At 45.5% G+C, this 56,991-nt stretch carries 55 protein-coding genes; 35 read left to right on the top strand and 20 right to left on the bottom strand.

Annotation, left to right across the window (positions count from 1 at the left end):
* The first annotated feature begins 35 nt into the window (after window positions 1-35).
* The 3 genes from AAA938_RS09980 to AAA938_RS09970 all read left to right on the top strand — a co-directional run bounded on the left by AAA938_RS09980 (window position 36) and on the right by AAA938_RS09970 (window position 3,702).
* Window positions 36-629 (top strand): hypothetical protein, encoded by a 594-nt coding sequence (locus AAA938_RS09980; protein WP_338228579.1) that lies wholly within the window; start codon window positions 36-38, stop codon window positions 627-629.
* A 74-nt stretch (window positions 630-703) separates the two neighbouring features.
* Window positions 704-1,855 (top strand): N-methyl-L-tryptophan oxidase, encoded by a 1,152-nt coding sequence (solA, locus tag AAA938_RS09975; RefSeq protein ID WP_338228578.1) that lies wholly within the window; start codon window positions 704-706, stop codon window positions 1,853-1,855.
* Window positions 1,856-1,914: 59 nt separating this feature from the next.
* Window positions 1,915-3,702 carry an ABC transporter ATP-binding protein gene (locus AAA938_RS09970; RefSeq protein WP_338228576.1) on the top strand — a complete coding sequence of 596 codons (1,788 nt, stop codon included), beginning with the start codon at window positions 1,915-1,917 and terminating at the stop codon, window positions 3,700-3,702.
* Here AAA938_RS09970 and AAA938_RS09965 read toward each other — a convergent pair.
* Window positions 3,699-4,370 (bottom strand): methyltransferase domain-containing protein, encoded by a 672-nt coding sequence (locus AAA938_RS09965; protein WP_338228575.1) that lies wholly within the window; start codon window positions 4,368-4,370, stop codon window positions 3,699-3,701. The genes AAA938_RS09970 and AAA938_RS09965 overlap by 4 nt on opposite strands.
* A 149-nt stretch (window positions 4,371-4,519) precedes the next feature.
* Here AAA938_RS09965 and AAA938_RS09960 point away from each other — a divergent pair, with 149 nt between their 5' ends.
* Window positions 4,520-5,890 (top strand): exopolysaccharide biosynthesis polyprenyl glycosylphosphotransferase, encoded by a 1,371-nt coding sequence (locus AAA938_RS09960; RefSeq protein ID WP_338228574.1) that lies wholly within the window; start codon window positions 4,520-4,522, stop codon window positions 5,888-5,890.
* Window positions 5,874-6,812, top strand: a complete 939-nt coding sequence (locus AAA938_RS09955; protein WP_338228573.1) for a methyltransferase domain-containing protein — start codon at window positions 5,874-5,876, stop codon at window positions 6,810-6,812. Before AAA938_RS09960 ends, AAA938_RS09955 begins: the two co-directional genes overlap by 17 nt.
* On the opposite strand, the gene AAA938_RS09950 is transcribed toward AAA938_RS09955, so the two are convergent.
* Window positions 6,802-7,716 (bottom strand): universal stress protein, encoded by a 915-nt coding sequence (locus AAA938_RS09950; protein ID WP_338228572.1) that lies wholly within the window; start codon window positions 7,714-7,716, stop codon window positions 6,802-6,804. The genes AAA938_RS09955 and AAA938_RS09950 overlap by 11 nt on opposite strands.
* Window positions 7,717-7,827: 111 nt before the next feature.
* Here AAA938_RS09950 and thpR point away from each other — a divergent pair, with 111 nt between their 5' ends.
* The 3 genes from thpR (at window position 7,828) to crtD (ending at window position 10,362) form a co-directional block, all read left to right on the top strand.
* Window positions 7,828-8,406, top strand: coding sequence for an RNA 2',3'-cyclic phosphodiesterase (thpR, locus tag AAA938_RS09945; RefSeq protein WP_338228571.1), 579 nt, complete (start codon window positions 7,828-7,830; stop codon window positions 8,404-8,406).
* Window positions 8,407-8,434: 28 nt separating this feature from the next.
* Window positions 8,435-8,728, top strand: a complete 294-nt coding sequence (locus AAA938_RS09940) for a DUF202 domain-containing protein (RefSeq protein ID WP_338228570.1) — start codon at window positions 8,435-8,437, stop codon at window positions 8,726-8,728.
* 152 nt (window positions 8,729-8,880) lie between these two features.
* On the top strand, window positions 8,881-10,362 hold the full coding sequence (gene crtD, locus AAA938_RS09935) for a 1-hydroxycarotenoid 3,4-desaturase CrtD (RefSeq protein WP_338228569.1): 1,482 nt from the start codon (window positions 8,881-8,883) through the stop codon (window positions 10,360-10,362).
* Between the two features lie 21 nt (window positions 10,363-10,383).
* Here the strand turns inward: crtD and AAA938_RS09930 are convergent, their stop codons facing one another.
* Window positions 10,384-10,884, bottom strand: coding sequence for a regulatory protein RecX (locus AAA938_RS09930; RefSeq protein WP_338228568.1), 501 nt, complete (start codon window positions 10,882-10,884; stop codon window positions 10,384-10,386).
* A gap of 68 nt (window positions 10,885-10,952) precedes the next feature.
* Here AAA938_RS09930 and tpiA point away from each other — a divergent pair, with 68 nt between their 5' ends.
* From tpiA to AAA938_RS09870, 12 genes are all read left to right on the top strand, one after another.
* On the top strand, window positions 10,953-11,714 hold the full coding sequence (tpiA, locus tag AAA938_RS09925; protein WP_338228566.1) for a triose-phosphate isomerase: 762 nt from the start codon (window positions 10,953-10,955) through the stop codon (window positions 11,712-11,714).
* Between the two features lie 81 nt (window positions 11,715-11,795).
* Window positions 11,796-12,626: a 50S ribosomal protein L11 methyltransferase gene (gene prmA / locus AAA938_RS09920; protein ID WP_338228761.1), complete on the top strand. Its 831-nt coding sequence runs from the start codon at window positions 11,796-11,798 to the stop codon at window positions 12,624-12,626.
* Between the two features lie 66 nt (window positions 12,627-12,692).
* Window positions 12,693-12,899, top strand: a complete 207-nt coding sequence (locus AAA938_RS09915) for a hypothetical protein (RefSeq protein WP_338228565.1) — start codon at window positions 12,693-12,695, stop codon at window positions 12,897-12,899.
* A 90-nt stretch (window positions 12,900-12,989) separates the two neighbouring features.
* On the top strand, window positions 12,990-14,714 hold the full coding sequence (recJ, locus tag AAA938_RS09910; RefSeq protein ID WP_338228563.1) for a single-stranded-DNA-specific exonuclease RecJ: 1,725 nt from the start codon (window positions 12,990-12,992) through the stop codon (window positions 14,712-14,714).
* 1 nt (window position 14,715) lies between these two features.
* Window positions 14,716-15,453: an LPS export ABC transporter ATP-binding protein gene (gene lptB, locus AAA938_RS09905; protein ID WP_338228561.1), complete on the top strand. Its 738-nt coding sequence runs from the start codon at window positions 14,716-14,718 to the stop codon at window positions 15,451-15,453.
* The gene (locus AAA938_RS09900) at window positions 15,453-16,976 is read left to right on the top strand and encodes a GH3 auxin-responsive promoter family protein (RefSeq protein WP_338228560.1); all 1,524 of its coding nucleotides are present in this window, start codon (window positions 15,453-15,455) and stop codon (window positions 16,974-16,976) included. The genes lptB and AAA938_RS09900 overlap by 1 nt, the downstream gene beginning before the upstream one ends.
* 157 nt (window positions 16,977-17,133) lie before the next feature.
* Window positions 17,134-18,075 carry a lytic transglycosylase domain-containing protein gene (locus tag AAA938_RS09895; protein WP_338228559.1) on the top strand — a complete coding sequence of 314 codons (942 nt, stop codon included), beginning with the start codon at window positions 17,134-17,136 and terminating at the stop codon, window positions 18,073-18,075.
* Window positions 18,032-19,378, top strand: coding sequence for a M24 family metallopeptidase (locus AAA938_RS09890; RefSeq protein ID WP_338228557.1), 1,347 nt, complete (start codon window positions 18,032-18,034; stop codon window positions 19,376-19,378). Before AAA938_RS09895 ends, AAA938_RS09890 begins: the two co-directional genes overlap by 44 nt.
* Window positions 19,379-19,482: 104 nt before the next feature.
* The gene (uvrA, locus tag AAA938_RS09885; protein WP_338228556.1) at window positions 19,483-22,320 is read left to right on the top strand and encodes an excinuclease ABC subunit UvrA; all 2,838 of its coding nucleotides are present in this window, start codon (window positions 19,483-19,485) and stop codon (window positions 22,318-22,320) included.
* A gap of 77 nt (window positions 22,321-22,397) precedes the next feature.
* Entirely contained in the window at window positions 22,398-23,450 is a 1,053-nt protein-coding gene (locus AAA938_RS09880; protein ID WP_338228554.1) for a sensor histidine kinase, read from the top strand.
* A gap of 15 nt (window positions 23,451-23,465) precedes the next feature.
* On the top strand, window positions 23,466-24,200 hold the full coding sequence (locus tag AAA938_RS09875) for a LytR/AlgR family response regulator transcription factor (protein ID WP_338228552.1): 735 nt from the start codon (window positions 23,466-23,468) through the stop codon (window positions 24,198-24,200).
* A 110-nt stretch (window positions 24,201-24,310) separates the two neighbouring features.
* Window positions 24,311-25,066 carry a LytR/AlgR family response regulator transcription factor gene (locus tag AAA938_RS09870; protein WP_338228550.1) on the top strand — a complete coding sequence of 252 codons (756 nt, stop codon included), beginning with the start codon at window positions 24,311-24,313 and terminating at the stop codon, window positions 25,064-25,066.
* A 124-nt stretch (window positions 25,067-25,190) separates the two neighbouring features.
* Here AAA938_RS09870 and AAA938_RS09865 read toward each other — a convergent pair whose 3' ends face one another.
* Window positions 25,191-25,433, bottom strand: a complete 243-nt coding sequence (locus AAA938_RS09865) for a hypothetical protein (protein ID WP_338228548.1) — start codon at window positions 25,431-25,433, stop codon at window positions 25,191-25,193.
* A gap of 353 nt (window positions 25,434-25,786) precedes the next feature.
* On the opposite strand from AAA938_RS09865, the gene AAA938_RS09860 reads away from it, so the two are divergent.
* From AAA938_RS09860 to AAA938_RS09840, 5 genes are all read left to right on the top strand, one after another.
* Window positions 25,787-26,413 (top strand): response regulator, encoded by a 627-nt coding sequence (locus tag AAA938_RS09860; RefSeq protein WP_338228547.1) that lies wholly within the window; start codon window positions 25,787-25,789, stop codon window positions 26,411-26,413.
* Window positions 26,414-26,421: 8 nt separating this feature from the next.
* On the top strand, window positions 26,422-27,468 hold the full coding sequence (locus AAA938_RS09855; protein ID WP_338228546.1) for a Gfo/Idh/MocA family oxidoreductase: 1,047 nt from the start codon (window positions 26,422-26,424) through the stop codon (window positions 27,466-27,468).
* A gap of 54 nt (window positions 27,469-27,522) precedes the next feature.
* The gene (locus tag AAA938_RS09850) at window positions 27,523-27,960 is read left to right on the top strand and encodes an outer membrane insertion C- signal (protein WP_338228544.1); all 438 of its coding nucleotides are present in this window, start codon (window positions 27,523-27,525) and stop codon (window positions 27,958-27,960) included.
* 135 nt (window positions 27,961-28,095) lie between these two features.
* The gene (locus AAA938_RS09845; RefSeq protein ID WP_338228543.1) at window positions 28,096-29,562 is read left to right on the top strand and encodes a glycine--tRNA ligase; all 1,467 of its coding nucleotides are present in this window, start codon (window positions 28,096-28,098) and stop codon (window positions 29,560-29,562) included.
* 304 nt (window positions 29,563-29,866) lie between these two features.
* Window positions 29,867-30,586: a hypothetical protein gene (locus AAA938_RS09840; RefSeq protein ID WP_338228541.1), complete on the top strand. Its 720-nt coding sequence runs from the start codon at window positions 29,867-29,869 to the stop codon at window positions 30,584-30,586.
* Between the two features lie 161 nt (window positions 30,587-30,747).
* Here AAA938_RS09840 and AAA938_RS09835 read toward each other — a convergent pair whose 3' ends face one another.
* Complete coding sequence (locus tag AAA938_RS09835; protein WP_338228540.1) at window positions 30,748-31,200, bottom strand: DUF6702 family protein; 453 nt, start codon at window positions 31,198-31,200, stop codon at window positions 30,748-30,750.
* Between the two features lie 119 nt (window positions 31,201-31,319).
* Between AAA938_RS09835 and AAA938_RS09830 the strand changes: the two genes are divergently transcribed.
* The 5 genes from AAA938_RS09830 to AAA938_RS09810 all read left to right on the top strand — a co-directional run bounded on the left by AAA938_RS09830 (window position 31,320) and on the right by AAA938_RS09810 (window position 40,258).
* The gene (locus AAA938_RS09830; RefSeq protein WP_338228538.1) at window positions 31,320-31,898 is read left to right on the top strand and encodes a HupE/UreJ family protein; all 579 of its coding nucleotides are present in this window, start codon (window positions 31,320-31,322) and stop codon (window positions 31,896-31,898) included.
* 82 nt (window positions 31,899-31,980) lie between these two features.
* On the top strand, window positions 31,981-34,311 hold the full coding sequence (locus AAA938_RS09825; protein ID WP_338228537.1) for a M1 family metallopeptidase: 2,331 nt from the start codon (window positions 31,981-31,983) through the stop codon (window positions 34,309-34,311).
* A 238-nt stretch (window positions 34,312-34,549) separates the two neighbouring features.
* On the top strand, window positions 34,550-35,680 hold the full coding sequence (locus tag AAA938_RS09820; RefSeq protein ID WP_338228536.1) for an efflux RND transporter periplasmic adaptor subunit: 1,131 nt from the start codon (window positions 34,550-34,552) through the stop codon (window positions 35,678-35,680).
* Window positions 35,681-35,684: 4 nt separating this feature from the next.
* Window positions 35,685-38,858, top strand: coding sequence for an efflux RND transporter permease subunit (locus AAA938_RS09815; protein WP_338228534.1), 3,174 nt, complete (start codon window positions 35,685-35,687; stop codon window positions 38,856-38,858).
* Window positions 38,855-40,258 carry an efflux transporter outer membrane subunit gene (locus AAA938_RS09810; RefSeq protein ID WP_338228533.1) on the top strand — a complete coding sequence of 468 codons (1,404 nt, stop codon included), beginning with the start codon at window positions 38,855-38,857 and terminating at the stop codon, window positions 40,256-40,258. Before AAA938_RS09815 ends, AAA938_RS09810 begins: the two co-directional genes overlap by 4 nt.
* 95 nt (window positions 40,259-40,353) lie before the next feature.
* On the opposite strand, the gene AAA938_RS09805 is transcribed toward AAA938_RS09810, so the two are convergent.
* From AAA938_RS09805 to AAA938_RS09765, 9 genes are all read right to left on the bottom strand, one after another.
* On the bottom strand, window positions 40,354-41,469 hold the full coding sequence (locus AAA938_RS09805; protein ID WP_338228531.1) for an amidohydrolase: 1,116 nt from the start codon (window positions 41,467-41,469) through the stop codon (window positions 40,354-40,356).
* Between the two features lie 84 nt (window positions 41,470-41,553).
* Window positions 41,554-42,174 (bottom strand): hypothetical protein, encoded by a 621-nt coding sequence (locus AAA938_RS09800; RefSeq protein ID WP_338228530.1) that lies wholly within the window; start codon window positions 42,172-42,174, stop codon window positions 41,554-41,556.
* A 116-nt stretch (window positions 42,175-42,290) separates the two neighbouring features.
* Window positions 42,291-43,403: a Fic family protein gene (locus AAA938_RS09795; protein WP_338228528.1), complete on the bottom strand. Its 1,113-nt coding sequence runs from the start codon at window positions 43,401-43,403 to the stop codon at window positions 42,291-42,293.
* A 136-nt stretch (window positions 43,404-43,539) separates the two neighbouring features.
* Window positions 43,540-43,689 carry a hypothetical protein gene (locus AAA938_RS09790; protein WP_338228526.1) on the bottom strand — a complete coding sequence of 50 codons (150 nt, stop codon included), beginning with the start codon at window positions 43,687-43,689 and terminating at the stop codon, window positions 43,540-43,542.
* 34 nt (window positions 43,690-43,723) lie between these two features.
* Entirely contained in the window at window positions 43,724-44,467 is a 744-nt protein-coding gene (locus AAA938_RS09785; RefSeq protein ID WP_338228524.1) for an endonuclease/exonuclease/phosphatase family protein, read from the bottom strand.
* An 81-nt stretch (window positions 44,468-44,548) separates the two neighbouring features.
* Window positions 44,549-45,064, bottom strand: coding sequence for a 5-(carboxyamino)imidazole ribonucleotide mutase (gene purE / locus AAA938_RS09780; RefSeq protein ID WP_338228521.1), 516 nt, complete (start codon window positions 45,062-45,064; stop codon window positions 44,549-44,551).
* Window positions 45,061-46,206, bottom strand: a complete 1,146-nt coding sequence (locus AAA938_RS09775) for a 5-(carboxyamino)imidazole ribonucleotide synthase (RefSeq protein WP_338228520.1) — start codon at window positions 46,204-46,206, stop codon at window positions 45,061-45,063. Before AAA938_RS09775 ends, purE begins: the two co-directional genes overlap by 4 nt.
* A gap of 53 nt (window positions 46,207-46,259) precedes the next feature.
* Window positions 46,260-46,412 (bottom strand): lmo0937 family membrane protein, encoded by a 153-nt coding sequence (locus AAA938_RS09770; RefSeq protein WP_338228518.1) that lies wholly within the window; start codon window positions 46,410-46,412, stop codon window positions 46,260-46,262.
* A gap of 211 nt (window positions 46,413-46,623) precedes the next feature.
* Window positions 46,624-48,387, bottom strand: a complete 1,764-nt coding sequence (locus AAA938_RS09765; RefSeq protein ID WP_338228516.1) for a MutS-related protein — start codon at window positions 48,385-48,387, stop codon at window positions 46,624-46,626.
* A 60-nt stretch (window positions 48,388-48,447) separates the two neighbouring features.
* On the opposite strand from AAA938_RS09765, the gene AAA938_RS09760 reads away from it, so the two are divergent.
* From AAA938_RS09760 to AAA938_RS09745, 4 genes are all read left to right on the top strand, one after another.
* Window positions 48,448-48,627: a hypothetical protein gene (locus tag AAA938_RS09760; RefSeq protein ID WP_338228515.1), complete on the top strand. Its 180-nt coding sequence runs from the start codon at window positions 48,448-48,450 to the stop codon at window positions 48,625-48,627.
* 30 nt (window positions 48,628-48,657) lie between these two features.
* Entirely contained in the window at window positions 48,658-49,482 is an 825-nt protein-coding gene (locus tag AAA938_RS09755) for a hypothetical protein (protein ID WP_338228513.1), read from the top strand.
* Between the two features lie 196 nt (window positions 49,483-49,678).
* Window positions 49,679-50,356: a nitroreductase family protein gene (locus tag AAA938_RS09750; protein WP_338228512.1), complete on the top strand. Its 678-nt coding sequence runs from the start codon at window positions 49,679-49,681 to the stop codon at window positions 50,354-50,356.
* Between the two features lie 55 nt (window positions 50,357-50,411).
* On the top strand, window positions 50,412-51,263 hold the full coding sequence (locus tag AAA938_RS09745) for a hypothetical protein (RefSeq protein WP_338228510.1): 852 nt from the start codon (window positions 50,412-50,414) through the stop codon (window positions 51,261-51,263).
* Window positions 51,264-51,320: 57 nt separating this feature from the next.
* Here the strand turns inward: AAA938_RS09745 and AAA938_RS09740 are convergent, their stop codons facing one another.
* Genes AAA938_RS09740 through AAA938_RS09730 form a run of 3 tightly spaced genes read right to left on the bottom strand, consistent with a single transcriptional unit; the run spans window position 51,321 to window position 53,951 of the window.
* Complete coding sequence (locus AAA938_RS09740; RefSeq protein ID WP_338228509.1) at window positions 51,321-52,145, bottom strand: mechanosensitive ion channel family protein; 825 nt, start codon at window positions 52,143-52,145, stop codon at window positions 51,321-51,323.
* 22 nt (window positions 52,146-52,167) lie between these two features.
* Window positions 52,168-52,875 carry a methyltransferase domain-containing protein gene (locus AAA938_RS09735; protein ID WP_338228507.1) on the bottom strand — a complete coding sequence of 236 codons (708 nt, stop codon included), beginning with the start codon at window positions 52,873-52,875 and terminating at the stop codon, window positions 52,168-52,170.
* Window positions 52,872-53,951 carry a type III polyketide synthase gene (locus AAA938_RS09730; protein WP_338228505.1) on the bottom strand — a complete coding sequence of 360 codons (1,080 nt, stop codon included), beginning with the start codon at window positions 53,949-53,951 and terminating at the stop codon, window positions 52,872-52,874. Before AAA938_RS09730 ends, AAA938_RS09735 begins: the two co-directional genes overlap by 4 nt.
* A gap of 91 nt (window positions 53,952-54,042) precedes the next feature.
* Between AAA938_RS09730 and AAA938_RS09725 the strand changes: the two genes are divergently transcribed.
* Entirely contained in the window at window positions 54,043-54,936 is an 894-nt protein-coding gene (locus tag AAA938_RS09725; protein WP_338228504.1) for a UbiA family prenyltransferase, read from the top strand.
* 262 nt (window positions 54,937-55,198) lie between these two features.
* Here AAA938_RS09725 and AAA938_RS09720 read toward each other — a convergent pair whose 3' ends face one another.
* From AAA938_RS09720 to AAA938_RS09710, 3 genes are all read right to left on the bottom strand, one after another.
* Window positions 55,199-55,525 carry a helix-turn-helix domain-containing protein gene (locus AAA938_RS09720; RefSeq protein ID WP_338228502.1) on the bottom strand — a complete coding sequence of 109 codons (327 nt, stop codon included), beginning with the start codon at window positions 55,523-55,525 and terminating at the stop codon, window positions 55,199-55,201.
* Window positions 55,526-55,529: 4 nt separating this feature from the next.
* Complete coding sequence (locus AAA938_RS09715) at window positions 55,530-55,691, bottom strand: hypothetical protein (RefSeq protein ID WP_338228760.1); 162 nt, start codon at window positions 55,689-55,691, stop codon at window positions 55,530-55,532.
* A gap of 473 nt (window positions 55,692-56,164) precedes the next feature.
* Window positions 56,165-56,671 (bottom strand): hypothetical protein, encoded by a 507-nt coding sequence (locus AAA938_RS09710; protein ID WP_338228501.1) that lies wholly within the window; start codon window positions 56,669-56,671, stop codon window positions 56,165-56,167.
* Window positions 56,672-56,991 lie beyond the last annotated feature (320 nt).

The raw sequence follows: 56,991 nt of genomic DNA, 5'->3' as shown, positions 1-56,991 counted from the left end.
AAACCGAATTGAAAACCACCCGAAATAATATCTGGATGAAAAAAATTTCACTTATTCTACCCCTTCTTTTTGGTGTTTTCTTTTGCACTCTTGCTCAAGAAGAAAGTACCCCCGAAAACTCACTTAACTCCGGTACCATCGAAAGTCAGTTTGAATACATCTATCGGGTTTCCAATAATTTTCAGGAATACGAAGTGGTAAAAAAGGCAAATCTGGAAAAACTCAAATCCAATATTTTGGATTCCCTCAAAACCATGAGAGTGCAAGTTGGGGATTTGAAGAACGCCCAAATCGCCAAAACTGACAGTATCCAGACGATAACCCAATCCCTAAATCAAGCCCTTGAAGAAAAGGAGGCTGCCATTGAAGCCAAAGAGAGCTTTTCCTTTTTGGGAATGAATATTCAAAAGACCGTTTATTCCTCCATGATGTGGACTTTGGTGACGGTTTTGGCTGGCTTTCTTGCCTTTTTCTCTCTGCAGTATTTCCGCAGTTTCAGCAAGATCAAAAAAGCCCAAAAGGATTTGGAAGATGTCCAGGAGGAATTTGATCAGCATCGCAAAAATACCCTAGAGCGCGAACGAAAGCTCAAGAGAGAGCTTATCGATGCCCAGATGGGAAAAAGTTGACATACCGCCGGATTTGATTCCGGCTTTTTTTTGATTGCCCACAGTCCCTACCTTGTGGCAAATTGATTCTCAGGATGGAAAAACAGGAAATCTTTGATGTAGCTGTAATTGGCCTCGGTGCGGTTGGAAGTTCGACTTTGTACCACTTGAGCCAATCCGGTTATAAGATCCTTGGTCTGGATCGATTCCATCCTCCGCATACGATGGGTTCAAGTCATGGAGAGAGCAGAATCACCCGATTGGCTGTGGGAGAAGGGGAGGACTACGTGGCCTTGGCCAAGCGCTCTCATGAGCTTTGGAGGCAACTCGAAGCAAAAAGTGGAGTCCGGATTTTTTCCCAGACAGGAGGGATTCTGATCGATTCAGGAGAAAAGCCCTGGGCCAAGCATGGCTCGGAAGGATTCTGGGACCGAACGGTTCGATTTGCCCAAAACCATCACATCTCCCATTCTTTGCCAACACTTGATGAAGTAAATAGCGTGTTTCCTGCCTTTCAGGTTCCCAACACGGGAAGGGTATATTGGGAAAAAGAAGCCGGCTACCTCCGGCCTGAATTGGCAATTGCTACGCATCTTCGCCTTGCTCAGGAAAACGGGGCAAGAGTAGAGTTTGACTCCCCTGTGCTGGACATTAAAAAGGAAACGGGTCTTTTTTGCCTCCAAACCTCCAAGGCAACCTACAGTGCAAGAAGAATCCTCATTTCGTCAGGAGGGTGGATAAAAGACTTTTTACCAGAAAAGTCAAAAACCCGGTTTAAAATCTGCAGACAGGTTCTTCACTGGATTGAAATCGATTCGGAATTCCCGGGCTGGGAGGATAGTCCCGTTTGGATGTGGGGTTTCGGACCCAAGGCAGAGGATTTTATTTATGGGTTTCCTTCTTTGGATGGACAGTCGGTCAAGATGGCTACCGAGTCTTTTGTGGATATTGATCACCCGGATTTGCTTAGGCGAGAAGTAAGTCGGGAGGAGCAGAAAGAGTTTTGGGATCAAAAAGTAGAAGGAAGAATTTCCGGTTTGAGGCCCCATTTTATCCGGTCTGAAGTTTGTTTTTATACAGTCACGGAAGATGCTCGCTTTGTCATCGAGCCTTTGAATCAGGACCCGGCAGCTCTTTTAGTTTCGGCGTGTTCGGGACACGGATTTAAGCATTCGGCAGCATTGGGGGAGTCATTGGCTCATCGGCTGCTGGGGGATTTGTCCAAAAGGAATGCGTCTGATCTATGATTTTATTGTCATTTCTGTTTGCAAAGCCCTACTTTTGCTCCTTGATCACCAAATAAAAAATGGCAAAACAAAGAGGAACTGCTCTGGAGCCTGAAGAGAAGCGGAAGTTGAACAAGCAGAATCTAAGCAAGCTGGGAGGGATTTTCAGCTTTTTGATGCCTTACAGATGGGCTTTTTTCGGAGGATTGGTTTTTCTCCTATTTTCTTCGCTTACCCTTCTTACTTTTCCTTATGTAGCCGGCAAGCTGATTGATACAGCCCAGGGCAGTGAGTGGATTGTCACCGATGTGAATTCCATTGCCTTGATATTGATAGCCATCTTGGCGGTGCAGAGTATATTCTCCTTTTTCCGGGTTTGGCTTTTTGCCTTGGTATCTGAGCGCTCTATGCGGGATATCCGGCAGGCGCTCTATTCCAGATTGGTGAGGCTTCCGATGACTTTCTTTGATCGTAGAAGGACAGGAGAGCTGATCAGTAGGATTACGGCTGATGTCAGTCAGCTCCAGGATACTTTTTCCACAACTTTGGCAGAGCTGTTTCGTCAGGTCATTACCCTTGTGGCTGGGGTAGGCTTTCTCTTGGTCAATACCCCCAAGCTGACACTCTTTATGCTGGGGACTTTTCCGGTATTGGTAGTGATAGCCATGGTTTTCGGAAGATTTATCCGCAGGCTTTCCAAAAAGACCCAGGATGAGCTGGCCGGCGCCAATGTAATTGTGGAGGAGACCCTTCAGTCGATCAGCACGGTCAAGTCTTTTGTGGGAGAAGCCTACGAGTCTGATCGCTATGGAAAGGGACTCAATCGAGTAGTGAAAGTAGCGTTGACCACTGCCAAGTACCGGGGTGCATTTATTTCCTTCATCATTTTTGCTCTTTTTGGCGGTATAGTGGGAGTGATGTGGTACGGCGCGAGCTTGGTCGCTTCGGGAGAGATGAGTGTGGGAGAGCTGGTTTCCTTTGTGCTTTACACCACCTTTATCGGAGGATCGATAGCGGGCTTGGGGGATATTTATTCCCAATTGCAGAAAGCGATCGGTAGCTCTGAGCGGGTATTGGAGATCTTGGGCGAGGAGACAGAGGCGGAAGGAGGAAGCAAGGCCGTCCGATTTGAAGGTAAAATTGAATTTGATCAGGTGGGATTCCGATACCCAACCCGGCCTGAGATTCAGGTATTGAAATCCATTTCTTTCTTGGTCAATCCGGGTGAAAAAGTCGCTTTGGCCGGACACTCAGGAGCTGGGAAGTCCACCATTATTCAATTACTCCTCCGGTTTTACTCCTGCGAGACAGGCGAGATAAGAGTAGATGACCGAAATGTGGAGGATTGGGATCTGAAAGCCCTGCGAAGCAAGGTCGGTATTGTCCCTCAGGAGGTTTTGCTTTTTGGAGGCTCTATCCGTGAGAATATCGCCTATGCCAAGCCGGAGGCTAAAGAAGAAGAATTAATCGCTGCTGCCAAAAAAGCCAATGCCTGGCAGTTTATTTCTCAGTTTCCGGAAGGTTTGGATACTTTGGTCGGTGAGCGGGGAGTGAAGCTTTCAGGAGGTCAAAGACAGCGAGTGGCCATTGCCCGGGCGATTTTGAAAGACCCGGCTATTTTAATTTTGGATGAAGCTACCTCCTCTTTGGACGCAGAGTCTGAGGCTTTGGTGCAAGAAGCACTGGATGAACTGATGAAAGGGCGAACGACGATTATCATAGCTCACCGTCTGGCTACGATCAGAAAAGTAGATCGAATCTACGTGCTCAGTGAAGGCCGTATCGTGGAGCAAGGAAGCCATCAGGAATTGATTCAGGAAAAGGAGGGCTTTTACGCCAACTTGGTCCGACTGCAGTTTGCTGATTAGCGGAGGTTGTGAGCGGTCAGTGATTTGGTCAATCCGCCTACTTTTTCTTTGAGGATTTTTCCACCCGGGAAAAGTTCTTTCATTTCCTTCTCATTGAGCAGCCTGATTTCTTTGATGTATTGCTCGGCTTGACTTGGTTCCCATCTTTTCATTCTGCTGATGGGTGTCTTGGTAAGCAAAGAAAAAAGCAGTCTGTCGGGTAGATATTGGGCAAAAGGAACGGCGTAGTGAGCCTCAATCGGGAAATATTTATTGGGAGTCTGAATGAAATATTTTTTCCCTACCCGCTGAATTTCCTTTGCCATTTTCTCTTGGTTTTCGTAGGTGTACAAGTGCTCAATGACCGAGTTGGAAAAGACCAAGTCAAAGCTTCCGTCTTCAAATTCCGGCATGTGGGTAGCATCTCCAATGACAGATCCGATGTGAGGATGCTTAGGATTTTCCTTATGAAGGTTCAAAAGGGTGATCGTGAGATTGGGGATTTGGGGAATCTGACTTTGTTTCCAGAAATAGTCCGTTCCTCCTACATCGAGAATGTGGATGGGCTTTTCGAGGCGGAAGTTTCTGAAAAAAAGCTTTTCAAATTTTGCCAGTCTTTGCTTTCTGAATTTGGCACCCAATGAGTGAGGATGGTCTGAGGAGGCAAAAAGATGTCGGATAAATTGCATGGCTGGCCGAAAGGCGTGAAGAATTGACAAATAATCTCAAAAGTAAGCATGCTTGATAATTTCTTTCTTAATTTTAGGTCGCAAAACCAAAAATGGCATAGAATTTTAACGGTTTTGCAAATAAGCCCATTAAGGAATCACCAATTTTTATGAAGAGAAGATTCGATATCTATTTTCCCTGGTTATTTACGCTAGCCGATTTTTTCGTAGTTCTTTTCACCCTATGGATTGCAGATTTTCTTCTGGAGAAGCTTGGTCTTTTGAATCAAATTGACTTTTTGGCGTATCTGCCTTTGGCGGGTGCATGGATGTTGATTTCGGTTTTGAGAAAAGATTATAAAATCGGCAGAACTGAAGAGTATGACCACACGCTGAGAAATTTGGGCATTACTCTTTTCTGGTTTTTGGCAGTCATGGCTATTCTTTGGACTCCGATTGAATCAGAAGACAACAGATGGCTTCAGATGCTTGGATTCGGGGGCTTGCTGCTGCTGTTTATGGGCTCATTCCGAGTAGGTACCCATATGGCTCTGAGAGTTTATCGGATTCAGGGCAAAAACTATCGAAATGCTGTCATTGTGGGCAAAGGAGGCACTAGTCCAAGACTCGCCGATGTGTTCAAAATCAGAAAGGATTTTGGAATCAACTTCCTGGGATATTTTGATGATTTGGCAGACTGCAACCAAACCCGCGGAGGAATTTCGACCTTTTTCGAGCAGGCACCAAGGCTGGATTTGGATTTGATTTATATTCATGAGCATTTGGAACCAAGCTTGGTGAAGAAGGTGATTGACTTTGCGGATGAGAATTACATCAAGGTGAAGATGATACCGGGTGGAAGCTTGCAGTTGGAGAAAAACCTCTCTTTCTCCCGATATGGAGACTTTTTTGTCATCAATGTCAATGATATCCCGCTAGATCATCCGATCAACAGCTTGGCCAAGCGGGCATTCGACCTGATGTTTGCCAGTCTGGTGACCCTCTTTATTCTTTCTTGGCTGATTCCACTTGTCGGAATTTTAATCAAACTCGAGTCCAAAGGTCCGATCTTTTTCATTCAGAAAAGAAATGGCGTAAACAACCGGGTATTCAACTGTCTGAAGTTTAGATCGATGACTCCCAATGATTACGCAGATACTAAGCAGGCTACTAAAAATGATCCAAGAGTCACCCGAATAGGAGCTTTTCTCCGGAATACTTCATTGGACGAAATGCCGCAGTTTCTCAATGTATTGAGCGGGGATATGTCCATCGTGGGTCCACGGCCTCATACGATTCCGATGAATGAGACCTTCAAAACTCAAATTGAGCGATACAACTCCCGTCATAAAATCCGCCCGGGAATCACAGGCCTAGCCCAAGTAAGAGGGTATCGTGGAGAGATCGAAAATCCCCATCAAATCCGCTCCAGAGTGCGCCTGGATTATTTTTACATCAACAACTGGTCTTTCCTTTTGGACATGGAGATCATGGTGAAGACTGTCTATGAATTGATTTTCAACCGTGAAAACGCCTATTGATCAGACAGGAGCGGGTTGTAAATTTTGCGGTAGCCAGCATCAAAAAGAATTCATCGCCCAGGAGCGAATGTTTCGACTTCCTGGGTCTTTTGTTTATCAGGAATGCCTTTCCTGTGGCTCTCTGCAGATAAAAGAGCCACCGGCAGATTTGGATCAATTTTATCCGGACCAATACTATTCTTTTTCGAGTCTTCAAAGATCTCCTAGTTGGAAAAATATCCTCAAAAAGATCCGGATGAAACTCTTCTTGAATGCTGGAATTTTTGCCCCTTCCTATGGCTATTGGTTAGGTAAAGTCCATCGGCACTTTGACCAAAAAATTGCAGATGTCGGTTGTGGAAATGGGCAATTACTCTACGAGCTCCATGCTTCCGGCTATGGGAGTTTGGCTGGTTTTGATCCGTTTATAGATGAGGACCTGAGTTTGGGAAGTGGGATTCGTCTATTTAAAAGAAGTTTTGACCAAGCTGAGGGGACTTTTGACTTGATCATGATGCATCATTCCTTTGAGCATATGGAGTATCCCGATCAGATTTTGAAGGCCTGTTATGAGAAATTGAACCCCGGAGGTACTCTGTTGATTCGCTGTCCGGTGACTGATGCGCAAGTCTGGAAAGACAAACGGGAATATTGGGTTCAACTGGATGCGCCAAGGCACCTTATCATTCCTTCGGTGTCAGGTCTTGGCATTCTCGGCCAAAAGGTGGGATTTTCTTTGGAAGAAGTGGAGTTTGATTCGAGTGACTTTCAGTTTTGGGGAACGGAGGCATACGAGAAAGAACTTCCCCTCAATCCTGAACAAATCCTTCCCGATTATTCAAAAGCTGAATTGAATCAATTCAAACAAAAAGCCCTCCGATACAATCAGGAGGGCAAAGGGGATCAAGCATGTTTCTACTTCACGAAGCCTTTTAGATCTTAAATAGGGCATCAAAAAAGCCCATCGTTTCTCCCTTTTTCTTGAAGATCAGCATAGGGAGATATTTGTTGTTATGAATGACTTTTTCAGCTGTGCTACCCAGCAAAATTGCCGCAGAGGAAGTACGTCCCCTTGAACCCAAAAGAATCAAGTCCGCGTCTATTGACTTGGCAAATTCGGAGATCTGTGCCCCGATGTTTTTTCCATCATTCAAAATGATCTGGCATTCAGAATTCGGGTTCTGGTGTTTGGAAATGAATTTTCGGTAGTCATTTTTGGCATTCTCTTTCATGATTTCCGCAAATTCTTCAAAGGTTTTCCCGGTTTTGGAATAGCCCACCGGCACATCAAATATGTGAAGAGGGATCAGTTCTGCATCCAGGTCTTTGGCTATTCTTTCCCCAAACTCATAAATCATGTGATTGTGCGAAGAAAAGTCCGTCAAAATGATGATTCGTTTTGGGAACTTTACCGGGCGTTTTTCCTGAAGGAGCAAAATGGAACAAGGAGCCTTTTTGGCGACCCCATCTGCCAGTACGCCGTTTCCTGCCAAGTCCTCTTTGCGACCCATGATGATCAGATCCACGTCCTTGAGTTTTGCCCAGCGAAGAAAGGTATCCAATGGGTGGCTTCCTTCTTCAACAAAAATTTCCGTTTCGACAGAAGTCGGGAAATTTAGCTCTTTTAGCTTCAGCGCGATCATGGCTTCTATCGACTCATCGGTAGGAGCAACCAGATCGGGATATTGATTGAGGATTTCCTGGGGGATTTCCAGATTTTTTGAGACGTGGATAAAGTAGCATTTTTCAATACCCAAGAATTCTACCAGGGCTCCAATTTTCTTAATCAGGATATCATCCATTTCGGAAAGGTCGAGTCCGACCATGACCTTAGAAAAGTACTTCATAGTAATTTGGGTTAATTGCCTTAAGTTAAAAGATTGATTGGGGAAATTGAACAGTTTTTTTGAATTAGGCTTGTTTCTGGTATTTCAGGTAACTTAGCAGGGATGAAAATCATGCAAAAGTATTTTCTTGCCCTTGTGCCTCCCGCTGAAATCCTGGAAAAAGCTGAATCCATCAAGCAGGAGATCAGGGGGAAGTTCAATGTAAAATATGCGCTAAAGTCCCCTGCTCACATCACGCTAAAGATGCCTTTCTCTTACAATGAAGCCAAGGAAGCAGTCCTTTGTGAACAGCTTAGCGTGTTTGCTTCAAGATTTAAGCCTTTCAAAGTAGAACTGGGGAAGATAAATACTTTTGGAAAAAGAGTGATTTTTTTGGGAGTGGAGCCTTCAGCCCCGCTACTTCTGCTTCAGTCAGCTTTGAAGACATTTTGCAAAAAGGAACTCAATCTGATCGATGAACTCAGTGACCGGAATTACCATCCTCATATGACCTTGGCATTCAAAGATCTCAAAACGACAAAATTTGACGGAGTCCTGGAATTGGCCAAATCCAGAGAATTTGAAGCGGATTTTCTTGCTCAGGGTTTTTATTTGCTCAAGCGGGAGGAAGGAAATTGGAGGGTAAAAGAGCAAATCTTCTTTTCCTCGGCAAAGTCAATTGAATCCCCCCAAATAAATGACCTACTTTAATGTAAATGCATAATAAACCCTACCTACATTGAATAAGGATCTGATTTTGCGAGAAAATCTCGCCATTCAAAGGACAGTTTTGGCAAATCAAACCACTTTTTTGTCCTTTTTGAGAACGTCCATGTATTTTTTGGTGGCGGGATTAAGTATCCGCAATCTTTTGGAGATGGAAAATGGGCTTGCTTATCAAGTTCTCTTTTACAGCATTTCCGTTCTTATTTTTGTTTATGGGTTGATAAATTATATCAGGCAAAGGAAGAAAATTCAGGAAAGCAAAAAGCATATTGGAGATTACAAGCTGGAATACCTAAGTGAGGAATGATTCTCTTGTAGAATTGGACTCATGATTTTAGACAAAAATTCTCCGATTGAAAGAAAATTACCAAACAATCCTCCAAAATTGTGACTTTGGATAGAGGGACAAGTTTTCTTCACCAATTAAATTCAAGAATCACCTAATCCCTGCTCATATTCATGCCTACAAAAGCTGTCATTGTCGGCTCAGGAATAGCCGGAATAGCCTCATCTATTCGATTAGCCTTTAAAGGGTATCAGGTAGAAGTCTTTGAGGCCAACTCCTACCCGGGAGGAAAACTTTCGGAAATAGAAGTTAAAGGCTATCGTTTTGACGCCGGTCCCTCCCTTTTTACCCTGCCCGAGCAAGTCGAGGAGCTGTTTCATTTAGCTGGAAAAGATCCCAAAGCCCACTTTGAATACCTCAAGCTGGATGTAGCCTGTCATTATTTCTGGGAAGATGGAAAGCAAATCAAAGCTTGGTCTGACCTGAACCGATTTGCTGAGGAGGTAGAGACCCGATTGGGCGAGCCGGGCGCCCATGTCCGGCAGGCCCTACAGCGTTCGGCTTATATCTATGATCATTTGGCTCCGTTGTTTATGCATCGTTCCTTGCACAAACTCGGAACCTGGACGGGACCTCAGGCGCTCAAATCTTACCTGAGAATGGGAAAGTTGGGGATATTCTCGACGATGAATAGGGCCAACGAGGAGCTTTTCTCTAGTCCCAAAATGGTGCAGCTCTTCAATCGCTATGCTACCTACAACGGTTCGGACCCCTATCAGACCCCGGCCACGCTGAATATTATTCCTCATTTGGAGTTCAACATCGGAGCATTCTTTCCGAAAAAAGGAATGCATGATATTACAATGAGTTTGTTTAAGCTCGCGCAAAGCATGGGAGTTCAATTCCACTTCAATGCTCCTGTGCAAGAAATCTTGGTGGAAAAGGGAAGAGCTACCGGAATCCAAGTGAATCAGAAAAAAATCACGGCGGATCTTGTCGTCAACAACATGGATATGGTCAATGCCTACAAGACCATTCTGAAAAGACAAAAGCAACCCAAAAAACTGCTGGACCAACCCAAATCCAGTTCCGCACTGATTTTCTACTGGGGGATCAAAAAAGTCTTCCCACAGCTTGACCTGCATAACATCCTCTTTTCAGAAGATTACAAGCGGGAGTTTGAGCATATTTTCAAATTGGGAAGTATTTACGAAGATCCTACGGTCTATATCAATATCACCTCAGTCTATAAACCGGACGATGCACCTCCGGGATGCATGAACTGGTTTATCATGATCAATGTACCCAATAATCAAGGTCAGGATTGGAATCAACTAATTGCTGAAGCCCGAAAGTCCATCATTCAAAAAATCAATCGAATCCTGAAAACGGACTTGGAGTCCCTGATCGAAGTAGAGGAAATCCTTGAGCCCCGTACCATCGAGCTCAAAACTTCCTCTGCCAACGGGGCCTTGTATGGAAACAGCTCCAATAATCGCTTTGCAGCTTTTCTCCGCCACGCGAATTATTCATCGGATATTAAGAATCTGTATTTCTGCGGAGGGAGTGTGCACCCCGGAGGAGGGATTCCCCTTTCGCTTCTCTCGGCGAAGATTATGACAGAGATGATTGATCCAGTAGGCGGTGGGCAGTAGGCAGTGGGCAGTACACACTGCTCACTGCATACTGCCTATTGCTTCCTGAATCAAGTCCTGCTCAAAACCCCGGCTCATCAGGTATTGGATGACTTTGAAGCGCTTTTTGAAGGGATCTTTTTCCTGAGTTGATTCCCATTTTTTCTCCGTTTGAGTCAATAGGGTATCATAATATTCTTCCGGGTCGATTTCTACCAAAGCAGCGCGGATGGATGCTTGGCTGATTTTGCGGAGTCGGAGTTCCTGCTGAATCCGGTTTTTCCCCCACTTTTTCAGGCGAAATTTGCCCCGGGCAAAAGATCGGGCAAATCTCTCCTCATCCAAATATCCTTCCTGAGTCAAGAATTCGAGAAGTTCTTCGATATCTTTTTCCTGTATCCCTTTTTCGAATAGTTTTCTTCTCACTTCCCATGCACAGCGCTCCTGATAAGCACAGAAATTTTGGATTTTTTCTTTGGCTTCTTGGACTGACCAATAATTTTTTGGGGTCTGATAGTCGTTATTTTTTCCCCAGCTGGACATTTTTGGTAATTTTGGTTGAAATTAACCCCGCTACCTGTTTTTTCAAACCAAATAAATTTTAGCCTATCATGAGAAAAAAAATCGTCGCCGGCAATTGGAAAATGAACATGACCTACGATGAAGGTCAAAAACTCACTTCCGAGATAGTTAACATGTACAAGGATGAAGCCATCAAGGATGTGATTGCCGTGCTGAATCCCCCTTTTCCTCACCTTTTTCCTGTAAAAAAATTAATCGGGGATACTCCGGGGATTTTTCTGGGAGCTCAGAATTGCTCAGATAAGGAATCAGGGGCATTCACCGGAGAAGTATCTGCAAAAATATTAGCTTCTTTCGGAGCAAACTATGTCATTTTGGGGCATTCGGAGCGGAGAGAATACTTCAAAGAATCCAATGATCTGCTCACTGCCAAAGTAAAACAAGCCTTGGCTAATGGCCTCACTCCGATCTTCTGCTGCGGAGAGTCCTTGGAGATCCGCATGGCAGGCACCCACGAAGCCAATGTTAAATTCCAGTTGACTGAAAGTCTTTTTGACCTCTCCCCGGAGGACTTCTCCAAGGTAGTCATCGCTTATGAACCTATTTGGGCTATCGGAACCGGCAAGACTGCCACAGCAGATCAGGCGCAGGAAATGCACTTGGCCTTGAGAAGACATATTGCCAGCAAATACGGAAAAGACATCGCCAATGCTACCTCGATTCTTTATGGAGGTAGTGCCAATCCGGGAAATGCCAAGGAGCTCTTTTCCAAGCCGGATGTGGACGGTGGACTCATCGGGGGAGCTTCCCTCAAGTCCAGAGACTTTATCGAAATCATCAAGTCATTCTAATCCATTCCCCTCGGGAAAAATTAAAATTAGGTCTGTGTTCCCGCAGACCTTTTCTTTGTGTCCGCATTCAATCACATCGCTATGGAATACCTGGAGTTTAAAATCAAATGCCTGGAAGAATTCAGGGAAATTCTGATCGCAGAGCTATCTGAGATAGGTTTTGACTCCTTTTTGGAAACAGAAGATGGGATCGATGCCTACATTCCAGAGGATGGTTTTGAAAGGTATGCTTTCGACGATTTAATAGAAAGATATCGGGACGCTGCCCAAATTCAGCTCACCGAGGGCAAAATGCCCAAAGTCAACTGGAATGAGGAGTGGGAGAAAAACTACGATCCCATTGCCGTGGGAGACTTAGTCTATGTGCGGGCTTCTTTCCACCCTTCTCAGTCGGGCTATCGGCATGAGATTGTGATCAATCCTAAGATGTCCTTTGGCACCGGGCATCATGCCACGACCTTTCAGATGCTCAAGCATCAGGGAGAACTGGACCATCAGGGCAAGCGAGTCTTGGATGTAGGCTCCGGAACGGGCATTTTGGCCATCATGGCCCATCTTCTTGGAGCGAGCGAAGTTCAAGCTTTCGATATTGATGACTGGTGTGTGGACAATGGAAATGAAAACTTTGACCTGAATGGGATGCAGACCCGAATGGGGCTAGGCACGATCAGACAAGTCAATCCCCAGGGTCCCTTTGATATCGTCTTGGCCAATATCAACAAAAACGTGCTGCTGGACGAAATGGAAATCTATGCCTCATTACTCAAGCCGGAAGGATTCCTTTTGCTGAGTGGGTTTTATGCTGAGGACGTGGAGGATTTGGTTTCTTTGGGAAAAAAGCTTGGATTGAACTGGATCAAAACTTCCACCCGGGAAAATTGGGCAGCCTTAATTCTCCAAAAAATAAGCTAACCTCTCTTCTGACTTCCTCTTGCAAAAAGCCTCTTAATCCAAAGGCTCTTGGACAATAGAATAGCTATGAACGAACTTCTTTTTTATTCAATTTTATTTGTTATCGTAATCGGCCACGCCATCGCAGCATTCCGAATGTACCGAGAAGTAAATGCCGATTCAGGCATGAGTTTTCATGAAAAAAACAACTGGAAGCTGAAGGCATTGATTTCTCCTCTGATTTTCCTGTCCTATTATCGTCAGGACAAAAGGCGACGAAATCGGGGAGAATAGAAACTTTTTCCCCTGAAAGTTCGCTTATACCCTATCTTCCCTCTGCAGATTTGGAGGGACTCATCCCAATTACTTTTGTAATTTTATCCCATGGAGTACGTCTGGAAACAAAAACCCAAAGCCTCGCAGGCAGCAATTGAAAAGCTCGGAAAAGAGATCAATGTGAATCCTATTCTGGCCAATATGCTGATCAACAGAGGTGTGGAGACGTTTGATCAGGCCAAGGATTATTTTCGCCCCAATCTCAGTCAGCTTCATTCGCCTTTTCTCATGCAGGACATGGACAAAGCGGTGGACCGAATCCATAAGGCGATCCAAAATGGGGAGAAAATCATGGTCTATGGTGACTACGATGTGGATGGCACCACAGCAGTAGCTCTTATGTACAGTTTTTTGAAGGGCATCTATTCCGAAGTGGACTTTTACATTCCCGATCGATACAAGGAGGGCTATGGGATTTCGGAAAAGGGAGTACGCTTCGCCGCCGAAAACGGATTTTCATTAGTCATTGCCCTGGATTGTGGCATCAAAGCCATCGACAAAGTGGCTTTGGCTTCCGAGTTGGGAGTGGATTTCATCATTTGTGACCATCACACACCCGGTGAAACGCTGCCCGCAGCGATAGCCGTTTTGGATTCAAAAAGAGAAGACTGCGCTTATCCTTATAAGGAGCTCAGCGGCTGTGGAGTAGGCTTCAAGTTGATTCAGGCTTATGCCAAATCCCAGGGGATAGAAGAGTCCAGACTTTATCCTTATTTGGATTTGGTAGCGGTAAGCATTGCGGCGGATATCGTTCCGATTACAGGAGAAAACAGAATTTTAGCCTTTTTCGGCTTAGATCGGATCAATAACAATCCCCGGCCCGGATTGAAAGCCTTGATCATTCAGGCCAAGGTGGAAAAGGAAATCCAAATTTCGGATATCGTATTCAAAATCGGGCCTCGAATCAACGCTTCGGGAAGACTGGAGCATGCGCAGGCTTCGGTGGAGCTTTTGATTTCCTCCAACCTGGACGAGGCCATCGAGCGGGCTAAGCTGGTCGATGAGGTGAATGCCACCCGCAGGAATTTTGATGAAAATATCACCAAAGAGGCCTTTGAAATGCTTGCTGAGCGGGAAATGGAGGCAGAATGGAATTCTACTGTTTTGTTTAAAGAGGATTGGCACAAAGGGGTGATCGGGATTGTAGCGAGCCGATGTATTGAAAAGTACTATCGTCCCACCATCATCCTCACTGAGTCTAACAACAAAGCGACCGGAAGTGCCAGATCGGTGGTGGACTTTGATATCTACGAAGCCATCGCCGAATGTGCCGATCTCTTGGATCAGTTTGGGGGACATAAATACGCGGCGGGACTTACCCTGAGCGTGGATAAAGTCCCGGCTTTTCAGGCCAAGTTTGAGCAAGTGGTCAAAAGCCGAATTGAAGAGATTCATCTCAAGCCAGTCATCGAAGTGGATGATGAGCTGATTTTGGATCAGATCAATTACCGCTTTTACAATATTTTGAAGCAAATGGCACCTTTCGGTCCGGGAAATTCCGAGCCGGTATTCCGAATCAGCAATGTCTACGCTGAAGAAGTTACCGTATTGAAAGACAAGCACCTTCGGTTCAAAATCGTACAAGACGGGCAGCTGACCACACCGGTTTGTTTGGGTTTTGGGATGGCAGACCGTGCCAAAGATCCTGACCTGACTACCGTGAATATGCTGCGTGGAAGGATGCGATTCGATATCTTGGCAGAAATCCGGGAAAACTTCTTCCGTGACAAAAGCAGTTTGCAACTTTACGTAAAGGACATCAAATTCGACTGATATGAAGCTTCGAGCCGAACACCTCGTCAAAATCTACAAAGGCCGCCGTGTGGTCAATGACATTTCAGTTGAAGTGGAGCAAGGGGAAATCGTAGGTCTCTTGGGGCCAAACGGTGCGGGGAAAACCACCTCATTCTACATGATCGTGGGACTCATTCAGCCCAATGAGGGTAAGATTTTTTTGGAAAACGAGGAAATAACCTCCTTGCCCATGTATAAGCGAGCCAAGCTTGGGATCGGGTACTTAGCGCAGGAAGCGTCTGTTTTCAGGAAACTTTCCGTTGAGGAGAATATCCTTGCGGTCCTGGAAATGACCAAAATGCCCAAGGCTGAGCAAAAGGAAAAAGTGGAAATGCTTTTGGAGGAGTTTAGCCTCACCCATGTCCGGAAAAATCTCGGGATGGTCCTTTCCGGAGGAGAAAGAAGAAGAACCGAAATCGCCAGAGCCTTGGCTGTAGACCCGAAGTTTGTGCTTCTTGATGAGCCCTTTGCAGGGGTGGATCCAATCGCTGTGGAGGAGATTCAGACAATCGTCGCTAAGCTAAAGACAAAAAATATCGGCATTCTGATCACTGATCACAATGTCAACGAGACCCTGTCCATTACTGATCGAGCCTACCTGATGTTTGAAGGAAGACTGCTCAAAGCAGGTACCGCGGAGGAGCTCGCTGCCGACGAACAAGTGCGAAAAGTCTATTTGGGTAGTCAGTTTGAGCTGAAACGCAAAATTTTTAACTGATGGAAGTCCTCAATACGTTTATGACTTGGCTTTTCAAAAGCCGACTGGGACAAATAGACTATTTCAAAAATAATCCCCATGAGGTCCAAAAAGCCACTTTTCGTGAACTAATCGAGGCTGCAAGCAGGACTGAATTCGGGAAAAAATATGGCTTTGAGAAAATAAAGTCCTACTCTGACTTTTCCTCACAAGTCCCGCTTTTTGACTACGAAAGCTTCAAGCCGTTCATTGAAAAGACCATGAAAGGCCATCAAAATGTCATTTGGAATACAGATATCGAGTGGTTTGCCAAGTCTTCGGGTACCACCTCTTCCCGAAGCAAATACATTCCCATTTCGGAAGAAAGCCTGGAGGAATGCCACTACAAGGGAGGCAAGGACATGGTCTCTCTCTACATCAGCAACTATCCGGACACCAAGCTATTTACCGGCAAAAGTCTGTCCATCGGGGGCACTTTAGAAAAAAACCCACTGAATCCTGAAGGAACTGCCCGAGCAGGAGATGTCTCGGCAGTGATCATGCAAAACCTTCCCATTTGGGCTCAATTTGCACGCACTCCTTCCTTGGAGACAGCCTTGATGAGCGAGTGGGAGTCCAAAATCGAGAAAATGGCCCGAGAGACCATGAATGAAAATGTGACCTCTATCGCCGGTGTGCCGACTTGGACGATCGTGTTGCTGCAGCGCATTCTCGAATTGAAAAAAGCCAAGCATATTCTGGAAGTTTGGCCCAACCTCGAGGTGTTTTTCCACGGGGCAGTGGCTTTTGGCCCCTATCGGGCGCTTTTCAAAGAACTCATTCCTTCCGAAAAAATGCGCTACATGGAGACTTACAATGCCTCTGAGGGGTTTTTTGGGGTGCAGGACCAGACGGATTCGGATGAATTGCTCTTGCTTTTGGATTATGGGATATTCTATGAGTTTATCCCCATGGAAGAGTGGGATAGTGAAAACCCTAAAACTCTTCCGCTAAATGAGGTAGAGGTAGGGAAAAACTATGCAATGGTCATCTCTACCAATGGAGGCCTGTGGCGATACAAAATCGGCGATACAGTCAAATTCACTTCAACTAGCCCTTATCGATTCCGGATTTCCGGGCGGACCAAGCATTTTATCAATGCTTTTGGAGAAGAAGTCATTGTGGAAAATGCCGAAAATGCTATTCAATTTGCCTGCGAAAAGACGGGCTCCACTATTACCAATTTTACCGCAGCTCCGGTCTATTTTGAAGGAAATGGATCTAAAGGGGCTCATGAATGGATAGTTGAGTTCAAAAAAGCTCCGGACGATATGGAGGAGTTTGCTCAGGTTCTGGACCGGCGGCTGCGTGAAATCAATTCCGATTACGACGCTAAGCGGCACAAAGACTTGGCATTGACCCGGCTTATCCTTCATCCGGCTTCACCGGGTCTTTTTGAAGCATGGCTAGGCAAAAAAGGAAAGTTGGGCGGGCAGTATAAAGTGCCGAGGCTTTCCAACTCCCGTGAGTACTTGGATGAGATCTTGGAGATGATGAAGGGGTAAAGGCTTGACCGTGGAATCAGGAATGGCTTAAGTCTTTTTCCTATTGAGCAAGGATAATGCAATACAAAGACAGCCGAATCAAGCCACTTGCATAAAGTTTTTGGGTATATTTTCGGAAGAAATTTACCTTGGTCATCTGACCACCTTCACTAGCTTCATGTCCCGTTTTCATCTTATTTCCTTATATACTTTTTGCATCGTTGCAGTATTTCTCGCTGCGATGGCCTATTGGTCCAGAACTCCGGAAGTTCCCTCTGTGGAATCCACTTTTCAGGAGCAGCCTCTTGTGCTTTACCCTTCTTCCGGAAGTCGGGATTCCATCCGTTTATTTGATTTGCCCAAGGAAATGAGCTTTGCCGGGGAGAAAGTTCCCCTCGAAGAGCCCGATGTTTTGGAGAGATTGGAGCGGGAAATCTATGTAAATGCCTATTGGGAATCGAATATGATCCTGCTCATGAAGCGCTCAGGAAAGTATTTTCCCCAAATCGAAGCCATTCTGGAAAAGGCAGGGATTCCCGATGACTTCAAATATTTGGCTTTGGCAGAAAGCGGGCTGATGAATGTTGTCTCCCCTGCCGGAGCTCGGGGGTTTTGGCAGTTTATGGAAAGTACTGCCAAGGAATATGGACTGGAAGTGACCAAGGATGTGGACGAGCGCTACCATTTCGAAAAATCCACCCAAGCCGCTACCCAATACCTGAAAAAAGCCCATGCGAAGTTTGGAGACTGGACGGCAGTGGCGGCAAGCTACAACATGGGCCAAAGTGGATTTTCCCGGAGACAAGAGGAGCAGCTTCATTCCAGCTACTACGACCTTTACCTCAACGAAGAGACTAGCCGCTACCTTTTCCGGATTTTGGCTTTCAAGGTGATTTTTGAGAATCCGGGGGAATTTGGCTTTCACCTGAAGGAAAAAGACTACTACCGAAATCCGGAGCTAAAAACAGTTCGCGTGGATGAAGACATCAAAGACTTGGCTGCTTGGGCCAAAGCTCAGGGAAGCTCCTACAAACAACTCAAACTATACAACCCTTGGCTGAGAGATCGTAATCTGAATGTCAGAAGAGGCCGTGCCTATGACATTCAGCTACCCAAATGATCCTGCCACTCTTTACTACACCAACCAAACCATGAAAAGAAGAAATTTTATGCAAATCACCGCTTTGGGAGCCAGTACCTCCCTTCTCACAGGTACCTCCGCTTGGGCTGAGAGCACTCTTTCTCCCGAATCCCAACTGGAAAAGTTGACTTCACGGGTGGAAGATATCCAGCCGATTTCTTTGGACGAAAGGAAAAGCCGGATCGCCAAAGCCCAAAATCTGATGGAGCAAAACGGCATGGCTGCTATCGTTTTGGATTCGGGTACTTCCATGAATTACTTCACCGGCATGACTTGGGGCCAAAGCGAACGACCCATGGTGGTGGTGATTCCTGCACGTGGCGAAGTGAGCTACATCTGTCCCAAGTTTGAGCAGGACCGTCTCAAGGAGCGGATCAAAATCGGTTCGGCGGTATATCCATGGGAAGAGGACGAAAGCCCCTACGAGCAGATCAAGAAAGCTGTTTTGGACTCTGGCGCTCGCTCCGGAAAGATAGGCATCGAAGAGCGGGTTCGGTTTTTCATTGCAGATGGACTCCGGCAGGTAGCAGGAGGATTTGACTTAGTCAGTGCAGATCCAGTCACCATTCCCTGCAGGATCATTAAGTCACCGGCAGAAATCGCCCTGATGCAGCGAGCCACAGAAATCACCATTGAAGCCATGAAATTGGGCTTTTCTGCCCTCAAAGAGGGAGTAAATCCTTCTGCATTTTCTTCTGCTGTGGCCCAAGCCCATCAGAAAATGGGAGGAAGACATGCCTTTGCTTTGGCCAATTTTGCCGAAGCCTCAGCTTTCCCTCATGGGACAACCAAGCCTCAGGTATTGAAAGCCGGAGATGTAGTCTTGGTGGATTGTGGCTGTACGGTCGAGGGTTACAATTCAGATATCAGCCGGACAGTCGTATTTGGCGCAGAACCTACTCCAAGACAATTGGAAATCTGGAATCTAGAAAAAGAAGCCCAAATGGCCGGCTACCGTGCCGCACAAATCGGTGCCCCGCTCGAAGCAGTCGATGCTGCCGCCCGAAAGGTGATTACTGATGCGGGATTTGGTCCGGATTACAAGCTTCCGGGATTGCCACACCGAACAGGTCATGGTATAGGCATGGACGGACACGAGTGGGGGAATGCAGTCCGGGGAAATAAAACCATTCTTGAGCCGGGGATGTGTTTCAGCATTGAGCCAAACATTTCTATAGTAGGGGAGTTTGGGGTAAGACACGAGGATTGTGTGTACATGACCGAAAATGGGCCGGTTTGGTTCTCTCAACCAAGCCCTTCCATTGATCAACCCTTTGCTTAAAAAAAAGGGAAGCTCTTAGCTATTCCTTCAGGGAATAGTGGAGTTTGGATCGGTCTTCCGCTCAAAAAATCGTACCTTCGCCGTTTGAAATTTTCCCTATTCCAATGAGTAAATCCCCTACTGGAACCGAAGAGTTTATTGAAATTTTCGGTGCCAGAGAACATAACCTCAAAAATCTGGACATTCGTATTCCCCGCAATAAGCTGGTGGTGGTGACTGGGCTTTCCGGCAGCGGAAAGAGCTCCCTTGCTTTTGATACCATCTATGCGGAAGGTCAGAGAAGGTACATGGAAAGCTTCTCTGCCTATGCCCGATCATTTTTGGGGGGATTGGAGCGACCGGATGTGGATAAGATCAATGGTTTGTCTCCGGTGATTGCCATCGAGCAAAAGACCACTTCCAAAAATCCCCGCTCCACAGTAGGGACAGTCACGGAGATTTACGATTTCATGCGTCTTCTTTTTGCCAGAGCAGGGGAGGCGTATTCCTATCTCACGGGGAAAAAGATGATCCGACAGACCGAAGATCAGATCATTGAGCAGCTTTTCTCCAAATTCCAGGGTAAAAAACTGTATATCCTCGCCCCGGTGGTCAAAGGCCGAAAAGGGCATTACCGGGAGCTTTTCGAGCAGATCCGAAAAATGGGCTTTTCCAAAGTCAGAGTGGACGGAGTCGTCATGGATTTGGTCCCAAAGATGCAGCTCGATCGATACAAAATACACGATATTGAGATCGTCATCGACCGGATTGTAGCTGATGAATCGGATCGGTTTCGGATCACCCAATCGCTCAAATCTGCTTTGCAGCATGGAAAAGGAGTGATCATGATCCGGGAGGAAAATGGAGAAATCCATCATTTTTCCAAATACCTGATGGATCCTGAGACAGGTTTATCCTATGACGAACCGGCTCCCAACAGCTTTTCTTTCAACTCCCCTTATGGAGCCTGCCCAACCTGCAACGGACTAGGAATCACAGAAGAAATCACCCGGGAAAGCATCATTCCTGACCCCAGCCTCAGCATCACCCGAGGAGGGATTGCTCCCTTGGGAGAATATCGTGATATCTGGATATTCAAAAAAATCGAAGCGATTCTGAAGCATTACAAATGCTCCATGAGTACTCCGATTAAGAATTTGCCGGAAAAAGTGGTCGAAGTTTTACTCTACGGGGACAAAGTGGAGGTGGCCGTAGATTCGGTCAAATATCCGGGGACTAAATGGCATACCACATTCGAGGGGATTGTCAATTTTCTCCAGAAATACCAAGAGGGAAGTTCGGATAAAATCCAAGATTGGGTTTCTGAATTTACCATCACCCAGACCTGCCCCGATTGCGAGGGGTATCGCTTGAAAAAGGAGGCGCTGCACTTCAAAATCGATGAAAAACACATCGGCCAATTAGCAATGATGGACATCCGCGGGCTTTCAGAATGGTTTGTGGATTTGGAAAGCCGCATGACAGAGAAGCAGCAAATTATCGGGGCGGAGGTCCTCAAGGAAATCCGAAAAAGAATCGGATTCCTGATGGATATTGGTTTGGATTACCTTTCTCTAAATCGTCCATTGAAGACCCTTTCCGGAGGGGAGGCCCAGCGGATTCGATTGGCTACTCAGATAGGAACTCAGTTGGTCGGAGTGCTTTACATTTTGGACGAACCCAGTATTGGCCTTCATCAGCGGGACAATGTCAAGCTGATCAAAGCACTCCAAAGCCTGAGAGATCTGGGGAATTCCGTCTTGGTGGTGGAGCATGACAAAGACATGATGCTGGAATCAGACTTTGTTCTGGATATGGGCCCGGGTGCCGGAAGGCACGGAGGCCATGTGGTGGCGGCAGGACATCCAGGTGATATTTTTAATAATGGCTCAGTGACTTCCCGATATCTCAGCGGAAAGCTTGGAATGGAAGTTCCCAAGAAAAGGAGGCCGGGGAAAGGACAGCATCTGATTCTGAAAGGGGCTAGCGGCAATAATCTCAAAAAGGTGGATTTGGAGCTTCCTTTGGGAACGCTGATTCTCATCACAGGGGTATCCGGTAGTGGGAAAAGTACCCTGATTCATGAGACCTTATATCCCATTCTGAACCGGCAGTTTTATAACTCCAAAAAGGAGCCCATGCCCTATCAGAGCATCGAAGGATTGGAGCATTTGGATAAAGTAATCGAGGTGGATCAAAGCCCAATCGGGCGGACTCCCCGATCCAATCCGGCCACTTACACCGGGGTGTTTTCGGATATCCGAACGCTCTTTACTGAGCTTCCCGAGGCAAAAATCCGAGGCTACAAACCGGGAAGATTCTCTTTCAATGTGAAAGGAGGGCGATGCGAGGACTGCGAGGGTGCGGGAATGAAGCTGATCGAAATGGATTTTCTCCCCGATGTACATATCCCCTGCGAAACTTGCAAGGGAAAGCGGTACAACAGGGAGACTTTGGAGGTAAGATTTAAAGGGAAGTCCATCTCCGATGTTCTCGACATGACCGTGGAGCAGGCGGTGGAGTTCTTTGCCAATCAGCCGAAGATTCTCAGGAAAATCAAAACGCTAAACGATGTAGGGCTTGGCTACATCACCTTGGGACAGCACGCCACCACGCTTTCCGGAGGGGAGGCGCAGCGCGTCAAATTAGCCTCGGAGCTGTCTAAAAAAGACACCGGGAAGACCTTTTACATCCTCGATGAACCTACAACAGGCCTGCACTTTCAGGACATAGATTTACTGATGGGCGTATTGCAAAAGCTAGTGGAAAAGGGAAATACAGTCCTCGTGATCGAACACAATCTGGATGTGATCAAAATGGCCGACTACGTGGTCGATTTGGGTCCTGAAGGAGGCAATGCCGGAGGATCTATCGTGGTGAGCGGGACACCTGAGAAGGTAGCTGCTCATCCACAGAGTCATACCGGGAAATTCTTGGCCCTCGAGCTCAATCGCTCAAATTGATACCCAAATCAACCCCCTCGCCCTTTTATCAAATTAAGATATGGGGAATATTTGGCTGACCTATATTTGACCTTACTATGAACAGAGTCAGGCTGTACTGGATTTTGCAGATCATTGGATGGGGAAGCTTTGCCTTTGTCAATATCTTTTTTGCCTCTCTTTCTCAGGGTATTTCTTCAGTACAGCTTTGGGCTTTTATCTCATTGGCTTGTTTTTACCTGCTTTCTACCCATGCCCTGAGGCATCTGGTGAAGACCTACGAGTGGTTTAAGCTGGGGATTTTCCGCCTCCTAGTACAGACTCTTTTTACCTTACTATCACTGGCTGTAGTCAATGTGCTGGCGCAAATTCTGATCAATATTGCCTTTGGAACCCTTAATCCCGACGAGGATTTTCGAGCCTTGGTGATTGCGGTCAACCTCTTCGTCAGCTTTCTTTATTACTCCTTTTGGTTTCTGTTGTATTTCCTGTTTCACTTTTTGGACAACTACAACAACAGCCTAAAGTACGAGGCCAAGATCAATGAAATCCGCCTCAACCACCTGAAAAGTCAGCTAAATCCACATTTTATTTTCAATGCTTTAAATTCTGTTCGCGCCCTGGTGGACGAAGACCCGGAAAAAGCCAAGACGGCCATCACCCGCATTTCAAACATGCTTCGGTTTTCCTTGATGATGGATAAAAAGCAGGTGATTGAGTTTGGAGATGAATTGGAGACGGTCAAGGACTACCTGGCATTGGAATCCATCCGATTTGAAGAAAGATTGGAAGTAGTTTATATGATCGAGGATGAAGCATATTCTTACAAAATCCCGCCCATGATGCTGCAGACCATAGTGGAGAATGCCATCAAGCACGGCATTTCCAATTTGGTAAAAGGTGGCCTTATCGAGATCAAGTGCAGGGAAGGCTTGCAGGATGAATTATATATTCAGGTCAAAAACAGCGGCTACCTGACCAGCCAAAAATCCAAGGAAAAGAAAAAAGAAGGAGGGCATGGATTGGAAAACACCAAGCAGCGCCTAAAGCTTCTTTATGGAGACAAGGCCAGTTTCCGGATCTTCAACTCCGGCAACCAATTTGTCATAACCGAAATCAAAATTCCGAAACAAAGAGTTACTTTAGAATAACGAAAGCCTATAATAATGAGAGCAATTGTAATTGATGATGAAAGATTGGCCAGAAAAGAGCTGATCACTTTGCTAAATCAACTGGAGACCGTGGAGGTCGTAGGGGAAGCAGTCAATGTGGATGATGCCAAGGAAAAAATCGAACAGCTCCAGCCGGATGTGATTTTCCTGGATATCCAAATGCCGGAGAAAACAGGATTTGACCTATTGGAGGAGCTCGACCATGTACCCCACGTCATATTCACCACAGCTTATGACGAATATGCGCTGAAGGCCTTTCAGGTCAATGCCCTGGACTATCTCCTGAAGCCGATTGAACCCAAGCGCCTGGAAGAAGCTATCAACCGCCTGATCGGAAAAATCGAGGGAGCCGCAAAAAATCAGGAAAACGGAGGCTATCAAAACAATAAAAAACTCACTCTGGATGACCAGGTTTTTGTAAAGGACGGGGACCGCTGCTGGTTTGTAAGACTGTCCAATGTGCGCCTTTTCGAATCAGACGGGAACTACATCAAGGTCTACTTTGACAACTTCAAGCCAATGATCCATAAGTCACTTAACGCCTTGGATGACAGGCTGGATGAGAAGTCTTTTTTCCGTGCCAGCCGCAAGCACATCATCAATCTGGGCTGGGTGGAAGCTATCGAGCCTTGGTTTAATGGTGGCTTGGTAGTAACTCTTCGAGGAGGAGATCGGATCGAGGTGAGCAGAAGGCAAGCTGCCCGATTCAAAGAAATGATGAGTCTTTAATTTTCATAGGCAAAAAAAAGCATTTGATTTTCAAAAGAAAATTTGGACATTAGTTTGACTAAAGGACTTATCCTTTAGCTTTCACCTCAAAGCACTATCGTTATTGCCCTATGAAAGACGAAAGAATACTGATCGTAGAAGATGAAATCAGCATTGCAGAAAACATTCAGGAGATCCTAGAGCTCCTGGGCTATGTCAATATTGATATCGCCAACTCTGCCAATCAGTGTATCAAGATCATCAAGAAATACCGGCCTGATCTCATTTTCATGGACATCAAGCTGAAGGGAGACAAGGACGGAATTGAGCTTGGGGAGATTATAAAGCAGATGGTGGATGCTCCTTTGGTATTCGTGACATCTTACAGTGACCCGACTATTATCGAGCGGGCCAAGCGAATTTCTCCGGCGGGCTTTATCGTGAAGCCATTCAATACGAATGACATTCACGCCATTGTAGAAATCGTTCTCTATAACAAGCGCACCAAGCCTGCCCCGGAAGCGGCGGTAGTTAAAGTAGGCAATGAAAGTCCCTTTTTGGTGGATGATGCGGTTTTTATAAAAGCCGACAATGCCTTCGAGCGGGTACAATACGATGACCTGTACTACGTGGAGGCCAATGGCAACATGGTCACCATCTTTACCAAAAACAGAGACTACAGCATTCGTAAGTCCATGAAGGAAATTGAAGAAATTCTTCCTTCCCATCTTTTTCTCCGGGTTCAGAAGTCTTTCATTGTTCAATTGGGCCAAATCGAAAGCTTCAATACCAAGGACATCAATCTCAAAAACGGAGCAGTAGTGCAGGTAGGAAGGCAATATTACAACAGCTTCCTGGCCAAGTTGAATACCATCACTGAAAGTTAAGCTAGAGACCCCTCGGGCTAAGCAATATCTCCTGTCCAAAATCAGGATATCAAAAAAAAGGCGGGTAAAACCCGCCTCTTTTTATACCAAACAATCAACCAAATTAACCCTTACGAGTCACTCTTTATCCCACCTCGGGCGCCGTGTGCGCGGGGGTGGAGGGAGTTTTATAAATGTCTACCTGAAGAAGTTCAGGACCTGAGTTGGCTTCCAATCCGATTTGTGGAGTAGTTGGTTTAGTGATTTCAAATCGGGCAGTTTGCTGTGCTAGTTGGGTTTCAGCTTTCGCTTTGAGAACTATGGTGATTGCCATGGCAAAACCCAGAGCCGCACAGACGTTTTTTTGGGAAAAGATTGAAGTATTCATGGCAGTAAATAAGTTGGTTTGTTTTCGTAGGGGGGTTAATGCCAAAAGCAGACCCAAAATAAAAAGGGGCCAAAACAGCTGATTTAGACCCTTTTGCCAAAAATATCTGTACGCTTGCGTACACTTAACCCCCGATGGCGGACAGAAAATCGTACGGGCGGACAGGCAAAGAAGCCTTAATCCGATTGAGGAGTTGCCCAGCAAATTCAAGTGGATTTTAAGATCAAGATGAATGAGACCAGTAGGTTCTTTTTTCCGATCATCGGAATTCCCTTGTCAAATTGAAATTTCAATCCTATTTTTAAGAAGTTCTTAGTGAGCTGTCAACCAATAATCACCCTTCCTATTTTCCTATGATTCGGATTACATTAGCCGATGATCATAAACTATTTGCCAAAGCCCTCGAGGGCTTGATCGAAGAGCATGAAGGCTTTTTGGTTGAAGAACTATTTCCTAATGGGAAGGAGCTTCTCGAATATCTGGTAGACAACCCCGTGGACATCGTACTCACTGACCTCAACATGCCCGTGGTCAATGGCTTTGAGGTGTTGAAGTATTGCAAAAAGCATTTTCCTGAGATTAAAGTAATCGTGCTTTCTATGTATGATGATGAAAAAATCTTCAAAGAGGCGGTCGCCTTAGGTGCAGACGCATTTATTCTCAAAGATGCTGACCCGGATGAGTTGATTTTTTCCATCACAGAAGTGTACGAAGGAAGGTATATCAAAAATTTTGACCGGGTAATCCAGCAGTCCAAACAAGGGCCGTTTTTTGACGGGTTTAGGGAAAAATACCGCCTGTCCCGACGGGAAACACAAATCCTGAAAATGATCACCGATGGAATGATTAATAAAGACATGGCCGAGTCCCTCAATCTCAGCATTCAAACCATCGAGACTCATCGCAAAAACATCAATCAAAAACTTCAGGTCAATTCTCTGGTCGATTTGCTGAACAAGGCCAAGGAAATGAACCTGTAATCTTTCCCATGAAATCTCCTATTCGTACCGCATTGGTGGGCTATGGTTCTGTAGCTGAAAAAATGCATGCCCCGCTGATCGACGTTTGTCCGGACCTGGACCTAGTCGCTGTCGTCGAGCGAAACAGCAATAAATGTGAAAGCAAATACCCTCGGGTCAAAACCTACCGCAGCCTCGACGATCTGCTGCAGGCCGATGCTGCGGACTTGATTTGTATCACTACGCCCAATGAATTCCACTTTCCCATGGCCAAGCAATGTCTCCTGGCAGGAAAACACGTGGTGGTCGATAAACCCGTGACCGTGCACTCTTGGGAGGCAGAGGAGTTACAGACAATAGCTTCCGAAAAAGGCCTGGTCTGCAGTGTCTTTCACAATCGCCGATATGACGGAGATTTTCGAACCCTGCAAAAACTGGTAGCAGAGGGGACCTTGGGAAGATCGGTCTACGTGGAATCTCACTTTGACCGGTTTCGGCCTCAGGTTTCTGAAAACTGGAGAGAAAAGGACGTTCCCGGAAACGGCATCACTTACGACTTGGGAGTCCACCTGATCGATCAGCTTGTTCTCCTTTTCGGAGCGCCGGAGAGTATTTTTGCAGATATCCTAAAACAGCGTACTAACGCCGTTTCGGATGATTACTTCGAAATTTCCCTCTTTTACCCGGGCTTCAAGGCAAGAGTGACTGCTGGAGTTTTGGTCAATGTATCTACACCTAAGTTTTTGCTTTTGGGAGAAAAAGGAAGCTATCAGAAGTTTTTCCTGGATGTACAGGAGCAGGCTTTCAAGGATGGAAAAAGGCCCGAAGGGAATAATTGGGGAGTAGAACCGGAAGAGCGTTGGGGCAAACTTTATCTGGAAAATGAAACAAAGCCTCTGCCGACTGAAAAAGGTGATTACCGGATTTTTTACCAAAATGTAGCCCAAGCCATACTTGAGGGAGTGGAGCTTTTGGTGACTGTCCCTCAGACGATAACTGTGCTGAAACTGATCGAAGCTGCCTTTATTTCCTCCAAGGAAGGCAGAAAAATCCCTCGGGCAGAAGGAGCTTGGTAATCAAAATTGGCTTGGACTTTGCCAAAAGGTGATCTAAACCAACTGTTTATTATCATGAAAAAGCTGCTGATGCTATCCCTCTTCTTGCTGGGATTTGCTTCTCTATCCTTTTCCCAGGTCAGCGTAGGACTTAATCTTCAGAATTCACGAAACTTTGTAACGGTGGGAACCGATCCTGACAAGACCTTCTTCTTTGACGGAAGATTGGGACTGGGAAGAGAATTGGGGCTGGAATTGGTCGGTGCTTATAATTTCGTCCAAAAGAGCGAAGTCAATGCCTATTTCGGACTGGGATTGGGGCTTTTTGACCACTATCACCCGAGAAAGGACCGGTACTACGACGAAACCTATTTTGCAATCCCTGTAGGTGCCCTCATCAAACCCTTCAATAACAAGGATTTTGGATTCCTGATAGAGGTGTCGCCGGTGTTTTATAGCGAATACGGCAACTATCTTCGAGGAGGGATTGGAGTGAAGTACACGATTAGATAAATTAATCGGAATAGAAAAAAGGCTTCAAAATCAAGAGTTTTGAGGCCTTTTTTAGATTGGAATACCAATAATTTCCCTTTTTACTCTTCTTTCTTTCACGCTTGAAATCAATTTGTTTCCTTATTTTTGCGCCCTATGGCAAAGACAGAAACTCCAGGCGAAAACGCCCAATTGAAAGATATTATTTCCCATGCCAAAGAGTATGGTTTTGTGTACCCAAGTTCTGAGATCTATGACGGCCTGCAGGCAGTCTATGACTACGGGGCTTATGGAGTCGAATTGAAAAATAACCTCAAGCGCCTGTGGTGGGAGACCATGACCCGCGTATCCGACAATATCGTTGGGATCGATGCGGCGATTTTTATGCATCCGACCACTTGGAAAGCATCTGGTCACGTGGACAGCTTCAACGATCCCATGATCGACAACAAAGACAGCAAGAAGCGCTACCGTGCTGACGTATTAGTCGAAGAGCATGCTGCCAAGTTGGAAAATGAAGGTCAAGTCGAAAAAGCCAAGTCGCTCACCGCTGCTTTGGCCCGACTCCTTGAAGCAGAAGATCTAGCTGGAGTGCGTGATCTGATCACCAACGAAGGTATCAAGTGCCCGATTTCCGGTACATCCAACTGGACCGATGTCCGTCAGTTCAACTTGATGTTTTCGACCCAAGTGGGTTCGGTAGCAGAAGATGCCTCGACCATCTACCTACGTCCGGAGACCGCACAGGGGATTTTTGTCAACTTCCTCAATGTGCAAAAGACGGCACGTATGAAAGTTCCTTTCGGGATCGCGCAGATCGGAAAGGCTTTCCGAAATGAGATCGTAGCCCGTCAGTTCATCTTCCGTATGCGTGAATTTGAGCAGATGGAGATGCAGTTCTTTGTACGCCCTGGCACGGAGCTCGATTGGTATCAGAAGTGGGCAGATACACGAATGAGATGGCATTTGGCTTTGGGCACGCCTGCGGCAAAGCTTCGCAAGCACGACCACGAAAAGCTCGCCCACTACGCCAATGCAGCGATGGACATCGAGTTTGAGTTTCCGTTTGGCTTCAAAGAAGTGGAAGGTATCCACTCCAGAACCGACTTTGACTTAAAGTCCCATCAGGAATACTCCAAGAAAAAGCAGCAGTACTTCGATCCGGAGATCAACCAAAACTATATCCCGTATGTGATCGAGACGTCCATCGGTGCGGACCGCTTGTTCCTCTTGACCCTTTGCAACGCATACACGGAAGAGAAAACCGAGGAAAAGAGCAGAACTTACCTGAAGTTCCACCCGGCAATAGCTCCGGTGAAAGCAGCCATTCTTCCGATCGTGAAGAAAGACGGACTGCCTGAGAAAGGGCAGGAAATCGTCAACCTGCTGAAATACGACTTCAATATCATCTATGAAGATTCCGGATCAATCGGCAAGCGCTATACCCGTCAGGACTTGATCGGCACGCCGTTCTGTATCGCCGTGGATCATCAGACTTTGGAAGACAATACCGTCACCATCCGTCACCGAGATACCACCGAGCAGGAGCGCGTAGCCATCTCAGAACTTCATGGGCGAATCGCTGAGGCGACGAGCTTTAGAAGAATATTTGAGAAGATTTGATTTCGGTCCCCGAGCTGGTTGAGGGGCCGATGACCGATGAGAAGCCGTCAGAATTAAGTTTCTGGCGGTTTTTTTCTTTTTAGAACTGTCAGTCCAAAAGGCTTTCGGTACTGACAGGTCTATTTTATTTAAAAACCTGTTAAAAATACCCTTCATAGGGTATTTTGAGGATGTTATTTCTATTGTAGTTTCAGTCTTGGAGACTTTCAGTTAACGCGTATTCTTTATTTCGATTGATTAAGACTAACCCTTTTGATAATTCAATCTATCCAGAACAGAATGAAATCAATTATCTAATATTCCGATGAATTACTTCGAACTACATGATATCTACAATGTTGCAAAAATTGTATATGATCGCGAATTTAAAGAGGAAGATTTAATTATGGGGAGCCAAAAAAGAGTAGTTGAGGATTTGTCCCTTCACAAAATCCATACTCAACAAATTAAAGCAAGTGGGAAACTTCAGGATTTCTACAGGCCTTCCTCAAATCTTTCAATGAGAGTAATTGTATCTACTCGGGCAAAATCGCTTTTTGAATCTTTTAGAAATGAAAATATCCGATATTATCCCTGTCCAGTTTTAAGAGGAAAGGAGTTTGTAGAAGGCTATTGGATTACCGATAAAGTAATCTTCGATGATGAATGGGTAGATTTTACGAAATCTGAATTCTTCCTCCGAAAAAGAAAACTTATCAGTGAGGAAAATGAACCTCGTGCCAGATATGAAGTCTCTGAACAAATCATTCAATTTAAAGACCTATGTGATTTCAATAATTTCCGAGAAAAGGAAATGTGGCACATGGATGAAAGGTACCCCTACAGAATAATCATAAAAGAAGATTGTCCACATCATGTTTTGTCCATTCACACTACTGGTCCAAGATATCTAATAATCTCGGAAGAGCTAAAAACCGAACTCCAAAAACAGAAAATGGACAAGGGTGTGGAATTCAAGCCTCTGGAAATTCCTGATGAGGAATGGGGTGGCCCAAATGGTATTCGAAAGCAGTTTTATAAATAACTTAGAATCCAGCCCCGACCAGTTCTGGGCTGGATTTCTCTTGATTCCTAATTAGCTGATTAAATCTAAGGTCTAGATCAATTATCCAAAAAAGCCGTCAGAATTGATATTCTGGCGGCTTTTTGTCTAAAATCTTATGTCTTATGTCTAAAGTCTAGATCCTAAAACTCCACCTTCCCCTTTTCCTCCCCTTTTCCCAAAAGCATGCTTCGGGGGGACTTGGATTGAAAATAGACATGGACGATATTTTGCTGCCCGTCAAAGTCTTCAAGCAAAATCGTGTTTTTCATTTCTACGGTTTTGGGGGTTTCGGCTTGGTAGGATTCCAAATAAAACCAAGCCGCATCTTCTTCCACTTCATAGCCCAGGTAATTTAGCGTTAGCAATTTGCCATTGACCCAGATTTGGTTGTGCTTCAGCAGATAGGTTTTGAGTTGACTTTCCAGTTTGGCCTTGTCTTTAGGCTTGAGAAAATCCACTTTTTCCTCAAACTCATTTCCCAAGGCCACTTCCAGGTCATCCCAAAAAATCTTCTGGGCGATTTCCATCTTTTGGGAAGCAGGATTGTATCTCATCTCCGTGAGGCTAATGAAAAAAGGATGGAAAAGACTCATCCAAATTGAGAAAATGAAAATGTAAGTGTGTTGCATCTAGTCAAAGAAATGAGCTGAATTTGGGAATTTCGGTGTATTATTGCCCGCAATTTAACTCATTTGAGACGAATCACCCGAAGATGAATTTATTCCAGCTTTACTTCAAACTTGGACTCCAGCATATCTTGGATATTAATGGGTTTGATCATATCCTATTTGTCCTGGCACTTTGTGCAGTATATGTCGCCCGGGATTGGAAAAAAATCCTGATTCTGGTCACCGCCTTTACCATTGGGCACTCGCTGACTTTGGCTTTGGCCACCTTCAATGTAGTCAATGTACGGTCGGATGTGATCGAGTTTCTGATTCCGGTGACCATTGCTATCACGGCCTTGTTTACCCTATTCAAGCCCAAACCTTCCAATGGGAAAGGCATCTCTCTGAACTACTTCTTCGCGGGATTTTTTGGATTGATCCATGGTTTAGGTTTTTCCAATTACCTGAAGGAATTACTGGGAAAAGAAGCAAGCATCTGGCAGCCTCTGTTGGCATTCAATATCGGTCTGGAAGTAGGGCAAATCATCATCGTGACCGCTTTCCTTTTGGTTACTTCCTTGCTTCATCTAGCTGGGGTCAACAGAAAGGACTGGACCTTAATTGTCTCTGCGTTTGTGCTGGGCATTGCCTGCATTCTGATGCTGGAGACCAAATTTTGGTAAAAAATTACCTTCCAAAACAGAATTCTTTTCTGTTTGGACATCAAGTTGTTACTTAGAAAATCGAATTAGGACCAATATGAACATGAGGAAAAAACTACTCGCGATTGCCGCTTTGGGATTGGCGGGAATCTCTCCCTTGCTGGCTCAGCATACCGAGCAAAACCACGCTGTCCGTTTTGAGCAGTTGGGGACCATGCTGCGCACTCCCAATGTCTATCGTACCGCGTCCGGGGCACCCGGTCACATGTACTGGCAGCAGCAGGCCAATTATGTCATCGATGTCGAGCTCAATGACGACAATCAGTCCATCAAAGGCTCTGAGACTGTAACCTACATCAACAATTCCCCTGATCAGCTGACCTATCTTTGGCTTCAGCTGGATCAAAATAACAGAGGAAAAGATTCTGACACACCAAAGGTGACCGAATCCAGCATAGGACCAAGAATGTCCATGCGGGCATTGGAAGGTATTCTTTGGCATTCAGATGATCACGATATCAAAATCCTTTCGATCAAAGGTCCCGATAGCAATCCTCTGAATATCGCCATCAACAAAACCATGATGCGGGTTGACCTTCCTCAGCCACTCAAATCCGGAGAATCTTTTACTTTTTCCATAGACTGGAGTTTCAATATCACTGATCGGATGAGCTTTATCGGAGGTCGTCCAGGGTATGAATTTTTCCCGAAAGACGGCAATTACCTCTACACCATGTCAGAGTGGTTTCCAAGAATGGCCGTTTACTCAGACTTCGAAGGCTGGCAAAACAAGCAGTTCCTGGGTTCAGGAGAATTTGCTTTGACTTTTGGAGACTATGAAGTGCGGATCACAGTACCTGCGGATCATATGGTCGGTGCGACTGGGGTACTTCAGAATCCTGAGGAAGTGCTTTCTTCCACCGAGCTGGAGCGTTGGAACAAAGCCAAGCAGACTTATGATACCCCTGTAGTCATCCGTACTCAGGCTGAAGCTGAAGCCTTGGAAAAGAAGAAAGCGACCGGAAAGAAAACCTGGGTGTTTAAGGCTGAAAATGTCCGTGACTTTGCCTGGACTTCTTCCCGCAAGTTTATCTGGGATGCCATGGCTGTGAAACTGGCCGGAAAAGACGTGATGGCCATGTCTTACTACGGCAAAGAGGGCAATCCGCTTTGGGAGCAGTATTCCACCAAGGTAGTAGCCCATACGCTCAAGTCTTATTCAGCTCATTCGTTTGATTATCCTTATCCCACTGCCATTTCGGTAGAGGCTTCCAATGGAATGGAGTACCCGATGATCTGTTTCAACTATGGTCGTCCGGACGCCGATGGTACCTACTCAGATGCGATCAAATATGGCATGATCTCCGTGATCATCCACGAAGTAGGTCACAACTTCTTCCCGATGATCGTCAACTCCGACGAGCGTCAGTGGACCTGGATGGATGAGGGATTGAACACCTTTATGCAGTTTATGGCAGAGCAGGAGTGGGACAGAAACTATCCTTCCCGTCGTGGTCCAGCACATAAAATTGTCCCTTACATGAGAAGTGAAAAGCACTTGCTCGAGCCGATCATGACTAATTCGGAAAACATCATTCAGTTTGGTCCCAATGCCTACGCCAAGCCGGCCACTGCTTTGAATATCCTTCGCGAGACCGTGATGGGTCGTGACTTGTTTGACTTTGCATTTAAGGAGTATTCCAAAAGATGGATGTTCAAGCATCCGACCCCGGATGACTTCTTCCGAACCTTGGAAGATGCCTCCGCGGTGGACCTGGATTGGTTCTGGAGAGGATGGTTCTATGGTACCGAACCGGTGGATATCGCTATCGAAGATGTGAAATGGTACAAGCTGGACAACAGAACTGCAGCACAGAAGAAGGCAGATGCCAAAGCGGAGTTTGACCGGGAGGAAAGCTATGTCTCCAAAGAGTACAATAAAACAGATGTGGAGCAGACAGTCGTAGAAGCCGATCCTGCTACCCGTGATTTCTACAACAGCTACAATCCGTTTACTGTCACTCCGGAGGACGAGGATGCCTACAAGAAGTTTATGGCTAGTCTATCTGACAAGGAAAAAGCGTTACTCAACAGCAACCTGAACTTCTATGAGATGACCTTCAAAAACGTGGGAGGATTGGTGATGCCTTTGATTATTGAGTTTCACTATGCAGATGGTACCTCTGAAATCGAGCGGATTCCTGCCGAGATCTGGAGAAAAAATGAATCTCAGGTGACCAAAGTTTTCCCTAAGCAAAAAGAAGTCGTGCGTTTTGTCCTCGATCCAAAGCGTGAAACAGCCGATATAGACGAAAGCAGCAACTATTGGCCAAGACAATACCAGCCTACCCGATTTGAATTATTCAAAGGTGCAGGTGGTGTAAGAGGCGCTTCCATGGGAGATAATCCGATGAAAAAGGCGCAAAAGAAATAAATTCCTTCTCTGGATTTAAAATGCCCCGATATGCCTGATGGCTGTCGGGGTATTTTTTTGCTAAATCCAGCCATGACATTTATCAGCTTAGGGAAAGGAATTTTTTATCTTGATTTTGGGCATAAGGGGGAATAAATACTTGGGAAAATGCTCTATTTCCAAATTCGACGAAATACTTGATGATTAAGACTTGGGGAAAATTTTTTTTCTAAATTCAGACTTTACTACGTTTTCATTTATGAAAAAGAAACCCATTTTCATCTTATTGGCACTTGTGGCTTTTTCCTGCAGCAAAACTACAGAGCCGATTTCCCAAGCCCCTCCGGAAGTGAAGGTTACTCCAGTTGTATCCCAAGAAGTCAAACTGGAAAAGGATTTTGTAGCCCAAATCTATGGTAAAATGGATATCCCAATCCGGGCTAGAACCGAGGGTTTTCTGGAAGGGATTCATTTTCAGGAAGGAAGGATGGTTAGGAAGGGAGATTTGCTCTACACGGTTGACCCTGATCCTCTGAAAGAAAATGTCAATACAGCGATGAGTCAATTGGCTGAAGCCAAGGTCTCTCTGACTCAGGCGGAAAATGATCTGGCCCGGTATGAGCCACTTGCTGAAATCAACGCCATTTCCAAAAAAGACTTAGACGCAGCAGTAAGCCGGAAAAAATCGGCCGAAGCCATGGTAGAGGCAGCTCAATCCCGCGTCAATTTTCAGAATATTCAGCTGGGGTATACCAGCATCAAATCCCCTATTTCCGGATTGATCGGGAAGACCAATGCCAAAGTCGGCGAGTTTGTGGGGAGAGATCCCAATCCGGTGATTTTGAATACGGTCTCGATTATTGATTCGGTAAGGGTGGAGTTTTTCCTTTCCGAAAATGACTACCTGGATTTGTTTAGAGATTATCAGGAGCACCACAATAAAGAGCAGAGAGCACAGGCACTCCGCCTGATTTTGGCGGATGGTTCGGTTTTCAATCACGAAGGATATGTGGATTTCGTCAACCGGCAAATCGATACCAATACGGGCACTATCCTGATTCAGGCTACTTTCCCTAACCCCGAGAGCCTAATCCGCCCGGGTCAATTTGCCCGGGTCAGAGCCGCTATCAGTACTGTGCCGGATGGAATCTTGGTGCCCCAACGAGCGGTGAATGAGTTTCAGGGTCGATTTTTTGTCTTTTTGGTTGGAGAAGGGAATAAGCTTACTCAGCGAGAAGTCAAACTGACAGGGCCTTATAGAGACTATTTTTTGATTGAGTCAGGAGTCAGTCCTGGTGATAAGATTGTTTTAGAAGGCTTGCAAAAAGTCGCCGAAGGACTGGTGATTCAGCCTGTGGAGGTAAAGTTTGAGTCCCAATTCCAAGACTGATCCCATGAGCCAATCAGAAGAAACCAAACACATCTTCTTTGTCCGAAGACCCATTGTGGCCATAGTGATCGCCTTGTTTATGGTCATTATCGGGTCAATTTCCATTTTGGGTTTGGCCATAGAGCAATATCCCGCGATCACTCCTCCTGTGGTGCGGGTCAGTACTGCTTTCACTGGTGCGAATGCCATTTCGGTAGAGCAGTCAGTCGCTTCTCCACTGGAGCAGGAAATCAACGGAGTGGAGAATATGCTCTACATGAAGTCCACCAATTCCAATGACGGTACTTTGGCTTTGGATGTGACCTTTGACCTCGGGACTGACCCTGATATGAATACGGTTTTCACCCAAACCCGTGCCGCTGCGGCTACTCCCAAGCTTCCCGAAGAGGTGAAAAGACTGGGGGTGAAAACTGAGAAGTCCATGCCCAACATTTTGATGTTGATTTCCTTGACTTCGCCAAATGGTGCTTATGATCAGCAGTTTTTAGGCAACTACGCCAGCATCAATATCAAAGATCAGCTGGCCCGACTCAAAGGAATTGGCCGGGTGGTGGTCTTGGGCGCAAGTGATTATTCCATGAGAATCTGGGTGAAGCCGGATCGACTCGCCAAGCTGGGAATTACTATTCCTGAAATCATGGATGCGATCCGCCAGCAAAATGTGATCGCTCCCGGAGGAAAATTCGGTTCGGAGCCGGCACCGGCAGGTACAGAGTTTACCTACACAGTGAAGCTTCCTGACCGCTTGGTGACCGAGGAGGAGTTTGGAAACATTGTGGTTCGATCAGGAGTGGATGGAAGTCAGGTTTTGGTCAAGGATATTGCCCGGGTAGAGTTGGGTGCAGAATCCTACAATGCCTTCACCCGACTGAATGGGAAAGAATGTGCGATCATTTCAGTCTATCAGTCTCCGGGCTCTAATGCAGTGGAAATCGCCGAAGAGCTCATTTCTACTATGGATGAGCTAAAAAAGAGCTTTCCAGAGGGGATAGACTATGAGGTTTCTTTGGATTCCACAGACCCGATTATTGCAGGGATAGATGAAATCATCGAGACGCTGATCATCGCCTTGGTACTCGTGATTTTGGTCGTGTTTATTTTTATTCAGGACTGGAGAGCTACTTTGATCCCCACATTGGCTATTCCGGTTTCTCTTGTGGCGGCATTTATGGTTTTTCCTCTGCTTGGATTCTCTATCAATACGCTTTCTCTTTTAGGATTAGTACTTGCTATCGGGATCGTGGTGGATGATGCTATAGTCGTGGTGGAGGCCGTGCAGGTTAATCTGCAAAAAGGGATGAGCCCCAAAGATGCCACGACTCATGCCATGAAGGAAGTTACCGCGCCGGTTATTGCGACCACTTTGGTCATGGTAGCGGTGTTCGTACCGGTAGCGGCTATGGCCGGGATTACAGGCAAACTTTATCAGCAGTTTGCCATTACGATCGCCATATCTGTAATCTTCAGCTCCATTAATGCCTTGAGTTTAAGCCCGGCACTTTGTGCGCTTTTGCTCAAAAAGCCTGAGGGAAATCAAAAAGGAATATTGGGAAGGTTTTTCCAAAAGTTCAACAATTGGTTTGACCGAAGCACAGAAAGCTATTCTGGAGCTACCAAAGTCATTGCAGGGAAGCTGAAGCGGGGAGCCATTTATGTGGTAATCACCTTGGTTGCTGCAGGGTTTTTTGCCCAGCTAGTCCCGGGAGGATTTCTTCCTGAAGAGGATCAGGGGTATTTGTTTGTCAACCTTCAGCTACCCAATGCGGCCTCCATGCAGCGAACTGACGCGGTGATGAAGAAAATCGAGGAAATTGTCCTTTCTCAGCCTGAGGTGGAGTATGCTACGGGGCTTTCCGGATTTAGCTTGCTGGCCAATACCTTTATTCCCAATACCGGGTTTATGTTTCTCTCACTGAAACCTTGGGATGAGAGAGAGGCTACAGCCAAAGAAATTCAGGATCGCCTCAATATGCTACTCTCGAAACAGATTCAGGAAGGAGTGGCCATGGCTTTCGGACCTCCTGCTATTCCGGGTCTGGGAAATGGCTCCGGATTCAGCATTATGATTCAGGATAAGGGAGGCAAGGATCCGGCCTATCTCGCCCAAAATACCTATGCCTTTATCCAAGCAGCCAAAGAAAGGCCCGAAATCGCCTCGGCGTTCACGACCTATCAAGCGGTAGTTCCCCAAAGATCCATTGAAGTCAATTCTGATAAACTTCTCAAAACAGGCGTCCGAATAAATGATGTCTATACCACCTTTGCGGCGTTTTTGGGCGGAGCCTATGTCAATGACTTCAATCGATTTGGGCGACTGTACAAAGCCTATGTACAAGCCGAACCCGAATACAGGCAAAATGAAAATGACCTGGAGCTCTTCTATGTAAAAAACAATCAAGGGGACCCTGTTCCTGTTTCCAGCTTTGTCCGAGTGGTGAAAACGGCAGGGCCTGATTACACCAACCGATTCAACCTTTTCCGTTCAGCGGAAGTGACAGGCACTCCAGCATCAGGCTTTTCCTCTGCCCAGGCCTTGCAGGCTTTGGAGGAAGTAGCCGCTGAAGTGCTTCCCGATGACATGACCTTCAGCTGGAATGCGATGAGCTATCAGGAGAAAAAGGCATCCGGGCAGGCAGGAATAGTCTTTGCCTTTTCGCTTCTGTTTGTCTTTTTAATTCTTGCTGCCCAATATGAAAGCTGGTCCATGCCTTTTGCTATTCTTCTGGGAACGCCTTTCGCCTTGTTTGGAGCATTTCTCTTTTTGTACCTCGCTCGCCTGATGGACGAAGCCTATTTGAACAATATTTTTGCTCAGATTTCCTTGGTCATGCTGATCGCAATGGCAGCCAAGAATGCCATCCTGATTGTGGAATTTGCCAAAATCAAGTTTGATGAAGGCCTCTCCCTCTTTGATGCAGCTGTGGAATCAGCCAAACTCCGGTTTAGACCAATTTTGATGACAGTATTCTCCTTTATTCTTGGGGTACTGCCTTTGATTTTGGCATCCGGATCCGGAGCCGAAGCCCGGAAAGTCATGGGAATGGCCCTGTTGGGGGGAATAGGTGTTGCCACACTGATCGGGGTTTTTCTTTATCCCATGCTTTTTGTGTTGGTTGGTAAGCTGGCCAGGTACGAGGAAAAGCGGGACAGTCTCTCACCTAAATCCACACAAGCATGAGACGATATTGCCTTTTGATCGTATGGGGGATTATCCTGACTGCCTGTAAATCAGGCCAGAATTATCAGGGAGTCACAGTGCCTGTTGCTGACCGATTCCAGCAAAATGATCTCTCATTTTCTCCTGAAGTATCCATTGTAAATGTGGATACTCTTGAGGTGGATTCCGCACTCAATATTGTCTGGTTTGATCTTTTTCAGGATCCGGTCTTGGACACTTTGGTAGCAAAGGCCTTGGAGAAAAACCAAGACCTGATAATTGCTGCAGAAACTATTCAGCAGGCCCAAAGCGCCCTTGCCGTTCAGAAAAGCCAAATGCTCCCGGCTGTAGGCTACAGTGCAGGAGCTCAGCGGGGAAATTTTGCTTTCAATAACTCCATACCTACCAGCAATCTGTTTACCGGGTTTGGGACCTTGAGTTGGGAGCTGGATTTTTGGGGGAAATACAGAAGGCTTAATGAAGCTGCTCGTGCTAATATTTTGGCTTCTATGGAAGGGTATAGAGCTACCCAACTAAGCTTGATCAGCACCGTTGCCGATGCTTACTTCCAGTTGTTGAGGTACCAAATGAGTTTGGAGATTTCCCAGCAAACACTCGCCCTGAGAGATAGCACGCAGACCATCATCGAAGCCCGCTTTGAGAAGGGAATCATCGCTGAGATTGATCTCAATCAAGCTCAAATACAGACGGCCATCGCTGCGGGGAGTGTGCCTATTTGGGAGCGCTTGATTGTGCAGACTGAAAACTTGATCCGGGTGTTGACCGGAGAGATGCCAAGCCAAGTGGAAATGGGAATCCCGCTGAGAGAACAGTCTTTGGAAATAGAAATTCCGGAAGTTCTTCCAATGCAGCTTTTGGCTCGTCGTCCCGATGTACTTGCCGCGGAGCAGGGCATTATTGCTCAAAATGCTGTCACGGGGGCCGCCAAGGCCAATCGTCTCCCCAATATTTCCCTAAGTGGGCTGATTGGAGTGGCTGGAACTCAATTTTCTTCTTTGGGAAGCAACGGGGCATCCTGGAATCTGGGCGCCTCTTTGGCAGGACCTATTTTCAACTGGGGTGCTTTGCAAAGGCAAGTAGATATAGAAGAAAGCCGAACCCGTCAGGCGATTTTGGCCTATGAGCGAACAGTCTTGCAGGCTTATCAGGAGGTAGAAAACACGCTGGCTAATATCCGATCGCTGAAAAAGGAGCTTATCGCAAGAGAGGATCATGTCCGTGCGGCTTTGAAAGCCCAATATCTCTCCAGAGAACGCTACGATCAAGGGGTCACCAGCTATCTGGAATATCTGGAATCCCAAAGGCAAGCCTTTGATGCCCAGCTCAACTATGCCGGCACCAAGCAGGAATTATTAAGTAGCTATGCAAATTTATACAAGGCTCTAGGTGGAGGTTGGTGAAAAATTCAGGTTCTAGAATGCCCCTTTAAGAGCATTTGGCCAATAAAACCCAAGCCGAAAAAGATTCAATCCCGGGGATTAATCTCCGGGATTTTTTATTGGAGTTGGGATAAAATCCCCCAAAACATCCCCACCCCCGCCTCAATCAATTCATCCGGGAAATCATAGGTGCCTTCATGGAGTTGGGGGCAGTTTTCACCTGCGCCTAGGCCAAACAAAAACGAAGGACAGACCTGAGAGAATAAGCCAAAATCCTCCGACCAGCGGAATGGATCTGGCTTTTCGGTTAAACTTAAACCCAAATCTTTTGCCGCTTTTTCCACCAAGGCATACAATTCAGAATCATTGACGGAAACAGCAAATTGCTCAACAAAGGAAAACCCTACTTTTAGTCCCTCGGATTCAGCGATTCCATTTGCTTTGAATTTTACCTTTTCGATCAATTCGTCCAAATCCTGCTGATCAAAAGCCCGCAGGGTCATACTTAGGCTTCCCTTTCCGGCACTCGTTCCAAAAGCTAAACTGCCTAATTCTGCATGAATCAAGGTAAGCAAGGCAAAACCGGTCGCTTCTTGGGGTAATTTGGGTAATTCCTGAATCAGTTGGGCGAGGGCTTGGGCAGGATTGATGCCTGCTTCGGGATGGGCAGAATGGGAAGTTTTCCCGGTCAGCATGATGGTCATCCCGGTACTCCCTGCGGCGAAAGTTCCTTTTCGCATCACAATCTGATGAAGGGGATATCCGGGTAGGTTATGCAAAGCAAAAGCAAAATCCGGTCGAATCTGTTCAAATCTTTCATCGGCAAGTACGGCCCGGGCTCCATCTCCGGTCTCTTCCGCCGGCTGAAAAAGCAAAACTACTTCACCGGATTCAGGCCGGTTTTGGGAAAGCTTTTCTCCCAAACCGCAAATAATGGTCATATGTCCATCATGTCCACAAAGGTGACCTTTGCCGGGAATTTGGCTTTGGTGATCGCTTTCTTTCAAATCCTCGATGGGAAGCCCATCCAATTCGCAGCGAAAGAGCAGACGTTTTCCTGGTTTTTTTCCTTTAAAAACAAAAGCCAAACCCGTCCTTCCCAACTTTTCCAGGATTAGATCCGGATTCAAAGGCCTAAAGAATTCCAAAATGCGGTTAGCCGTTTGGGTTTCTTCCAAGGCGGTTTCGGGAAATTGATGGAGGGTATGTCTGAGTTGAATAAGCGGATTCATGGACTCAAGTTAGGGAATCCAGTTTTCCTAAGCTTTAGATTTTGGAAAAGTTAGAGTCTCCCTCTCCGGAATTGAGGTTTTGAATCAAAAAATCCCGTCTCGCAAAGCAGCTTTCACGGCATTTTTGGCTACGCTTCGAGCTTGCTTAGCAGAGTCTGAGCCTATTTTTCCACCGATATTTAGGCTCCATTGCATGTCAGGCCCTTGTTTGTTGTAAAACAAAACTGTGCCTGAAAATTTTTGAACTTGTTTGGGACCTCCTGCTACAGGTACACTGGTGCCAAGAAAACCGCTGAAGATTCCTACTCTCACCGGAACCCCAATGCTGGCGTTTACTTGGGGGGAGTTTTTGTATTCCGTGGTAGGGTTGTTAAAAGTATAGACAAGTAGCGCATCTGCTTCCAGTTGGTTGGCTTTGACCATAAAAGTCTCTTCGGATACTAAATCTGCCTCGGAAAAATTGGAATAGGCAGGGATGGCTTGAATACCATTCGCTTGTAATTCTGCTACGGTCTCATCTTCCAGCATTCGCTTTGCTCCGGGATTTGTAGTTTTTGCCAAGACTATCACTTTTCGGTAAGCTTCTTTTTGATAGGTTGGAGATTTCCAGGAAGATTGAGCGAATACCGAATAATTCCCTAACCCGATAAAAGAGACGGTAAGGAATACACAAAAAAGGATGGTGGATAGGTTCTTTGAGTTCATAATTGATAGAGTTTATCAGGGAATTTACCAAATTTTTTGAAAGACTGTTAAGGCCCCACCAAACTTGAACCCAATACTTGAATCGCCTTGGTAGCTATAAGGGGAGCTTTTCTGAATCAATGAGACAGATTTACCTCATACCGCATACTACGCCCTCCGCCTTTTGGAATGAAAATTCCCAAATCCCGTAAATGCTGCAAATCCCGTGTGGCCGTGGCTTTGGAAGCACCTGTTAAAGACATGTATTTTTTGGCATTCATGTCCCCATCAAACCCATCGGGTCCTTCCTCAAGCATGCGATTCAGCGCTTTCAGCTCACGCTCATTCAATTCTTGGCTGTAGGTGTCAAAAAACCGGGTTTTTTGAAGGGAGAACTCGATCAGTTCTTCTACTTTTTCCTGAGCTTTCAGGGCTACATCAGCAAAATAAATAAGCCATTCATCCACATGAAGTGTGCTTTGGGCCTTCTTGAGCTGCTCATAGTATTGATTTCTATCTGCTTCGATGACCTGGGAAAGGCTGATTAAAATCGGTTGATCTACACCTTGATGAAGTGCTTTTTCGGCTAATGCCCGGCCGATCCGACCATTTCCATCTTCGAATGGATGAACACTTTCGAAGTACAAATGGACTAAAGCTGAGCGTAAAATCGGATTCAAAATCGGATTTGTCCCGCCGGGTGCTGTGGCATTAAACCATGTGATAAATTGATCCATTTCCTTCGGGATTTGATCGGAAGGAGGCGCCTCGAAATGGACGACTTCTTTTCCCAGTGTGCCCGAAACTACCTGCATGGGTTCTGCTCCACTTCGCCATTTTCCGGCTTGGATATAGCGGTTGCCCTCCATGAGCATCTCATGCCAGGAAAAAAGCATGGAGTCGCTGAGCGGATTTTGCCACGACTGTCGAACAGCCACCATGAGTTTGGCGATGCCTTTGGCACGATGATCTTTGACCAATCGAGGCTGTTCTTCATGAATGCCGAGATTCTTTTTAAGCGAGGACATCACATCCACTCGGCTGAGAAATTCCCCCTCGATCTCGGAGGTCTTGATCGCCTCAGACAAGAGAATATCCACAAGAAGCTGGTCTTTCTTCTCTGCAGGAATTCCGGCATACTGCCCGTTTGATTTTCCGGATTTCAGCAGGAATTTGAGCTGTACATCATCAATCAATCCAGGAGTAAACTGAAATTCCGGCCATCCTTTTTGTTGCCAATTGTAGCTCATGAGCCGATTAAGATTCTTATTCGGCTCAAATATAATGAAATTATGAGCCGATTAGATTAATTATTCGGCTCAAATTTATAAAAAATATGAGCCGATTAGGGGTGCTAATCGGCTCAAGATAAAATTTGGGATTGAATCACAACTGTCCTGCTCCAAACTGAAAACCCAGCCAAGCTCCGCCCAACATCAAGATTAGGGTCACAAAAATCAAAAGCAGCAAGGTGGAAAGAGGCATTTCCCAATCTTCGCCACTGAATTTGAATTTGACGGGTTTGTTCCAGTTCATTTGAGAAAAAGGTTATTGGTTATCAGAAATTAAGTTATTGGGTATCTAGGTCCTGGTTATTTGAAATTGGCACTGAAAAATCACAAAGTAATGGCATATGGTCGCTGAATGCTATCCAATTTTCAAGAGTACCGATTTCCAAATGGGTTAGTTTTGACAGTAGATTATTGGGGCCCAACAAGTAGTCAATATGATATACTCTTTGATCGCTTTTTCTAAAATATAAAGTAGGCTGTGTCTCTTTCCCTTGTTCCTCTTTGAAAAATCGATGGTACCAACTTTCAATTCCGATTTCCCCAAGTTCATGGATTACATTCGAATGGTTCCACCATCGATCCCATTGATCCCAAATAACATTGCTATTAAAATCGCCTGTAAGGATAGTATTTCCGATTTTATCTCGATTTACCTGAAGATATTTCCAGACTTGCCCAATGTATCCAAAGTTTGGGGAGTTATTTCTATGTGCCCAAATACCCACTAAATCAAAATGATCATTAACACGACAAGGCAAAAAGTATTTTACAGAATGATCTTTATATTGATTCGACCAATCTAAGGCCTTCAAATCGACACCATTTTTTGCAAAAAGTCCTAATCCTTTATTTTTGGAATCACCAATCCAAAAGTAGTTTTTTGACCATTCTAGGTAATCCTTGTGATTGGCCCTTGCTGGATCTTCACATTCTTGGATCACATAGATATCAGCATTTAATTCAGAAATCTTTTCAAACTTCTTTCTAAATGCGCCATTACAGTTCCATGTGACAATTCTCAAAAGTCCAATTTTAAAACCCCTCTGAGTCCAAGTCTGAAGACTTGAACTAGTTGGGGAAAGTATAGCAAACTTTACAACTTTCTACTTTTTCAACACAGCTTTCCAACCTTTTTCCTCAATCTGAGCGGCGGATTCTTCGACTTTTTGCCGAAGGCCGGCTTTGAAAGCATCCATCTTTTTCCCCACTTCTGCATCATAGGCTCCCACGATAGAAGCTGCCAAAATTCCGGCATTTTTCCCTCCGTTGAGTGCCACAGTAGCCACTGGAATTCCGCTTGGCATTTGCAAAATGGACAAAATGCTATCCCAACCATCAATGGAATTGGAGCTTTTTACCGGAACTCCGATCACGGGCAAGCTGGTCAAGGATGCCACCATTCCCGGTAGGTGGGCTGCACCTCCGGCACCCGCCACAATCACTTTGATCCCCCTTTCACGTGCTGAACCCGCATAATCGATCATCCGCTGGGGGGTTCGGTGAGCACTCACCACAGTGAGTTCGTATGCGATTCCGAGTTCTTCGAGAAACTGTGCGGCTTCCGCCATGATAGGAAGGTCAGACTGACTTCCCATGATGATTCCTACCTGTGGGTTCATGCGTTGGATTTTATTTTGATCAATTCTTTGATTCGGTTGGCCTTGGCTTTTAGGCTTGAGATATTTTCATCCAAAATGGTCACGTGTCCCATTTTTCGGAAAGGTTTGGTCAATTTTTTACCGTAAAGGTGAATATACACACCCTTTTCGGCCATAGCTTCTTCTTTGCCTTCTACCACTGCTTCTCCGGCGTAGCCATCTTCCCCCAGCAAATTGATCATAGCGGCAGGACATCTCAGTCCAGGATCACCCAAAGGCCAATTCATTACTGCGCGAAGATGCTGCTCAAACTGAGAAGTAAAATTGGCTTCAATGGTATGGTGCCCGCTGTTGTGTGGGCGGGGGGCGATCTCGTTGACTAAAACTTCTCCGGATTTGGTCACGAAAAGTTCTACTGCCAAGATGCCGACCATGTCCAGTTTTTGGATTACGTCTTTGGCAATTTCCTGGGCTTTCGCCTCAATTTCGGGAGAGATTTCCGCAGGGGCAAAAAGGAACTCCACCAAGTTGGCGGTAGGATGAAAAGCACATTCCACCGCAGGGTAGGCGATCAGGTCCCCTTTTTCATTTTTGGCTACGGTTACTGCAATTTCCTTGTCGAAATCGATCAGTTTTTCTAGCAAGCCCGGCGCATCAAAAGCTTGTCCCAAATCTGCCTCACTCCGCAAAATCTGAACGCCCCGACCGTCATAGCCTTCCTTACCCAGCTTATTTACTGCAGGCAAAAAGTCTTTTTTGGCAATCACATCCGCTTTATCCGCTGTCAATACGAATTCAGCAGTGGGGATTCCGTGCTCGGCATAAAACTGCTTCTGCTCTCGCTTATCCTGAATCAATTTTAGGATTTGCGGCTGCGGAAACACTTTTTTTCCTTCATCAGCCAGTTTCTGTAAGGCATCGGTATTCACTGCCTCGATCTCAACGGTGATCACGTCACAGCTTTTGCCAAAGGCATAAACCGTGTCGAAATCCTTGAGCGAGCCGACCTGAAATAGCTGGGCGATATCCTTGCAGGGTGCGTTGGGATCTGGATCTAGAATGTGAATATCCTGATTGTAATTGATGGCGGACTGGATGAGCATACGCCCAAGCTGCCCTCCACCCAAAACACCTAAAATCTGATTTTGAGAAGTATGGGCCATAGAGGTCCCAAAATTAAGGATTTATCCCCGAAATCTTCGGAATTCCGGAAAGATCAAACTCCCTTGCCCCGAATCAGCCTTAGTAAGACGGCGATGACTGCAAAGACCAATAAAATGTGGATTAATCCCCCAACACTATAAACAAACACTCCAAAAATCCAACCGATGATTAAAATTACTGCGATGAAATACAAAAGAGAACTCATGGTTTTTTGATTTAGGTTAAACAAAAGTTTTACTAGTAACTATCTCCTTTCGGAGCTAAGAAAATCACCCTCAATTTCAAATACGTTCAAACCAACTCTTCTTTGATTTGACCTAGCCCAAATTGGGACTAATCGGGTTTCAAAATAAACCCGAATGGTTTTCCTAACGAGTATTAAATGCTTCTGTTCAAGAAAAATGCCAAAACTATTTTTATCTGAACCGGATTCCCATCAATTCCATCAGTTTGTGGGCATTGAAGCTAGGGCATGCACCGGACTTGAGCAGGTAGTCAAACTTGATTTCCTGATCCTGAATCTCCGAATGGAAGGAGTAATTTTTGACCCCTGTTTTGCTTTCGGCCAGTTCAGATAGTTCGATATCATGAGTGGAAATGATTCCAAAACCTTGTGTTCGCAGAATCTGATCTACCAAAGCCTGAGAACCGGAAATACGATCCTGAGTATTGGTCCCTTTGAGGATTTCATCGAGTAGAAAAAGGATCTTTTCTCCCGAATCCAGTCGATCAATCAAATTTTTGATTCGGAACAGCTCTGCATAAAAAGAACTGACACTTTCGCCTAAATTGTCGGTATTTCGCATGCTGGTGTAGAGTTGGAAATTTCCCAAAGTAAGCGACCGAGCAAAGGGACTTAGGCCTAATTTGGCCAAGACCCAATTGATACCCAATGTGCGCATGAAGGTGGTTTTTCCGCTCATATTGGCACCGGTTAAAATTACTAATCGATGATCTGCATCAAATTTCAGTGAATTGGCAATGGCTTTGGAGGGAAGGATGAGAGGATGGCTTATTTCTTCCGCATCCAAAAGTGAATCAACTGACCAGGTAATTTTTCCGTCTCCTTCCATTTCCAGTTCAAATGCACCCAATGAAACCCAAACTTCCCAATCGGCTAAGTGCTCAGGGAGAGTAGAAAGAGAAGGACCTGCCTTGGATTTCCAGGAAAGTAAGCGATCGTAAAGCAGAAAATCTGTCCAGAAAAGAAGGTTGATAGGGAGGTAGAGCAGATTCATTCGATTTTGAACCCAAAGGGCCAGTCGGTCCAATTGGCTCAGCTGAAGGGTGATTGATTCTTCTCCGCCAAAGAGCTTCCTCTTTTCTTCCTCCAAAAGAGAATTCCGGAAATTTTCCTGCTCTATACAATGTGCTCGTACTCCAAAGGACTTGAGAACTGATGAGACGGGAAGTGCATCAGCAGCTTGTTTAAGCGGATCAAATACCCTGCTCAGGGCAATTGTTCCTAAAATCACCCATAGGCCCAAATATCCCTGAGGAAGATTGCCCCAAATGGTCGCACCCAATAAGGCGAGGCCTCCCAAAGGGCCCGCCAAGGCCAGAATTTGGTTGATGGTTGATCTTTTCTCCACTCTCCCCAGCCATTTTTTCCAAGTGTCGCTTAGTGGAACATCCTCGGAAAATGCCAGTCCGGAAGCTTCCATGGCCCGAAGGAAATCCGACCTTTCGGAAAGGGCCTTCACCGCCAAACTTCTTTCTTGGGAGGCATCGGGATTTAGGGCCTCTTTCATCAATTGGGCAAGTTTTTCTTTTCCGGCAGGAGAAAACGTATGATTGACCAGCTGAAAAAGTGAGTGCTCTCCGAAAAGATCCAAGTCCCCTGAGAAAGGATGGTTTTTGTCAGCAAATTCAAGTCCGGTATCCAGCCCGTTTAGATTTCTATCTAAACGCTGTGCTTTTCGACCTGCCATTTGGCCAAGTGCTAGGTAAATCTTCTGTTGATCTTGGATATGATTGAACTTTCGGATCAGAAAGAGGAAAAGAATCCCCAGTCCTAAAGCCGGAATCAACCAAATCTCTGAGTCGGAAAGGCTGAGCACACCTGCACCCAAGAAAGCAAAAAACACGACTAATCGTCCAAGTGAAAGAAGAGACTCTGTTTTTTTCGTACTTTTCAGTTTGTCTTCCAGCTGCTGAGGATCAAAATCAAATTTTCCCATGGCCAAAGATAGAAAATAGCCTCTTGGCCGTTAGAAAAAGGTGACTATTGAAACAAGACGATGATGAAATCAAAAGAAAAGCTTCCAATCGAGCCCGATGAGGACACACAAGAATGGGACCCTCGTACAGGGATGGGGGTTTTGCCTGAAGAAATTGCTCTTACCCAAAATATCGGATGTGTGGGGAAGCCCAAGATTAAAAAGACAAGTACCCCGAAAAATGTAAATGACAATAAGTAAATTTGCCTGATTTTTAACGAATTAAAGCCTATGAAAAAGTTATCTCAATTCCCTCTTTTAATTTTGATGTGCCTGGGTGTGCTGCTGTTTTCCTGTGGAGAAAACACCGATCCTGTGGCCCCTGAGCCAGACTTGGATTTGGTAGAAGATGAATTTGTCATCAATGCTGCATTTGAAGATTTGGACTACCTGACTCTGGAAGTCCTTCAGAGTAGCGGTTTGGGTCTCCGGACCATGGGAACTGCCGACCTCTGTGCCGGTGCTACCGTCAATCACAATCAGAATACGAAAACCATCATAGTCGATTTTGGACAGGGATGCACCAGTCCTAATGGAGTGATGAGAAAAGGCAAAATCACCTTGGTGTACTCTGGTAGCAATTTTCTTTTCCCGGGAACTTCTATTTCCACGACTTTTGAAGGCTACGAAGTGGACGGAATTAAAATTGATGGTACACGAACCATCACCAATGGAGGAATTGATCTGGTCAATAGTCGGGTAACTCTCCGAGTCAAGATCGAGAATGGCAAAATCACCTGGCCAGATAACTCCTCCGTGACCTACACCTCCGACCAAACACGCGTCGTTTCCTTAAGTGAATCGGGCTATGAAGCTTCCATCACCGGAACAGCCTCAGGAGTAAGCCGGGATGGGAATAATTATTCAGCAGTGGTGACTGAGGCCCTTTTAGTCAAGCAGAGCTGTGTGGATGAGGGTATTTACATCCCAAGCAGTGGGGTTCTTAGTTTTACTTATTCCCTAATTTCTGTGAGCGTGGATTATGGGTTTGGCACTTGCGACAAAACTGTCGAAATCACCTATCCGGGAGGAGTCAAGGAATTTACTATAGACTAAAAATAGGAAATCAATCTACAAAGGAGGCTGTCTCAATAGTTAAGCTTGTCCCATTGAATGAAGTTGAAGTGTTGTCCAGAATGCTGGAAACGGTCTTCGACTCCTCTCACCCTGAGCACTTGAGAGACGGTAGTCTCGAAATCGAAGGGTTAGGCTGACAACCAAATGATTTATGAGATAGCCTCTTTTTTGTGATATGGAGAAAAAAGAAATAAATGGCCACCCGCATATCCGGTATCAACGGCCGGAGATTTCCGAAGCCGATTTGAAAACAAAAGCGGAGAGTTTCTTTGTAGAAATGAACCAAAGGAGAACGGTACGGGAGTTTGATTCCCGTCCGGTTCCTTTGGAAGTCATGGAAAATATTATCCGAACAGCGGGCACGGCTCCCTCCGGTGCCCATAAGGAGCCTTGGACATTTTGCCTGATTTCTGATCCTGATATCAAAAGGAAAATTAGAGAAGCTGCTGAAGAGGAGGAGAAAATCAGCTATTCCCACCGAATGCCGGAAGGCTGGAAAGCCGACTTGAAGCCTTTGGGGACTGATTGGAAAAAGCCTTTCTTGGAGGAAGCGCCCTATTTGATTGTGGTATTTAAGCAATCCTATGGAATCCATGAAGGGGAAAAAATCCAACACTACTACGTGTCTGAGTCTGTGGGGATTGCCTGTGGGTTTTTGATTGCAGCCATCCATCAGGCAGGCTTGGTCACAGTGACGCATACTCCGAGTCCTATGAATTTTTTATCCAAAATCCTGGGACGACCGGAAAACGAAAAACCATTTCTCCTGCTTCCTGTAGGTTACGCCAAAAATGAAACCTATGTCCCTGACCTTCAGCGCAAGGCATTGGAAGAAATTTTGGTTCGCTATTAAACCTACTTCGTCGAGAATAGTCCAAAGGGCAGTTTTCACAAAAAATCTATCTATCATGAAACCAACTTATCTGTCCCTGGCAAAGATGTCTGTAATTGCAGGCCTTTTGCTTTTTGCTTCCTGTAGCTCAGAAGAGGATACCAATCCTGCCGATCAGCTGAATGAAACGGAGGAAACTGCCCAAGAAATTGATCTTACGGCCACTTTGGAAGATGTGGATGAAGTAGCCCTTACGGGATTTCAGCGCAATGGATTCACGGACCGCACTTTGGTGACCCTGGAGGAAGATCTCTGCGAAAGGGTAAAAATCGAGTGGCTTCCCAATGAAAAAAAGATGATTATTGATTTTGGGGAGGGCTGTACCAGCCCAAGAGGAGTCACCCGAAAAGGGAAAATAATCGTGACCTATACGGGGAGGTATTGGGCTCCAGGCTCGGTCATCACCACTACTTTCGAAAACTACTATGTGGATGATCGCAAAATCGAGGGAGTCAGAGTGGTGACCAATGAGGGATTCAATTCCAATGATCGTTTCTTCACCTTCAAGACCGTAGTGGAAGGAGGGAAAATTACTTGGCCTGATGGTAGCTTCAGGACGTTTGAGTCAAGACATACCAAGCGGATCTTTTTGCCTAATGAAAACCGGGGAATCATCTACGCAGTCAATGGAGGAAGCCGCGGAGTGAACCGCAAGGGCAACGAATACGTGGTAGAGATCACCTCTCCTTTGTTTTTTGCAGAGCGATGCATCCGCACAGGAATAAGGATGCCAAGTGAAGGAGTGATGGTGATCCGAGTGCAAACACGCGGAGCCATTGAGATAGACTTCGGCTCCGACAGCTGTGACCGGGAGGTATCGATTACCTTCAATGGTAACACAAGAACAGTCACCTTGCCAAGATCTTAAATAAAAAACGGCAGCCCTGAAATTCAGAGCTGCCGTTTTTTTTGAAATGAAAATGGATTAAGAAAGCTGATGAACCACTCGTTGAGGGAATGGAATTTCGATATCGTTTTGGTCAAATGACCCTTTGATTTTTTCCATGGTTTCAAAATACACCGGCCAGACATCCTCCCGATTAGCCCAAGCTCTGACTACCAAGTCCAATGAGCTATCCCCAAAATTATTTAGCCAAACGACCGGCTCAGGGTCAGCATGTACTCGCTCGTCTTTTTTAAGAATATCCAAAATTACCTCTCTCGCTTTTTTCAGGTCGGTATTGTAAGATACTCCCACTGCTATATCCACTCTCCGGGTTGGCTGTGAAGTGATATTGACCACATCCGAATTGGCCAGATTACCGTTGGGGATGACCACTTCTTTGTTGTCAAAGGTCAAAAGATGGGTGTAGAGAATATCTATTTTGCTGACTGTACCTGTATGGCCTTGCCCGGTGATCACATCGCCTACTTTGAAAGGCTTGAAAAGCAAAATCAAAACTCCTCCTGCAAAATTGGATAGGGAGCCCTGCAAGGCTAGACCGATTGCCAAACCTGCTGCACCCAAAATGGCCAAAAATGAAGACATCGGCACGCCCAAAATGGTTGCTACGCCAATAAATAAGGATACATAGAGGAGGGCTTTGACCAGTCCTACCAGAAAGCTGTTGAGCGAAGGGTTAGCTTCCCTTTTTTCCAAGATTAAGCGAAAGCCTTTGACTAATTTATTTACTATAAATCTACCGATGAGGTAAAATAGTAGAGCAAAAATGAGAGAGGGGACAATCTGTGCAACCAGGCTGATTCCTTCTTCCCAAAGTACTTTGATGGTGTCTGGTGATAATTCCATAGGTTAGAAAATTGAAGGTTGATTAATTAAACTTGATACAAATTTGCCATCGAAAAGCCCAAAACCATCGGATTTGGTAATTTTCGATTCCGGCTTTCTTTAAAATAGTTTCCCAGTCTTTTTTGGAAAAACTTCTCAAAACGGATAATGAGGCATCGTGTCGAACCATAGGAGACTTACTGAAAAGCCCGGTCAAAATTCGGATGCTGTAGTAGGCCAAAGGGTGTCTATGCAGATCATTGATGACACAGCCCAATTTGGTTTTTTCACGAAGGGCAACCAGTAAATCCACTAATTCCCTGTCTGTGAAGTGATGGGTAAATAGGGTGCACGTGGTAAAGTCTACTTGACTAAGGGAGAATTCCGGATCAAAAACGTTGCACACCTCCCATTGGACTTGGCTTAAATCCTTTTGTCTAACCCTCGCCAGCTCAATAATGTTCCGATTGGCGTCGATTCCTGTAAAATTGGCGCTGATTTTCCTCTTTTCTGCCCAATCATGCATGATTCGGATCATATCTCCTCCTCCACATCCCAAATCAGCAATGGAATAGGAAGATTGGGGGTAGGTGCGGGTTAATTTGTCCAGCCCGTCTGTGGTGACATGATTCCCTCCCAGCCAGCGATTGATGGTTTTCAACTCCCTCAGAGTCTGTTCCAAGACAGGTCCCGAACAGTCGAGATCGTCCATGAGCTCTTTCTCGGTGCTCCTTTGGGCAAATCGGCTCATTGCTTGGTGAGGTGAAGAGTTTCCAGTGTCAGTCCCGGCCCAAATCCTAAGGAAAGAATATCTCCAGAAACCTTGGGGTCTTTGATCATCCGTTCCAACACAAAAAGAATTGTGGCTGAGGACATATTGCCGAATTGCCTCAGAACTTCCATCGCGTGATCATTGACCGAAGAAGGCAATCCAAATGCCTCCTGCACCTTTTGGAGGATTTGCTTTCCACCCGGGTGGATGGCAAAATGGCTGATTCTTGAGAAGTTAAACTTTCGTTCAAAAAGCCCCGAAAGCTCACGAATCCCGTTGTCAAGCAGGTTGGGGATGTATTTGCTCAGCTTCATCTCAAACCCGAAATCTCCAATGCCCCAGGCCATATCTTCCTCTCCTTCTCTCAGGACTTGGCTTAGGTAATCGTTGATCTTAAGGCCTTTGGAATCCTTTCGGATCAAGGCGGCTGCCGCCCCGTCTGCAAAAAGGGAGTTGGCGAGCAAGTTATCCTCGGTGTATTCCTTCTGAAAGTGGAGGGTGCAGAGCTCTACCGAAACCAGCAGGACTTGGGCTTCCGGTTCGGCTTTGATGATCTTATCAGCCAGTCGGATTCCGCTAAATGCCGCATAACAACCCATAAAATGAATACAAAACCGCTCTGCGGAGTCCTGTATGCCCAGGGTATTCATCAGCGTCATCTCGATGCCCGGCGCGAGCATTCCAGTGCAGGAGACCAGAATCAGATGAGTGACTTGTTCGGGTGATACTCCGGCTTGACTCAGGGCAGTTTGGGAAGCTTGGAGTGCTAGTCCGGGAGCTTCTCTTTGGAATATTTCCATTCGGGCCTTGGTGCCAGGGAAAGGACTTAATTCTTTGTTTTTGGGGAAAAAGCTAAACTCCCGGTAATCTTTTTTCTCAAAATCATCCAGGACGCTGTGTCTATACTCAATCCCGGACATTTTGTACAAAAATCCCAGTTTTCTGCTGTCCAATTCATCCAGCTGATGGGCAGTCTGCATAAAGCGGGCAATTTCAGATTGGGAAATCGGTTCTCCGGGACTGGCAAGCCCGATACTAATTATGCTGGGATTCATTGAATCAAGTTAAGCGATTATTTCTATTTTGGTCTGTCTCAATGACAACTAAGCCCAAAGAATAAGGTTATTTTATCTAATCCTACTATCTATGATCACCCGGTCCAGCATCAGCCATCTGAGGATTCCGTTTTCCCTTTTTCTGATGCCCGTTTTTTTCTTTGCTCTGGCCTTGACTCCCAATCTCAATGAGGGAAGGCTGGTCTTGGTTTTTTTGGCTCTGCATCTTTTCCTTTATCCCTCCAGTAATGGCTACAACAGCTTTTTTGATCGGGATGAGGAAAGCATCGGCGGGCTAAAGAATCCACCCAAAGTCACCTCAGACCTTCTTTGGTTGGCCCAGAGTTTCTTTGTGATTGCTTTGATCTTGGGATGGATGATCAGCTGGAGTTTTGCCTCCATGCTGGCAGTTTATGGTTTGGTCAGTATGGCCTATAGTCATCCTTCTATCCGGATCAAAAAATACCCTTGGGCCAGCTGGTTGATTGCAGGCTTTTTCCAGGGATATTTCACTTTTGCCATGGCTTACGCTGGATTGAGTGACTTGGGTTGGGATGTAATGGTCAAGCCTCATGTGTTGATTCCGGGACTTCTGACGAGCCTGATGCTTTGGGGGAATTATCCCCTTACGCAGGTCTATCAGCATGGGGAAGATTCCCGAAGAGGGGATTTGACTTTGAGCTTGAAGCTGGGAATCAAAGGCACTTTTCTTTTTTCCAGCCTCTTTTTCGCACTGACCGGATTGGCCTTCGTATGGTTCTTTTGGGATAGAAGTCAAGAAGCCATCCTTTGGGCTTATTTGGGAGCGATGGCTCCTGTGATGCTTTTTTTCCTGATTTGGTTTGGATTTGTCCGAAAGGATGAAAAATACGCCAGCTACTCTTGGGCTATGGGGATGAACAGCATTTCGGCGATTTGCCTGAATGCCTTTTTCATTTACTATTTCCTTGAAAACACCCAGATTTTGCAGGTTTTTGGGTATTGATTTTAAGGGTTGGCTTTGGGGGAATTTCTTAAGGGGAAGGCTACTAGATACAGGAATCTTATCCTTAATTCCTGTTTCTGGATCAAATTCTAGGGAGGCTTTTCAAGGGTAACGGTTTGGTGCTTGGCGCAATGGCGGATTACGGAGTCCCGCACGTGCGGGATCAACCTGCACTAAACTTGAATAGAAGCACAAAGCTCCAAATTTGCACGTCACCCCGCCTGACGCAAAACCCGTATTGTCCGTTCGGCTTTCTTTTCTGTCAAGCGAGTTTGACAAAGTTGTCTTCTAGCTTTACGTTAAAATTAATTTCTGCATTTAATGCTCTGAACACTTTGATAATGGTGTCAATAGTCGCACTGTTAGCACTGCTTTCAAGTTTTGAAATTTGAGCTTTCTGAACTCCAACAAGTCGTCCAAGTTCTTCTTGTGTCAAGTTTCTTTCTTGTCTTGCGGCTTTAATCATTTTACCCAAAACGTCCATACGAAGTTCGTATTCGTATTCGTCACGTTCTTGTGTCCCGACTTTGCCGATATACTTATCTTTCATCTCGGCAAGTGAGTAAGTCTTTAATTCTTTAGTTGCCATATGATTACTTTTTTTGTTTGTTGTTCAAATATTTGTCTCTCAGTCTTACTGCGCGGTCAATTTCTTTTGCAGGAACTTTATCAACTTTCTTTATGAAACCGTGGGTTGCTATTACCAAAGTTTCTTTGTTATCTGTCTTGTCCCAAAACGCAATCCCGATAGCTATCGGGATGATTTGAAGTCCTGCGAACTTTGTCCGAAACTCCCAAATGTCATTTTGAAGTTTCTAAAAAAAGTTTTGGGTCATTAGTCTGTTCAGCAAGGTCAATATTGTAAAAGATTTTCTTTATAGTCTTAGTGTCGAGCTGTGAAATAAACTCGTCCGCTTCTTCTAAAAATTTTGTCTCGAAAAATCTCATTCAATATTGTTTTGTTAAACGTCACAAAGATAATGAATGTTTCCAAATATAGAAACAATATTTTTCGTAATTTTATCGGGTGCCTGTTTTCTAAGCTGACGCACAACGTTTGTGTTTATGCAGTGTGGGGAATAGGAGGGCTTAAAAATGAAGCGCAGCGGAATGTTAAGCCCGACCTACACGTCATTGTCCCACGGCACCGAACGTTGTTTGAAAACTAAAACTACGAATTTACTCTGAACCCCGCCATTGATTATGCATAGTGTTGGTGGCTGTTGCTTCAATCACTCTCCCAAATTCCATCTCCTCCAACTACAAAATGTCCTTTACTTGTCGGTCGATTGTCAAGAACTCTCCAGTATTCATTTTCGAGAGACGTTGTCGGAAATGTCGTGAGGCTAATATTGTCATTAAAGTGTATTGAGAAACCACCAAAGTCGTCAGCTGTTACTTTCTCAACGGTCAAGTTTTTATCTATTAGTTCTTGCAATTTTTTATCTCTCAAATTGACACCAGGCCTGTCCCAATCAAAGTCTGGGTCATACTTTGCATCTTGGTCAGATTGTTCGTAAACGTCATTGTGCCCAATTAGGATTTTCTGTCCATTGGTGATTCTCCAAGGGCATTGTAAATGGATTCCAAATTGTCCAACGTTAATGAGTCCGTCAACTTTGTCTGTTACGAGTTCTTGTCCAAATTTCAAGCACTCCATGTTTGCTGCTCGAGTCGTTCGAGTCAACTCCAGACCAATCAGTTTGTCCAACGTTCTTTGAATCTTTTCCTTCATTGTCTAATCTGTCCTGAAGCAATTGCCACCAACGTTTTGCAGCTACCCGAAGGGCGGGATTTTTACCTCTAAACTTCATTCGGAGAACTGAACTTTTGGCTACCACAAAACTGTCTGCGGAGAACGAAAACCCGCCTTTTGGGTAGCTGCTGTTGCACTAAACCTGCGGTAGTTTCTCCGATTAGCAGCCCAAAAGAGGTATCTTTTTGATTCATTCTTAACCGTTTTCAATCATGAAAAAAAAGAGAACCTCCTCCAGACCGCTTGCTCCAAGATAGCGGGATTTGCTGAACTACTGGCCAAGTTTGAGCAAAAAGTTA

The organism is Algoriphagus taiwanensis (assembly GCF_036245645.1).
GTDB classification, from domain to species: Bacteria; Bacteroidota; Bacteroidia; order Cytophagales; family Cyclobacteriaceae; genus Algoriphagus; species Algoriphagus taiwanensis.
Note: the sequence above shows the minus strand (reverse complement) of the source record. Positions and strands in the feature narration are given on the sequence as shown.

Excerpts from the sequence above, each read along its gene's own strand:
- AAA938_RS09720 (WP_338228502.1), bottom strand. The coding sequence starts at position 55,525 with ATGGCAACTAAAGAATTAAAGACTTACTCACTTGCCGAGATGAAAGAT.
- AAA938_RS09725 (WP_338228504.1), top strand. The coding sequence starts at position 54,043 with ATGATCACCCGGTCCAGCATCAGCCATCTGAGGATTCCGTTTTCCCTT.
- tpiA (WP_338228566.1), top strand. The coding sequence starts at position 10,953 with ATGAGAAAAAAAATCGTCGCCGGCAATTGGAAAATGAACATGACCTAC.
- AAA938_RS09730 (WP_338228505.1), bottom strand. The coding sequence starts at position 53,951 with ATGAATCCCAGCATAATTAGTATCGGGCTTGCCAGTCCCGGAGAACCG.
- AAA938_RS09740 (WP_338228509.1), bottom strand. The coding sequence starts at position 52,145 with ATGGAATTATCACCAGACACCATCAAAGTACTTTGGGAAGAAGGAATC.
- AAA938_RS09795 (WP_338228528.1), bottom strand. The coding sequence starts at position 43,403 with ATGAGCTACAATTGGCAACAAAAAGGATGGCCGGAATTTCAGTTTACT.
- recJ (WP_338228563.1), top strand. The coding sequence starts at position 12,990 with ATGGAGTACGTCTGGAAACAAAAACCCAAAGCCTCGCAGGCAGCAATT.
- AAA938_RS09765 (WP_338228516.1), bottom strand. The coding sequence starts at position 48,387 with ATGGGAAAATTTGATTTTGATCCTCAGCAGCTGGAAGACAAACTGAAA.
- AAA938_RS09865 (WP_338228548.1), bottom strand. The coding sequence starts at position 25,433 with ATGAATACTTCAATCTTTTCCCAAAAAAACGTCTGTGCGGCTCTGGGT.
- AAA938_RS09880 (WP_338228554.1), top strand. The coding sequence starts at position 22,398 with ATGAACAGAGTCAGGCTGTACTGGATTTTGCAGATCATTGGATGGGGA.
- purE (WP_338228521.1), bottom strand. The coding sequence starts at position 45,064 with ATGAACCCACAGGTAGGAATCATCATGGGAAGTCAGTCTGACCTTCCT.
- AAA938_RS09770 (WP_338228518.1), bottom strand. The coding sequence starts at position 46,412 with ATGAGTTCTCTTTTGTATTTCATCGCAGTAATTTTAATCATCGGTTGG.
- AAA938_RS09810 (WP_338228533.1), top strand. The coding sequence starts at position 38,855 with ATGAGACGATATTGCCTTTTGATCGTATGGGGGATTATCCTGACTGCC.
- lptB (WP_338228561.1), top strand. The coding sequence starts at position 14,716 with ATGAAGCTTCGAGCCGAACACCTCGTCAAAATCTACAAAGGCCGCCGT.
- AAA938_RS09980 (WP_338228579.1), top strand. The coding sequence starts at position 36 with ATGAAAAAAATTTCACTTATTCTACCCCTTCTTTTTGGTGTTTTCTTT.
- AAA938_RS09820 (WP_338228536.1), top strand. The coding sequence starts at position 34,550 with ATGAAAAAGAAACCCATTTTCATCTTATTGGCACTTGTGGCTTTTTCC.
- AAA938_RS09775 (WP_338228520.1), bottom strand. The coding sequence starts at position 46,206 with ATGGCCCATACTTCTCAAAATCAGATTTTAGGTGTTTTGGGTGGAGGG.
- crtD (WP_338228569.1), top strand. The coding sequence starts at position 8,881 with ATGCCTACAAAAGCTGTCATTGTCGGCTCAGGAATAGCCGGAATAGCC.
- AAA938_RS09755 (WP_338228513.1), top strand. The coding sequence starts at position 48,658 with ATGAAAAAGTTATCTCAATTCCCTCTTTTAATTTTGATGTGCCTGGGT.
- AAA938_RS09870 (WP_338228550.1), top strand. The coding sequence starts at position 24,311 with ATGAAAGACGAAAGAATACTGATCGTAGAAGATGAAATCAGCATTGCA.
- AAA938_RS09855 (WP_338228546.1), top strand. The coding sequence starts at position 26,422 with ATGAAATCTCCTATTCGTACCGCATTGGTGGGCTATGGTTCTGTAGCT.
- AAA938_RS09915 (WP_338228565.1), top strand. The coding sequence starts at position 12,693 with ATGAACGAACTTCTTTTTTATTCAATTTTATTTGTTATCGTAATCGGC.
- AAA938_RS09800 (WP_338228530.1), bottom strand. The coding sequence starts at position 42,174 with ATGAACTCAAAGAACCTATCCACCATCCTTTTTTGTGTATTCCTTACC.
- AAA938_RS09840 (WP_338228541.1), top strand. The coding sequence starts at position 29,867 with ATGAATTACTTCGAACTACATGATATCTACAATGTTGCAAAAATTGTA.
- AAA938_RS09815 (WP_338228534.1), top strand. The coding sequence starts at position 35,685 with ATGAGCCAATCAGAAGAAACCAAACACATCTTCTTTGTCCGAAGACCC.
- prmA (WP_338228761.1), top strand. The coding sequence starts at position 11,796 with ATGGAATACCTGGAGTTTAAAATCAAATGCCTGGAAGAATTCAGGGAA.
- AAA938_RS09760 (WP_338228515.1), top strand. The coding sequence starts at position 48,448 with ATGATGAAATCAAAAGAAAAGCTTCCAATCGAGCCCGATGAGGACACA.
- AAA938_RS09825 (WP_338228537.1), top strand. The coding sequence starts at position 31,981 with ATGAGGAAAAAACTACTCGCGATTGCCGCTTTGGGATTGGCGGGAATC.
- thpR (WP_338228571.1), top strand. The coding sequence starts at position 7,828 with ATGCAAAAGTATTTTCTTGCCCTTGTGCCTCCCGCTGAAATCCTGGAA.
- AAA938_RS09895 (WP_338228559.1), top strand. The coding sequence starts at position 17,134 with ATGTCCCGTTTTCATCTTATTTCCTTATATACTTTTTGCATCGTTGCA.
- AAA938_RS09850 (WP_338228544.1), top strand. The coding sequence starts at position 27,523 with ATGAAAAAGCTGCTGATGCTATCCCTCTTCTTGCTGGGATTTGCTTCT.
- AAA938_RS09875 (WP_338228552.1), top strand. The coding sequence starts at position 23,466 with ATGAGAGCAATTGTAATTGATGATGAAAGATTGGCCAGAAAAGAGCTG.
- AAA938_RS09970 (WP_338228576.1), top strand. The coding sequence starts at position 1,915 with ATGGCAAAACAAAGAGGAACTGCTCTGGAGCCTGAAGAGAAGCGGAAG.
- AAA938_RS09950 (WP_338228572.1), bottom strand. The coding sequence starts at position 7,716 with ATGAAGTACTTTTCTAAGGTCATGGTCGGACTCGACCTTTCCGAAATG.
- AAA938_RS09790 (WP_338228526.1), bottom strand. The coding sequence starts at position 43,689 with ATGAACTGGAACAAACCCGTCAAATTCAAATTCAGTGGCGAAGATTGG.
- AAA938_RS09710 (WP_338228501.1), bottom strand. The coding sequence starts at position 56,671 with ATGAAGGAAAAGATTCAAAGAACGTTGGACAAACTGATTGGTCTGGAG.
- AAA938_RS09890 (WP_338228557.1), top strand. The coding sequence starts at position 18,032 with ATGTCAGAAGAGGCCGTGCCTATGACATTCAGCTACCCAAATGATCCT.
- AAA938_RS09830 (WP_338228538.1), top strand. The coding sequence starts at position 31,320 with ATGAATTTATTCCAGCTTTACTTCAAACTTGGACTCCAGCATATCTTG.
- solA (WP_338228578.1), top strand. The coding sequence starts at position 704 with ATGGAAAAACAGGAAATCTTTGATGTAGCTGTAATTGGCCTCGGTGCG.
- AAA938_RS09735 (WP_338228507.1), bottom strand. The coding sequence starts at position 52,875 with ATGAGCCGATTTGCCCAAAGGAGCACCGAGAAAGAGCTCATGGACGAT.
- AAA938_RS09860 (WP_338228547.1), top strand. The coding sequence starts at position 25,787 with ATGATTCGGATTACATTAGCCGATGATCATAAACTATTTGCCAAAGCC.
- AAA938_RS09835 (WP_338228540.1), bottom strand. The coding sequence starts at position 31,200 with ATGAGTCTTTTCCATCCTTTTTTCATTAGCCTCACGGAGATGAGATAC.
- AAA938_RS09750 (WP_338228512.1), top strand. The coding sequence starts at position 49,679 with ATGGAGAAAAAAGAAATAAATGGCCACCCGCATATCCGGTATCAACGG.
- AAA938_RS09930 (WP_338228568.1), bottom strand. The coding sequence starts at position 10,884 with ATGTCCAGCTGGGGAAAAAATAACGACTATCAGACCCCAAAAAATTAT.
- uvrA (WP_338228556.1), top strand. The coding sequence starts at position 19,483 with ATGAGTAAATCCCCTACTGGAACCGAAGAGTTTATTGAAATTTTCGGT.
- AAA938_RS09900 (WP_338228560.1), top strand. The coding sequence starts at position 15,453 with ATGGAAGTCCTCAATACGTTTATGACTTGGCTTTTCAAAAGCCGACTG.
- AAA938_RS09845 (WP_338228543.1), top strand. The coding sequence starts at position 28,096 with ATGGCAAAGACAGAAACTCCAGGCGAAAACGCCCAATTGAAAGATATT.
- AAA938_RS09965 (WP_338228575.1), bottom strand. The coding sequence starts at position 4,370 with ATGCAATTTATCCGACATCTTTTTGCCTCCTCAGACCATCCTCACTCA.
- AAA938_RS09745 (WP_338228510.1), top strand. The coding sequence starts at position 50,412 with ATGAAACCAACTTATCTGTCCCTGGCAAAGATGTCTGTAATTGCAGGC.
- AAA938_RS09960 (WP_338228574.1), top strand. The coding sequence starts at position 4,520 with ATGAAGAGAAGATTCGATATCTATTTTCCCTGGTTATTTACGCTAGCC.
- AAA938_RS09805 (WP_338228531.1), bottom strand. The coding sequence starts at position 41,469 with ATGAATCCGCTTATTCAACTCAGACATACCCTCCATCAATTTCCCGAA.